Annotated in this window: 57 protein-coding genes, 1 tRNA gene and 1 pseudogene (1 of these 59 running past the window's edge); 34 read left to right on the forward strand and 25 right to left on the reverse strand. The window is 43.7% G+C overall.

The genetic code is table 11. From position 1 onward, the window contains the following. Positions 1-674: 674 nt before the first annotated feature. The gene (locus V5G28_RS26665; protein ID WP_332988759.1) at positions 675-2,399 is read left to right on the forward strand and encodes an FHA domain-containing serine/threonine-protein kinase; all 1,725 of its coding nucleotides are present in this window, start codon (positions 675-677) and stop codon (positions 2,397-2,399) included. Between the two features lie 281 nt (positions 2,400-2,680). After that, positions 2,681-2,947, forward strand: a complete 267-nt coding sequence (locus tag V5G28_RS26670) for a Nif11-like leader peptide family natural product precursor (RefSeq protein WP_332988762.1) — start codon at positions 2,681-2,683, stop codon at positions 2,945-2,947. 233 nt (positions 2,948-3,180) lie between these two features. Here V5G28_RS26670 and V5G28_RS26675 read toward each other — a convergent pair whose 3' ends face one another. After that, complete coding sequence (locus tag V5G28_RS26675; RefSeq protein ID WP_332988764.1) at positions 3,181-3,756, reverse strand: DUF924 family protein; 576 nt, start codon at positions 3,754-3,756, stop codon at positions 3,181-3,183. A gap of 5 nt (positions 3,757-3,761) precedes the next feature. Beyond that, positions 3,762-4,319 (reverse strand): SRPBCC family protein, encoded by a 558-nt coding sequence (locus V5G28_RS26680; RefSeq protein ID WP_332988765.1) that lies wholly within the window; start codon positions 4,317-4,319, stop codon positions 3,762-3,764. A 752-nt stretch (positions 4,320-5,071) separates the two neighbouring features. On the opposite strand from V5G28_RS26680, the gene V5G28_RS26685 reads away from it, so the two are divergent. Next, entirely contained in the window at positions 5,072-5,266 is a 195-nt protein-coding gene (locus V5G28_RS26685; RefSeq protein WP_332988768.1) for a hypothetical protein, read from the forward strand. Between the two features lie 17 nt (positions 5,267-5,283). On the opposite strand, the gene V5G28_RS26690 is transcribed toward V5G28_RS26685, so the two are convergent. Continuing rightward, positions 5,284-6,702: an RNA-guided endonuclease InsQ/TnpB family protein gene (locus V5G28_RS26690; protein ID WP_332988893.1), complete on the reverse strand. Its 1,419-nt coding sequence runs from the start codon at positions 6,700-6,702 to the stop codon at positions 5,284-5,286. On the opposite strand from V5G28_RS26690, the gene tnpA reads away from it, so the two are divergent. Both tnpA and V5G28_RS26700 read left to right on the forward strand, forming a co-directional pair. After that, a complete protein-coding gene (gene tnpA, locus V5G28_RS26695; RefSeq protein WP_332988771.1) occupies positions 6,682-7,119 on the forward strand; it encodes an IS200/IS605 family transposase in 438 nt (145 codons plus the stop codon). The two genes, V5G28_RS26690 and tnpA, sit on opposite strands and share 21 nt — an antisense overlap. A 131-nt stretch (positions 7,120-7,250) precedes the next feature. Beyond that, positions 7,251-7,448, forward strand: a complete 198-nt coding sequence (locus V5G28_RS26700; protein ID WP_332988774.1) for a hypothetical protein — start codon at positions 7,251-7,253, stop codon at positions 7,446-7,448. 48 nt (positions 7,449-7,496) lie between these two features. On the opposite strand, the gene V5G28_RS26705 is transcribed toward V5G28_RS26700, so the two are convergent. The 4 genes from V5G28_RS26705 to V5G28_RS26720 form a co-directional block, all read right to left on the reverse strand. Next, positions 7,497-7,570: transfer RNA gene (locus V5G28_RS26705), tRNA-Pro, on the reverse strand. A gap of 52 nt (positions 7,571-7,622) precedes the next feature. Next, on the reverse strand, positions 7,623-7,988 hold the full coding sequence (locus V5G28_RS26710) for a DUF1818 family protein (RefSeq protein ID WP_096565282.1): 366 nt from the start codon (positions 7,986-7,988) through the stop codon (positions 7,623-7,625). A 79-nt stretch (positions 7,989-8,067) separates the two neighbouring features. Further along, positions 8,068-8,670, reverse strand: a complete 603-nt coding sequence (locus V5G28_RS26715) for a hypothetical protein (protein ID WP_332988781.1) — start codon at positions 8,668-8,670, stop codon at positions 8,068-8,070. A gap of 23 nt (positions 8,671-8,693) precedes the next feature. After that, positions 8,694-8,930 carry a DNA-directed RNA polymerase subunit omega gene (locus tag V5G28_RS26720; protein ID WP_041034255.1) on the reverse strand — a complete coding sequence of 79 codons (237 nt, stop codon included), beginning with the start codon at positions 8,928-8,930 and terminating at the stop codon, positions 8,694-8,696. 159 nt (positions 8,931-9,089) lie between these two features. Between V5G28_RS26720 and V5G28_RS26725 the strand changes: the two genes are divergently transcribed. Further along, complete coding sequence (locus tag V5G28_RS26725) at positions 9,090-9,509, forward strand: fasciclin domain-containing protein (RefSeq protein ID WP_332988785.1); 420 nt, start codon at positions 9,090-9,092, stop codon at positions 9,507-9,509. 221 nt (positions 9,510-9,730) lie between these two features. Here V5G28_RS26725 and V5G28_RS26730 read toward each other — a convergent pair whose 3' ends face one another. After that, positions 9,731-11,188, reverse strand: coding sequence for a glycoside hydrolase family 13 protein (locus V5G28_RS26730; protein ID WP_332988788.1), 1,458 nt, complete (start codon positions 11,186-11,188; stop codon positions 9,731-9,733). Positions 11,189-11,552: 364 nt separating this feature from the next. Here V5G28_RS26730 and V5G28_RS26735 point away from each other — a divergent pair, with 364 nt between their 5' ends. Next, complete coding sequence (locus V5G28_RS26735) at positions 11,553-11,912, forward strand: hypothetical protein (RefSeq protein ID WP_332988790.1); 360 nt, start codon at positions 11,553-11,555, stop codon at positions 11,910-11,912. A gap of 104 nt (positions 11,913-12,016) precedes the next feature. On the opposite strand, the gene V5G28_RS26740 is transcribed toward V5G28_RS26735, so the two are convergent. From V5G28_RS26740 to V5G28_RS26760, 5 genes are all read right to left on the reverse strand, one after another. Further along, entirely contained in the window at positions 12,017-12,685 is a 669-nt protein-coding gene (locus V5G28_RS26740; RefSeq protein ID WP_332988896.1) for a class I SAM-dependent methyltransferase, read from the reverse strand. Between the two features lie 18 nt (positions 12,686-12,703). Further along, positions 12,704-14,035 (reverse strand): APC family permease, encoded by a 1,332-nt coding sequence (locus V5G28_RS26745; protein ID WP_332988792.1) that lies wholly within the window; start codon positions 14,033-14,035, stop codon positions 12,704-12,706. A gap of 241 nt (positions 14,036-14,276) precedes the next feature. Further along, positions 14,277-14,867 carry a cytochrome b gene (locus tag V5G28_RS26750; protein WP_332988794.1) on the reverse strand — a complete coding sequence of 197 codons (591 nt, stop codon included), beginning with the start codon at positions 14,865-14,867 and terminating at the stop codon, positions 14,277-14,279. 130 nt (positions 14,868-14,997) lie between these two features. Next, positions 14,998-16,122 (reverse strand): AI-2E family transporter, encoded by a 1,125-nt coding sequence (locus tag V5G28_RS26755; protein ID WP_332988796.1) that lies wholly within the window; start codon positions 16,120-16,122, stop codon positions 14,998-15,000. Between the two features lie 164 nt (positions 16,123-16,286). Then, the gene (locus tag V5G28_RS26760) at positions 16,287-16,439 is read right to left on the reverse strand and encodes a hypothetical protein (RefSeq protein WP_442994293.1); all 153 of its coding nucleotides are present in this window, start codon (positions 16,437-16,439) and stop codon (positions 16,287-16,289) included. Positions 16,440-17,206: 767 nt separating this feature from the next. Here V5G28_RS26760 and ftsH point away from each other — a divergent pair. Then, positions 17,207-19,147, forward strand: a complete 1,941-nt coding sequence (gene ftsH, locus V5G28_RS26765) for an ATP-dependent zinc metalloprotease FtsH (RefSeq protein WP_332988800.1) — start codon at positions 17,207-17,209, stop codon at positions 19,145-19,147. A gap of 197 nt (positions 19,148-19,344) precedes the next feature. Here ftsH and V5G28_RS26770 read toward each other — a convergent pair whose 3' ends face one another. Next, a complete protein-coding gene (locus V5G28_RS26770; protein ID WP_332988802.1) occupies positions 19,345-19,575 on the reverse strand; it encodes a hypothetical protein in 231 nt (76 codons plus the stop codon). Between the two features lie 512 nt (positions 19,576-20,087). Beyond that, a complete protein-coding gene (locus V5G28_RS26775) occupies positions 20,088-21,842 on the reverse strand; it encodes a WD40 repeat domain-containing protein (protein ID WP_336231372.1) in 1,755 nt (584 codons plus the stop codon). Positions 21,843-22,148: 306 nt separating this feature from the next. Between V5G28_RS26775 and V5G28_RS26780 the strand changes: the two genes are divergently transcribed. The 6 genes from V5G28_RS26780 (at position 22,149) to V5G28_RS26805 (ending at position 25,437) form a co-directional block, all read left to right on the forward strand. Then, entirely contained in the window at positions 22,149-22,367 is a 219-nt protein-coding gene (locus V5G28_RS26780) for a hypothetical protein (RefSeq protein WP_336231373.1), read from the forward strand. A gap of 41 nt (positions 22,368-22,408) precedes the next feature. Further along, on the forward strand, positions 22,409-22,729 hold the full coding sequence (locus V5G28_RS26785; protein WP_332988806.1) for a DMT family transporter: 321 nt from the start codon (positions 22,409-22,411) through the stop codon (positions 22,727-22,729). Positions 22,730-22,832: 103 nt separating this feature from the next. Continuing rightward, positions 22,833-24,002 carry an LLM class flavin-dependent oxidoreductase gene (locus V5G28_RS26790; RefSeq protein WP_332988808.1) on the forward strand — a complete coding sequence of 390 codons (1,170 nt, stop codon included), beginning with the start codon at positions 22,833-22,835 and terminating at the stop codon, positions 24,000-24,002. 267 nt (positions 24,003-24,269) lie between these two features. Beyond that, positions 24,270-24,527, forward strand: a complete 258-nt coding sequence (locus tag V5G28_RS26795) for a 2TM domain-containing protein (RefSeq protein ID WP_096565311.1) — start codon at positions 24,270-24,272, stop codon at positions 24,525-24,527. A 116-nt stretch (positions 24,528-24,643) separates the two neighbouring features. Further along, positions 24,644-24,955 carry a DUF3181 family protein gene (locus tag V5G28_RS26800; protein WP_332988811.1) on the forward strand — a complete coding sequence of 104 codons (312 nt, stop codon included), beginning with the start codon at positions 24,644-24,646 and terminating at the stop codon, positions 24,953-24,955. A 263-nt stretch (positions 24,956-25,218) separates the two neighbouring features. Next, positions 25,219-25,437, forward strand: a complete 219-nt coding sequence (locus V5G28_RS26805) for an acetyltransferase (RefSeq protein WP_332988814.1) — start codon at positions 25,219-25,221, stop codon at positions 25,435-25,437. Between the two features lie 91 nt (positions 25,438-25,528). Here the strand turns inward: V5G28_RS26805 and V5G28_RS26810 are convergent, their stop codons facing one another. The 3 genes from V5G28_RS26810 to V5G28_RS26820 all read right to left on the reverse strand — a co-directional run bounded on the left by V5G28_RS26810 (position 25,529) and on the right by V5G28_RS26820 (position 28,775). After that, positions 25,529-26,005 carry an ABA4-like family protein gene (locus V5G28_RS26810; RefSeq protein ID WP_332988816.1) on the reverse strand — a complete coding sequence of 159 codons (477 nt, stop codon included), beginning with the start codon at positions 26,003-26,005 and terminating at the stop codon, positions 25,529-25,531. A 188-nt stretch (positions 26,006-26,193) separates the two neighbouring features. Beyond that, the gene (gene cobW, locus V5G28_RS26815; RefSeq protein WP_332988819.1) at positions 26,194-27,240 is read right to left on the reverse strand and encodes a cobalamin biosynthesis protein CobW; all 1,047 of its coding nucleotides are present in this window, start codon (positions 27,238-27,240) and stop codon (positions 26,194-26,196) included. 164 nt (positions 27,241-27,404) lie between these two features. Beyond that, positions 27,405-28,775, reverse strand: a complete 1,371-nt coding sequence (locus tag V5G28_RS26820) for a serine/threonine-protein kinase (RefSeq protein ID WP_332988821.1) — start codon at positions 28,773-28,775, stop codon at positions 27,405-27,407. A gap of 289 nt (positions 28,776-29,064) precedes the next feature. Between V5G28_RS26820 and typA the strand changes: the two are divergent. The 8 genes and pseudogenes from typA (at position 29,065) to V5G28_RS26860 (ending at position 38,041) form a co-directional block, all read left to right on the forward strand. Next, positions 29,065-30,854: pseudogene (gene typA, locus V5G28_RS26825) on the forward strand (translational GTPase TypA). A 297-nt stretch (positions 30,855-31,151) separates the two neighbouring features. Beyond that, the gene (locus V5G28_RS26830) at positions 31,152-32,384 is read left to right on the forward strand and encodes a DUF58 domain-containing protein (protein ID WP_332988823.1); all 1,233 of its coding nucleotides are present in this window, start codon (positions 31,152-31,154) and stop codon (positions 32,382-32,384) included. Between the two features lie 242 nt (positions 32,385-32,626). Continuing rightward, positions 32,627-32,992 (forward strand): ferredoxin thioredoxin reductase catalytic beta subunit, encoded by a 366-nt coding sequence (locus V5G28_RS26835; protein WP_096565327.1) that lies wholly within the window; start codon positions 32,627-32,629, stop codon positions 32,990-32,992. Beyond that, a complete protein-coding gene (locus V5G28_RS26840) occupies positions 32,989-33,378 on the forward strand; it encodes a DUF309 domain-containing protein (protein ID WP_332988827.1) in 390 nt (129 codons plus the stop codon). Before V5G28_RS26835 ends, V5G28_RS26840 begins: the two co-directional genes overlap by 4 nt. 394 nt (positions 33,379-33,772) lie before the next feature. Then, the gene (locus tag V5G28_RS26845; protein WP_332988830.1) at positions 33,773-34,291 is read left to right on the forward strand and encodes an LptA/OstA family protein; all 519 of its coding nucleotides are present in this window, start codon (positions 33,773-33,775) and stop codon (positions 34,289-34,291) included. 21 nt (positions 34,292-34,312) lie between these two features. Beyond that, positions 34,313-35,041 carry an LPS export ABC transporter ATP-binding protein gene (gene lptB / locus V5G28_RS26850; protein WP_096565333.1) on the forward strand — a complete coding sequence of 243 codons (729 nt, stop codon included), beginning with the start codon at positions 34,313-34,315 and terminating at the stop codon, positions 35,039-35,041. A 66-nt stretch (positions 35,042-35,107) separates the two neighbouring features. Then, a complete protein-coding gene (locus V5G28_RS26855; RefSeq protein WP_332988835.1) occupies positions 35,108-36,280 on the forward strand; it encodes an LptF/LptG family permease in 1,173 nt (390 codons plus the stop codon). Positions 36,281-36,553: 273 nt separating this feature from the next. Then, positions 36,554-38,041: a hypothetical protein gene (locus V5G28_RS26860; protein ID WP_332988837.1), complete on the forward strand. Its 1,488-nt coding sequence runs from the start codon at positions 36,554-36,556 to the stop codon at positions 38,039-38,041. Between the two features lie 63 nt (positions 38,042-38,104). Here the strand turns inward: V5G28_RS26860 and V5G28_RS26865 are convergent, their stop codons facing one another. Beyond that, on the reverse strand, positions 38,105-38,761 hold the full coding sequence (locus tag V5G28_RS26865) for a helix-turn-helix transcriptional regulator (protein ID WP_096565340.1): 657 nt from the start codon (positions 38,759-38,761) through the stop codon (positions 38,105-38,107). Between the two features lie 133 nt (positions 38,762-38,894). Between V5G28_RS26865 and V5G28_RS26870 the strand changes: the two genes are divergently transcribed. The 3 genes from V5G28_RS26870 (at position 38,895) to V5G28_RS26880 (ending at position 42,097) form a co-directional block, all read left to right on the forward strand. Continuing rightward, the gene (locus V5G28_RS26870; protein ID WP_332988841.1) at positions 38,895-39,305 is read left to right on the forward strand and encodes a RidA family protein; all 411 of its coding nucleotides are present in this window, start codon (positions 38,895-38,897) and stop codon (positions 39,303-39,305) included. A gap of 16 nt (positions 39,306-39,321) precedes the next feature. Beyond that, positions 39,322-39,783 carry a cupin domain-containing protein gene (locus V5G28_RS26875; protein ID WP_096565344.1) on the forward strand — a complete coding sequence of 154 codons (462 nt, stop codon included), beginning with the start codon at positions 39,322-39,324 and terminating at the stop codon, positions 39,781-39,783. 154 nt (positions 39,784-39,937) lie between these two features. After that, on the forward strand, positions 39,938-42,097 hold the full coding sequence (locus V5G28_RS26880) for a VWA domain-containing protein (RefSeq protein WP_332988844.1): 2,160 nt from the start codon (positions 39,938-39,940) through the stop codon (positions 42,095-42,097). Between the two features lie 62 nt (positions 42,098-42,159). On the opposite strand, the gene V5G28_RS26885 is transcribed toward V5G28_RS26880, so the two are convergent. Further along, a complete protein-coding gene (locus tag V5G28_RS26885) occupies positions 42,160-42,933 on the reverse strand; it encodes an RNA polymerase sigma factor SigF (RefSeq protein WP_096565348.1) in 774 nt (257 codons plus the stop codon). A 491-nt stretch (positions 42,934-43,424) separates the two neighbouring features. On the opposite strand from V5G28_RS26885, the gene V5G28_RS26890 reads away from it, so the two are divergent. Continuing rightward, positions 43,425-44,153, forward strand: coding sequence for a Bax inhibitor-1/YccA family protein (locus V5G28_RS26890; protein WP_332988848.1), 729 nt, complete (start codon positions 43,425-43,427; stop codon positions 44,151-44,153). Between the two features lie 113 nt (positions 44,154-44,266). Further along, positions 44,267-44,572 (forward strand): PadR family transcriptional regulator, encoded by a 306-nt coding sequence (locus tag V5G28_RS26895; protein ID WP_096565352.1) that lies wholly within the window; start codon positions 44,267-44,269, stop codon positions 44,570-44,572. On the opposite strand, the gene V5G28_RS26900 is transcribed toward V5G28_RS26895, so the two are convergent. Next, positions 44,566-44,988: a beta-lactamase hydrolase domain-containing protein gene (locus V5G28_RS26900; RefSeq protein ID WP_332988851.1), complete on the reverse strand. Its 423-nt coding sequence runs from the start codon at positions 44,986-44,988 to the stop codon at positions 44,566-44,568. The two genes, V5G28_RS26895 and V5G28_RS26900, sit on opposite strands and share 7 nt — an antisense overlap. A 156-nt stretch (positions 44,989-45,144) precedes the next feature. Between V5G28_RS26900 and V5G28_RS26905 the strand changes: the two genes are divergently transcribed. Next, positions 45,145-46,440, forward strand: a complete 1,296-nt coding sequence (locus V5G28_RS26905; RefSeq protein WP_332988853.1) for an APC family permease — start codon at positions 45,145-45,147, stop codon at positions 46,438-46,440. Positions 46,441-46,534: 94 nt separating this feature from the next. Here V5G28_RS26905 and V5G28_RS26910 read toward each other — a convergent pair whose 3' ends face one another. The 4 genes from V5G28_RS26910 to V5G28_RS26925 form a co-directional block, all read right to left on the reverse strand. Then, positions 46,535-47,383 (reverse strand): nitrate ABC transporter ATP-binding protein, encoded by an 849-nt coding sequence (locus V5G28_RS26910; protein ID WP_096565358.1) that lies wholly within the window; start codon positions 47,381-47,383, stop codon positions 46,535-46,537. A gap of 166 nt (positions 47,384-47,549) precedes the next feature. Then, positions 47,550-49,553, reverse strand: a complete 2,004-nt coding sequence (locus V5G28_RS26915) for an ABC transporter ATP-binding/substrate-binding protein (protein ID WP_096565360.1) — start codon at positions 49,551-49,553, stop codon at positions 47,550-47,552. A 101-nt stretch (positions 49,554-49,654) separates the two neighbouring features. After that, the gene (gene ntrB, locus V5G28_RS26920; RefSeq protein WP_073633348.1) at positions 49,655-50,494 is read right to left on the reverse strand and encodes a nitrate ABC transporter permease; all 840 of its coding nucleotides are present in this window, start codon (positions 50,492-50,494) and stop codon (positions 49,655-49,657) included. Positions 50,495-50,551: 57 nt separating this feature from the next. Next, a complete protein-coding gene (locus V5G28_RS26925) occupies positions 50,552-51,913 on the reverse strand; it encodes a CmpA/NrtA family ABC transporter substrate-binding protein (RefSeq protein ID WP_332988858.1) in 1,362 nt (453 codons plus the stop codon). A 719-nt stretch (positions 51,914-52,632) separates the two neighbouring features. Between V5G28_RS26925 and V5G28_RS26930 the strand changes: the two genes are divergently transcribed. The 6 genes from V5G28_RS26930 to V5G28_RS26955 all read left to right on the forward strand — a co-directional run. After that, positions 52,633-53,496, forward strand: a complete 864-nt coding sequence (locus V5G28_RS26930; RefSeq protein WP_332988860.1) for a DUF6671 family protein — start codon at positions 52,633-52,635, stop codon at positions 53,494-53,496. 143 nt (positions 53,497-53,639) lie between these two features. Beyond that, a complete protein-coding gene (locus V5G28_RS26935) occupies positions 53,640-54,422 on the forward strand; it encodes a hypothetical protein (RefSeq protein WP_332988862.1) in 783 nt (260 codons plus the stop codon). A gap of 296 nt (positions 54,423-54,718) precedes the next feature. Continuing rightward, positions 54,719-55,838 (forward strand): peptide chain release factor 2 gene (gene prfB, locus V5G28_RS26940; RefSeq protein ID WP_332988864.1). Its coding sequence is split into 2 segments (ribosomal slippage): positions 54,719-54,790 and positions 54,792-55,838, totalling 1,119 coding nucleotides; the frame shifts between segments, so codons are not numbered across the junction. 179 nt (positions 55,839-56,017) lie between these two features. Beyond that, positions 56,018-56,173 carry a DUF3285 domain-containing protein gene (locus tag V5G28_RS26945; protein ID WP_071838507.1) on the forward strand — a complete coding sequence of 52 codons (156 nt, stop codon included), beginning with the start codon at positions 56,018-56,020 and terminating at the stop codon, positions 56,171-56,173. 37 nt (positions 56,174-56,210) lie between these two features. Then, positions 56,211-56,735: an rRNA maturation RNase YbeY gene (gene ybeY, locus V5G28_RS26950; RefSeq protein ID WP_332988869.1), complete on the forward strand. Its 525-nt coding sequence runs from the start codon at positions 56,211-56,213 to the stop codon at positions 56,733-56,735. A gap of 141 nt (positions 56,736-56,876) precedes the next feature. Then, positions 56,877-57,263, forward strand: the 5' portion of a protein-coding gene (locus tag V5G28_RS26955) for a diacylglycerol kinase (RefSeq protein WP_332988898.1). It continues 93 nt past the right edge of the window; the window shows 387 of its 480 coding nt (coding positions 1-387); it begins with the start codon at positions 56,877-56,879; its stop codon lies beyond the right edge, outside the window.

Genomic DNA, 57,263 nt, shown 5'->3' on the forward strand with positions numbered 1-57,263 from the left:
AAATTGGTATAAGTTAACACATATGGCATCCGGTTCCCCCTCAATTTAAGACGGGCTAGAAGCCCATCCCACAAAAAAAAGGTTGTATTGCACTCAATCAGGAACCGCTATCGGACGTCCCTAAATATCAATTCCGTGGCACTGTAGAGCAATTATATGGAATTATCTTTTTCCCGCTTCTGTTGAGTTTTCAACATTCGCTATTCTAAATTGTATGAGTTTCTTAAAAATGTTGAATATTTAGATGTTTTAGTAATTATTATTGCTTTAATATTAAATATAACTACTTATATTTTGATAGTTGAACATTTTATTGACTCAATCCTATTTGCGTGGAACTAAGCATAACCTATGTCTTCAATTAAAATTGCTATACAATTGACCAAATGAGTAAAAAAACATAGTTTATTTAGCTTGATATTTATTTGGAATAATGTGCCAAACTGGCAACATTACTTTATTGAATTTGTTATTCATTGATGTACCAGGAGCGTTTTATTTATCATTACCTAATGAACATTACAAAGCTTTTGATTCAGGGTGCTGTGAGAAATATAATAGGATTAACCGCCCTTGCAATACCCTGCTTCTTACTCCGTTGCCGGTGTAAGATTACCTATATTCTTCCTTTCTTCCTTCTCTTCGTAGTCATTTTTTAAAATCACCGTTACAACATGATTGGTCAGCTACTAGCAGGACATTACAAAGTCCTTGAAGTATTAGGTGAGGGGGGCTTTGGGCAAACTTACATTGCAGAGGACATTCACCTCCCTGGAAACCCTAAATGCGTCCTCAAACATCTCAAAACTTCTAGTACCGACCCTGACATTTTAGAAACTGCCAGAAGGCTTTTTCTAAAAGAAGCTGAAACATTGCAACAGTTGGGCAACCATGACCAAATACCCAGGCTTTTAGCTTATTTTGAAGAAAACCAAGAATTTTACTTGGTGCAAGAATTTATCAGCGGGCATACTCTAAGTATGGAACTTCCTCCAGGTAAAAGATGGACGGAACGTCATATTATAGAAATGCTCATTGAGGTACTAGGTATTTTAGAATTTGTCCACAGTCACGGGGTCATTCATCGCGATATCAAACCTGACAATATCATTAGACGTCTTTCAGACAACAAATTAGTTCTGATAGATTTTGGAGCGATTAAGCAACTGCGAAGCCAAACAGCAGCTGCGACGGGACGAAACAACGTCACTTTCATCATCGGAACTCGCGGATATATGCCCTCCGAACAAATCAGACGTTTACCACGTCCCTGTAGTGATATCTATGCGCTGGGGATGATAGGTGTTCAGGCGCTGACGGGAGTGTATCCTAACGAACTTCAAGATGAGCCGAATACAGGAGAAATACTGTGGGAATATCTCACGACTGTTAGCCCGGGGTTAGCTGCTGTTCTGGCTAAAATGACGCGCTATCACTTCAAAGACCGTTATCAGACAGTGGGTGAGGTGTTGCAAGCGCTACGAGAATTGGCGGCAAGCCGGAGCGAATTACCGACATCTGAAGCTTCTGGTACTACAAATATCCTTCATGAACTCTCTTTAGAGTGGGAGGAAAACGGACAACTCAAAAATCGCAAAATTCTTGAGAAGCAACAAAGTAAAAATCCTAGTAGAGGAGTCCGCATTGGTCGTGATCCGCAAGTGTGCGATATTGTTTTACCAGATCCAACAGTGTCAGCTTTACATATTGAAATTTTCTTTCATCAGCAAAAGCAGACATTTTATTTGCGGAATCTGCGCCAGAGGAATCCTCCTATCGTTGACGGACAGTTGCTTCTAGCTGGTGAAATGCCACTTTCTGTTGGTAGCTGTATACGTTTGGGGCAACAAAATTTTAAAGTGAGTGCCATTGTTTGCAATGAGTATCCTGGTGGATATGTACCGTTAGAATACTCTATTGTTCCAATGTCACGTCAAAAAGCTGTTGCTCACACTACACGGATACCAAAAGTCAGGAAGTCTGAGGAAAATTCATTAGAAGTTTTGTTGAGTACTCAGTCAGTAGTATCACCTTCACCAATTAAACTACCAAAATTACTGGGAATGAGTGTAGTAGCTTGTGTGAGTGCAATTGGTGGCTTTAGCTTTTTGAATCCTAATCATACAGGTGGAAGTCATGCACAACAAAATTTCATATCACAGCAACCACAATTGTGTCGTGTTATTTCTCCACCTGGCGGTAGATTTTCGACTAAATTACGCCCTGAACCTCAAACAGAAGTTGGCGGTGTCAAACAACTAAATTTGGGTGCGATGGTCTTATTTGTTCAAGTACGAGGTGACTTTGTAGAAGTTAAACTGCCTGATGGAACTCACGGGTGGTTATTTAGGGATGAAGTACAGCCTTGTACTGCATCAAAAGCCACCAAAAAAGGATAAACGATAAAAGATGAAAATTTTATACTTCATCTTTTATATTTTTGCCTTCCGTTCATACTTCAAATCACCGTTTGTCAAATCACCATTTGATAGATGTGACCATTTGATAGATATGATAAATAGAATCTGAAGAAACAATAGATTTTTATGAACATTTTCTGATTTTATCCTTGGAATGACTAATAACTCTTGAATATCAATTATAGAAAGCGGGGTCAGCTTGATAGTACATGTAACTTTTGTTACACATCAAAAAGCACAAGAATTAGGGAGGGTAATCTATGTCAGTACAGCAGGTGAATGATTTTTATGAGGTTTTGATGTCAGATCAATCAATTTATGAGCAGTACTATAGTCAGTGCTGCGTACGAGGCTTATTCGGTATCTGGGATTGGGATAAAACTAAGATAGTTAATTTTGCTGCTAGTCTTGGCTATACATTTACTGAAACTGATCTAGATGAAGTATGGTTTGGTAGCGAACCAAGCATTTCTGAAAGTTCATTAAATTTATCACAATATCAAAGGTTGTCTGGTATAAATTATTAACCGCCAAGCTCACCCATAATCCCTTCCGACACACTTTGCACTTACGGGGAATTCAAAATTCCAAATTCATAAGGTACGGCATTGGCAAGTTAAAAAATAATTTTTGATATAAACTCTCTACTACAGTTTCAAGTGCCAAGTGCTGAGTAGGATAAAGAAAATTTGGAACAAGTCACTCAAGACTCATTGCTGGGAACTCACAACTCATGACTCAGCACTAAGCACTGATCAACTTAAAATGATGATCCTTTTTGTTTCAAAAACTCCTTTTCTTCTATAGTTGAAACTCTTCCCAAAATTTCATTGCGATGAGGAAAGCGCCCAAAACGCTGAATCACTTGCATATGACGAATTGCATAATCAATGCAACTCGCACTATCAGGATCATCGCCCAGTTGCTCAAAGAGCCGTACTGCTTGACGCTGATGTTCTAGGTTTTCACTGTGTTCAAAAGGTAAGTAAATAAACCAGCGTTGTACGGGTAGCAAGTTTTTGTCATATCCTTGTGCAAGAGCGTGCTGGGCTGCTGAAAGTGCTTCCCAGTCAGTAGCAAAGGCTTGGGGAGTATCGCGAAACACATTTCGGGGAAACTGATCCAACAGCAAAATCAATGCTAGACAACTATCAGAGGCATCGATCCACTCGTCTAGGTATCCTGCTGCTGCTTTTTGGTAATCTGTCAGAAACCGGATTTGCAGTTCTTCGTCAAACTCCGGTTTTTTATTGAACCAGAAAGACTTTGGTTTGCCGTAGTCTGGTTCATCCGGACTACCAAACCAAAAGTCCAAAATTTCTTCTGCCTGTGACATCACTTTTACTGACCCTTACAAAGAACTTGTCGCATTTTACGCATATTCGCAGGCAATTCAAAGTTCATTGCTTGTTGAATAAAAATTGATGGTATGGGAATAGTTGGGGTCGCTTGGACAGTATAGCTGACCAAAGTCCCATTATCACAATCTTTTAGCTCTAATTTGGCTGTAAAATCGTGAAAACTCCCTTTTTCCAACTTAAATTGTATCTGCTGCCCAAGTTCTTCCACGACATTAAGGTAAATTTCTACTTGCGCGGTGAAAAAGAAAAAAGCTTTTTGTGCTGCTTGATAAAGACGTTTGACTTCGCCACGTTGTAAAACTTCGCTTTTAGTTACATCAGGAAAATATTGCACCCAACGCGGGTAATCTGTTATCTGCTGCCACACGTGCGATCGCACTAACGGTACATACATCCAAGCAGTCACAGCACCACCCCAAGCTGTATGCGATTGCGTTTCCACCAGAATTTCGCCCTGCATCAGCAATCTTTGTTTGTCCTGACTCCAAGGTATGTCTGAACCTGTGGGAACCGAGTCTGAAATAAAGAACGCAGACATAATGTTTTTAGTCACTCCTCAACACATCAACTAAACGGGTTTAAAATGGTGAATATCTGACTTGGTTGAGTCTCACTCACTAATGTTACTTCCAGTACAATATATGGATTTTCCGGAAACAGTTATTTTCTGGCTATAGTTACCGAAACTTAACTCATAATATGTCATCTTTATCACTAATATCTAAAGTATCAAATTCTCTAGCAGCTGATAATGAAAACCCTCCTCTTTGCTGTGTGTTTGTGTCCTCAAGGTAGTCTTCATTTTGCGTGTTCACCGACTCGATCTCAAACTTTTTAAGCATATATACTTAGAAAAACAGCAAAAATAGAAAGAGAAATAGTCAACCACCCAGCCCTAATCTAAGTACTTATCTTTAACAGATAACATGGTTTATAAGCTACCGTAATTTCACTTATTATTTATGAAAATTTTGGCAAGACATAATTAGGGAGATGAACTAAAACAAAAAAAATATGGGGATGCAGCGAAAATAAGACAAAAAGACTTGTAAACATGGAAAGCCGGGAAATGAGGAATAAACCTAACAGGAAAAACACAACAAGACGCCATTTTCATTTCCAGCATGAGTAAGGTCTTGCCTTGTTTACGTCTTCCTTAGACTGTCGTAGGGTGGCTTAAGGATTGCTTCAAGTACATCTCCCTTTCTACTTCTTGACTGCTTCTATAACAGTGAATACTTTTGTTGCTACATATAAAATGCTATGACTATTGAGTTTGAGGGAAATTAGGTGAGTAGTTCTAAATTAAATCGCGCATTAAATCAGGGTTTTGGAGTTTTTCTCGGTATTGCGATCGCATTTTGGGTACTGAGAGGTTTTGGTATTCTCACTTTCCTTCCGGGAGGAGTGATTTGGCTATTGCTGTTTGGCGCAATTGCTATGGCTATTCTCAGTTACGTACAAAAGACTTGGTGGCGTTTGTGACGTACCCAGCGCTGCCGTTACCGGACAGCGTGGGCTTCTGATGCCTTAAATAAGACGGTCAGAACTTCCTTCGAGGTACTATTAGTAGTAGATGATACGACTACTGGATTCCCTCTACGGCGTTTTATGGTAGGGAACACGTCCAGCCCTACACGTTTAAGGTTGATAGCAGCGTTAATATCTCTATCAACCCAAATTTTCAACTCTTCATCCCAATATTCTCGAATTGAGGTGTCTGTGAAAACAAACTTATCTCGATAACTCAGGATTTGAGAAGTATAAGCAGGATTCTTCTCAATCATGACAGACCCAGCTTTTCCAGCTATGTAACTGAGGGTTGAAAAGAATTGTCCAAATGCAGCATCAAGCCAAGACTTGTTTAGACCTTCCTTAGCTGATTGCCCGTTGGGAAGGTACTTTCCTTCCTCATCTTGTTTGGGGGCATTGCGCTTAGTTAATCCCTTGAGGTTCAGGTCTTCGCAGAAGAAAACCTTCTTCCTGGTTCGTACCAGCTTATGCGCTGTCTTGTACTGGAAGTCTTGGCGACTTCTAGCGATACGCTGATGTAATTTGCCTTCTTTCTTGGCTAGTTTGCGACGACGGCGAGAACCTTTCTTCCTGGCATTTTTCTTGGTTTGTAGCTTGCCCAGCTTGTTCAAACCCTTTCTGAGAGGCTTAAGAGAAGGTAGGCTCTCCCCAGAAGAAGTTGCCAAATACACATCCGAGTTGAGGACGGCATCTAGCCCCATTGAGTTGTCCCAAGTAGGCGTGATTGCATCAGGGGTAAACTCAGGTACAGATGGGTCATCTAAGATGAACGAAACATACCACCCATCTGATTTCTTGGTGACACTGACCTGCTTGAGGTTAAAGCCAGGTGGTAACGGGCGATGAGTTCTCGCCTTGACTAACCCAATCTTGGGCAGTTTCAGGTAGAGCCAACGACTATTAATTGTGCAGAACTTCATCCATTCATTTTTTGCCCCATCAAACACCATCGTCCGATAGCGAGATTCGCTTTTGAGACGAGGTTTACCAGAGCGCTTTCCGTCTTTATCCCCCTTAATGTATCGCAGATCTGCTTTCTCGACTCGCTTGCAAACATCTTGCAGGATAGTCGAATAGACCAGAGTGAAATCCAGTAGTTCTCCCGACCACTTCACCAATACCAAGTCCTCCTTGATGGTAGGAAGTTGATTTTTCTGGTTGTAGTAGTTGGGGCGTTCTTTGAGTTCTCTTAGATGACAAATCAGGGGACAGGAATTAACCGGACATCGGTTTTTCTCCCACCAATCTAAGCGTTCACCCAGCATTCGGTTGTACCAATAGCGAGCAATCCTCAATCCGTTGTTGAGGGAAAGCTTTTGTTGGGAGCTGGGATAAAGGCGGTACTGGTAGGTTAATCTTACCGCACTATGAGTAAAAAGAGAAGCTATAGGTCAAGCTCACGCTCCGTTTCAGACCTGAAAGCGCATTTAGTGCTGACGACCAAGTATCGGGCTAAGTGCATCAATGCCGCCATCCTGGAGCAACTCGAAACCAGCATCAGGTCATTGTGTGAAAAATGGGGGGTTACCGTTATCGAGTTCAATGGCGAGGATAATCACATCCACCTGCTTTTCAGTTATTACCCACAGATGCCGCTTTCCAAGTTCATCAACAACTTGAAAACAGTAACCAGCGTCAAAGCCAACAAGGAATTCTCTGAACATCTAGCAAGGTTCTTCTGGAAATCAGCAGCGAACAACAAGGGCGAATTCTGGAATGATTCCTATGCCATCGAGTCTGTTGGCGGAGCAAATATCGAGGTTCTTGAACGGTATATTCGCAACCAGAATGCGCCAAAATGTTGAAAGAGTGGGCATCGAACCCACTCTTTCAACCGCCTATCCATCAAGCGCGCCGCCTTATCAGGACGGCGTGGGGCTTCCGGCGTTTATGCTATAGCAACGGACAGGAAGCTTAAGACAACAATCAATTCACAATGTACGCTATTGAAGGCGTCTATCGGCGACTTGTCCTAACGGCTTTGGCGACTGCTATAAAACAAGAATCCCTAATTGATACGGGAGGTGAGGGAGGTCAGGGAAATGGGCAAGTACTGAAAGCCACATCTTGCACATCCCCCTTATTGTCTCCTCATCTTGTCAAAGATGGATGGGATTGTTTGATACAAAACTAAAAAACCTGCCACTCTCTACAAAGACCAGCAGGTATACTTCTCAATCAATCGGAGCGGCGGGATTCGAACCCACGACCTCCACTACCCCAAAGTGGCGCGCTACCAAGCTGCGCTACGCCCCGTAGTCAACTTTCCTATTATAGCAATAAGAACTCAAATTATCAAGGTCTCAATCTAAAAAACCTTGAGCATAACAGAGGCTTGCAGTAAACCAGGAACAGCAGAATCATTCCATTGACCTTCTACACAACGCCCTGTTTTCAAGATCAAGCGCAGATTATAGGCATGAGGATAACCTTCTACTTCCATCCATAATAAATCGCTTTCGGCTTCACAGGCAATCTTTTCCTCATCCATTAATTCAGTCGCGATTTGCCTCATGGTGTCTGCGAGTTGCGCCAGTAGGCGACAAAAATCATTCAACTCGGCTTCTGTTAATTCAAACGCCCAATCATCTGTACCCACTAAACCTTTAAACTCTGCCGCTGTTGGGTTCCAGCCGATGCGCCAACCAACTCCACTTTTTATAACACGTTCCATAGGGGATTAGGGATTGGGGATTGGGGATTGGGGATTAGGGACTTGCAGACTCCCGAGTTCCGAGTCCCCAGTCCCCTTTTTACTTTAATAACTCTGCGCCTCCTTTTTTCGGTACCTGTCTAGGAGGTGGAGTGGTTTCCTGTGAGGGGGATGAGGTGTTGGGGGTAGCTGGTGTATTTTGCGATTTAGAACTGAAAACATTAACTAAAGCTTGCACCAATGCATCTCGCTGGCGACGGTTAAGGCGTGCAACAGCAGCGCGATCGCCATCAAAAGGATTTTTCTGTAGATTATCCTTTCCAGGATAAGTGGTTTCATACATGACTTCATTAGCACCCAGATAATCAGCCAAAGTCAGCTTCCAATCGAGTCGATAATTTGGTGCACGTCCTTTCAAATATGAGTGATACCATATCATACGACTGACCAAGGTGTTATTCTCAGCTCGTTTCCCCGTTTCTTTACTAACGTACTGATTTTCTCGGGGTAAGTCGGGTAATTGTTGATAAACTTGCTGCCAAACATCGCCGGGAGTGCTTCTTTGGGCATTTGCAGGTTGGATCCCTAAACTTAAAAGAAATACACCAACTATGATGAACGCGAAAACCCCCTTCTTTAAAGGGGGGCTGACTAATTGCCAAGATTTGAGTGTCAGTTGAATGAACTCTAAATTTTTGCTCATTCTATTTTCCAGTTGGCATCACTTTAGACTTCGCCAATAATTTCTGGCTGAGTCAGTTCGTCAGACATCTCGATAATTGCCCTCAGTACTGGCTTCATCATCATATCATCCGCACTGTCAAAATCTTCATAACGTCGGCGCTTAGCGCGATTTGCCACTTGAACTGTAATGCGGTAGCGATTTGAGGCTGCACTAATCAGATCCTCGGCACGGTGCATAATCTGAGATTGAGTTGTCTCGAATTTAGAACGCTTTAGCATAATTACTGGTGAGCCTGAAGTCATTCTCTCCAGTTTAGCAGCACCAATGCGTTTACTGCCGCTTGTTGGGTTGCGAGTAACCTCTCTATTGATAGAGGCTGATAGTTTTTTGTCACTCTATAAGTATTTTGTAACATTATCTTAATCAAAGATCATCTCATGGCTGACCTTGTTGAAACTGCTGTCAATGCTGGAAATTTCAATACGTTAGCGAAGGCTGTTGAAGCTGCCGAACTTGTAGAAATTCTTAAAAGTCCCGGTCCCTACACAGTCTTTGCACCTACTGATGACGCATTTGCCAAGCTACCAGCAGGAACTTTAGATTCATTGCTGCAAGACATCCCCAAATTAAAGAAGATTCTGATGTATCATGTTGCCAACGGAGATGTTAGGTCTGACGACTTGATCCAAATAGACCATGCGGAAACGTTAGAAGGGTCAATCGTAGCAGTTGATTCTGCTGATGGCAAAGTGAAAGTAAATGACGCCAATGTCGTGAAAACTGACATTCTTACCGATAATGGTGTGATTCATGTTATCGATGCAGTGTTGATGCCTGCGATCGTTGCTGGGCACTAGTACAGCACGGCAGAAATAACTAGACAGTTAAAAATGACAAAAAAACTCATTTGATAGGCATTCTAGCCTTCTGCCGTCTGACGAATTGTACTAGGTATTATACATTCAAATTGTTGTGGGGCAAATATCCTGCTTACCCTAAAATAGCAAGGGCGGGCTGTCCGCCCCACCCCATAAAATCAGTCAAACCATCTGTTAAATCTGCAATGCAACTTGTTGGCTTAACCTAGACCTAGAATGCAGCCAGTGCGTGGGGGAACACTTAAAGTGAGATGCTTAGCCTCAACACTCCATTCCACCTCAGCAGCACCATATAATAGTTTGTTCGGTTGGGTGCTCAAACTTGCTGCATCAACATTCCCTTTTGCCGATGCAGTCCCAGCATTAACCGCAACAATCAATTCTTCTGTTCCCAAAACTCGCGCAAAGATGTAAAGTTCTCCTTGAGCATACAGGACTTTATAATCACCCGTACGCAAGCAAGGGTAAGCATGGCGTAGAGCAATTAATTCGCGGTGAGTCTTGAGAATCTCCTTATCCCAAGCAGCTTCTAGTGGAAAACCACGACGCGAGTCTGGATCTAAAGCTCCTGCTAAACCAACTTCATCACCATAATAGATACTGGGGGCACCAGGAAAGGTGAGGAGCAGTAAAGTTGCTAATTCCACACTCGCTTTATCATCGCCAGCAATAGTCAGCAACCGTGCTGTATCGTGACTGGCAAGCAAATTTAATTGAGTCAGCCCAATTTCCCAAGGGTAAAGTTCCAGGAGTTCTTGGATTTTCTGAGCATACTCAGTGGCAAACAATGGTGGGTAGGGTTTGTAGTCGCGGCTTTGGACTTGATCTAGGACAACGCGATCGCCTGCGCTAAAAGCGATAGTTGGTCCTGCAAACAGATAATTCATCACCCCGTCAAATTGAGTCCCATCCAACCACTCACGGGAATCTCCCCAAACTTCGCCGACAATATAAGCATCGGGATTAATCGCTTTGACTCGCTGACGGAACTCTTGCCAAAAACCAGGAGTTTTAATCTCAAAAGGCACATCTAAGCGCCAACCGTCAATGCCGAATTTCATCCAATATTCGGCAATTTCCATAATATATTCCCGTACCTCAGGGTTATCATGGTTAAACACTGGCAGCGCTCGATTTCCACCCCAACCCTCATAATTGGCCGCAAACTCACCATTGTAGGGAGAAACGGGCCAATCATGAATTCTAAACCAATCCACCCAAGGTGAATGAGGACCATTTTCCAAAATGTCGTGGAAAAAGAAAAAGCCCCGACTGGCGTGGTTAAACACCCCATCCAAAACAACTTTGATGTTCCTTTGATGAGCTGCGTCTAGCAATTCCTTGAAAGCCGGGTTACCTCCCAGCATCGGATCAACCTGATAATAATCGTGCGTGTGGTAGCGGTGATTGCTAGCCGATTGAAAGATAGGGGTAAAGTAAATCGCATTAATTCCCAGATCCTGTATGTAGTCTAACTGCTCAATAATGCCCCACAAATCCCCGCCCTTATAACCTTGGAGTGTTGGCATAGCTTCCCAATCTTCCCAACGAGCAGTGCGTAAAACCCGTTTGCGGGGTTGTTTGCTTATGGCAAATCGATCTGGAAAAATTTGGTAGAAAACAGCGTGTTTAACCCAGTCTGGTGTATGAATTTGCATGAATGCCTCTCTATCTCTCCATCGCAATAGTTGCAAATATCGGGTTGTTTGCAACTCACACTTGTGGTAGAAAAAGTGACTGCTGATTGCAATACTACTAGATAACTACCGCTGCCCGGAATTGGGGATTGGGGATTGGGGATTAGGGATTAGGGATTGGGGATTAGGGATTGGAGACCCTTGCAGACTGTTCCCCAGTCCCGAGTCCCAAGTCCCCAGTCCCGGTTAAAAAGCTTTTTTTCTTTCCGGATGCTCTTTAACTTGCAACGGAAACCTGATAATAATCTCGTCCGCATGAGAGTAGTTGCTACCTGCTAACATCAAAATGGCTGAAAATTTATCCACCTGCTGAGGCGGGTTTTGTATGAGTCAGGAAAACATTAACCAACCCCGCTCGATCCCTAAACCCATTCCCCGACCAGACCGAGGTTCCCGACCAGAACGGGGTTCCCGACCAGAACGGAACTTCCAACAAGACTGGGACTCAGGACCAGAACCGGAACCAGTATTTGGGCAACACATCCGCCTGTTGGATGTTAACAAACCGGAAGGACGTGTCATTTGTGAGTGTTGGCATTGCACGGAAGGCGTGTTGATTCAGCACCAACGAGAGCCACAACAAGAAGAAATCAGGGTCACTTGTCCCCATTGTGGTAAGGTGGCGATTAAGTTACAGGTGGCAAAGATTCTGTCGGTGAATGCTATTCCGTCACCTTGGAAGTGAAAAGCACATACCACAAGCAAGGGGCACAGCATACTGTACCCCTCGAAACGACCTGTATTGCACCCAATTGAAAACGACTATATTCTGTGTCCTCAGTTCTCAATCTAACTGCTACGAGTTGAATTCTGTAAATTTTTCGGAATCTCTTTTGGTACAGTCCAGAAGTAAACTGTTCTGCCATCTACTTGCTCGACTTTGTCAGCTTTCCAGTCGCCCATGTCAAAAGCGTGGGACACGATACGTGTACCTGGTGGAAGTTTCAAGAGCTTGGGTCGCAACTTGAGGTTGAGTTCGGGTAGCAGGTAAAGGCTGATCACTGTTGCATCGCTAAAGTCACTCGTAAACAAGTCTTGTTGGAGAAACTGTACCTTACCGGTAAGTCCTGCTTTTTGAGCGTTTGCGTTAGCCTCTTTGATGCGTTCTGGATCAATATCTATACCTACAGCCTTCTTAACATTATACTTCTTGACTGCGGCAATGGGAATCCGTCCATCCCCACTACCAAGGTCATACAGAACATCATTTTTGCCAACGTTGGCAATTGTCAACATTCTATCGACAACTTCCGGAGGTGTTGGAACGTACACCACATCAGGCGTCCGTTGTGCAGATTGAGATGCAGGTGGAGACTTCTGCTGCACTTCCACAGTGGAAGGAGACGCTTCATCCTGTTGCTGAGAACTCACTTGCTGATTGGAAGTGCAACCAGCCATTATTAAGCTACTTAAACTTACTGTTGTAAACAAAAGCTTTAACGTTGCCTGTAATTTCATGACATCTTTCTCCATGAATTAAGGGTTTGTGGAAGTCGTTCGTTGACGGTTGAGAAGCAGTAAAGGAATACCTGTTAAAAGAACTACCAGACCAGTAATACCTCCGATACCTGCATAAATGAGACTGGAGTATAGTAGGTAGCTACAAATAGCACAAAACAGTAATGGTGTCCAGGGGTAAAGAGGTACGCGGAAAGGACGCGATACGTCTGGCTCTCGGGAGCGTAGTACCAGCAATGCTACCCCAGACAGGAGAAAAAAGAACCAGAAGACTGGAGCAGTGTAGTCCACCATTGTTTCAAAACCTTTGCGAGTTAGAGCCCCAAGTACCACCAACGCCAACGAAATTGCGCCTTGAACTAGTAAGGCATTCTTTGGGGTACCAGTATTCTCTTGCCAACGTCCTAGGAAGGCAAACTTCCGAAAGTCCCTTCCTAGAGCGTAGTTAGTACGCGCACCAGTAAAAATAGTGGCATTGACTGCACCTAAGGCTGAAACTGCAACTAGTAAACTAACAAATCTTGCTCCGTTTTCTCCAACAGCGCGACGCATTAAATCAGCTGTTGGTGCTTCCGATGAAGCTAAACCTGCAAGTCCCAAAGCGTAAATAAATGCCACGTTAATCAACAGAAAAATCACTGTGATGATGGCAATACTTCCCAACAATATACGTACCATATTGCGTTTGCCATTTCGCACTTCTGCTGAAATATAGGCAGCTTCATTCCAACCACCATAAGTTAGCAACACAAAAATCATTGCTTGACCAAATGCGTTGTTTTGAGCAGCAGCAGTTGATGTCTCTTGCGGCACTTGTACAGCAAAGGCAAGACTTACAAGAACTATCAACAGCAAACCCAGCACTTTTGCCGCTGTTAGCCAGTTCTGAGCCCACTTCCCTTGCTGCACCCCTAAAATGTTTAAACCTGTCAGGCAAATGACTACACCTGCAGCGTAAATCGCTGAAGAGTATTCTCCTATAGGCAGCAACTGAGCAGCATAATCCCCAAACACGAACGCTGGTAAGGCGATGGAACCAGTTTGAATAACGGTCATCCGCGCCCAAGCAAACAAGAAGGCAGGAATTTTGCCAAAGGCACGCATGAGATAGTGGTAAGTTCCCCCAGCATCGGGATAAGCGGTGGTCAACTCTGCATAGCAGAGAGCACCGACGAAGGACATTCCTCCACCTAGCAACCACGCTAGTAGTGCAATCCCTGCACTTTGCGTGTTCCCTGCTACTAGGGCTGGTGTCTTAAATATGCCTACGCCGACCACCATGCCTACAATCAAGGCAACTGCGTCGATTGTAGAAAGTGTAGGCTTCGGCACTGTTACTTTTGTTGCCATAAGGTAAATCACCTGGAAATTTTGGTAATCAGCCAGGAGGAAACAACCTTAAAGCTTAGGATGCTGTTGACAAACTTTCAATCTGCACTAGGTATACTCTATCTTTAACATAGGTTTAGATCATAAAATTTAAACCATGATTTTTGCCTTATGTCAATAAGACAAATTTATTTTTGCTTGACTAATCTTTATTAGTTGCAGCTTTAATGTTTTAGAAACTGGATTTCTAACGCACTGTGTTTTAGGTTTTGGCAAATTTGGTTTTCACAAAACCCAAAAATCTTCGAGAGTTTGCCCGAAGAACTTTCCATTGCGCCGTCAGGTGAAGCAGGATAAACGCCAAAAATGTATAGGCGAGCCAAAAATGAGAGCTTCTTGCTGTGTCGAGAATTGCAGAGTTTTGCGGAAATATGTCTGGTAGAAGAATCCCAAAAAATTTTACGTTACTACTTCTGTAGGAATTAGAGAGGAAAAAGCCAGTAACGGGAACCGCCCACATGAAAACATACAAACTTGTATGCAGGGCAAATGTTTTCAACCATTCCTTGGTAAACTTTGGCGGACGTTTTGTGTACTTGCTCGACCACACACGCAACAGGATGAATACCCGCCAAGTCAGTAACGCCATTGTTAGCGCGCCAACAGACTTATGAAAGTCATAGAGTGAATCTCTAAAGAATAGCTCTTCGGGCAACCGAACCATGAACAAACCACTAACAAATATTACCAAATAGCAGACTGCCATTATCCAATGTATGGACATCAGTTGCTTAAAAGCAGAGTTGATTCTAAATTTAGCGTTGCTTTTTGTGACTGGTTGCGGTGTACTCATAAAAATTCCAGTACCTTGTGTGCAGCTTGCGTTACATTCCTTAATATAACTAAGCAACATAAATCGACAGTGAAATTTTTATGAAAGCCTTCGCAGACAAGGCTATAGCGCAGGAACAAAAGACGAGTAGCTATTGATTCATCGGCTGCTCCTCGTCATTTGCCGTATTGTCCACAGATTTGTCTGTTTGTGACTTGTCCGAAACAATGATAAACTCAGTCTCTCTGTGAGACTTACTATCCCATTCATCCAAAACATCTTTTATCAACACTTCTTGCATCCAAATCTTCGCCACAACAGTTAGAGGTAACGCTAGAAACAAGCCTAAAAAGCCAAAGAACGTCACAAAAAATAGCTGTGAGATTAAGGTGATCGCTGGTAGCAGCGACACTTGATGCGCCATAACGATCGGCGTGATGAAATTGCCCTCAGTCTGCTGAATGATAAAGTAGAGGACTAACACAGCCAAGACTTTCCAGGGAGCATCTAGAAGTGCGATCGCCATTGCTGGTATCACACTTAGTGTCGGACCAAGATTAGGGATCAAGTTTAAAAATCCCGCCAAAACTGCTAAAGCCAGTGCTGAACGCACGCGCAAAATTGATAAGCCAATTAAACTCATCAGTCCCACTGCACCCATCGCGATGGAAGCGCCTGTGATCCATCCCTCTAATGACACCTCGCATTTATCCAAAATTCCATCCACTCGCTGGCGATAAAACGAGGGAAACAGCCGCACAAATACTTTGCGGTAAGCCTCCGGGTCGGCTAAAAACATCCCTGTTAAAACTAGCACTAGCAAAACCTTGAGAACAACTTCCAAAGAGCCAGAGACAAAGGCGAAGGAACTTCCCACTGCACGATTTATGATAGGCTGTGCTTGTTGGCTGAGGCTGTTGATATCAGGTATGTACGGAGTCAACTGACTGGGAACGCGAGTTCTCAATTCATCTAGCCAAGTATTAAAGCGCTCCAAACCTCGGGGAACCTGTTTTGTAAGTTCTTGAAACTGATCTACAAAAGGTGGCACAATCAGCCAGAAAAAACCGACAATTAAAGCTATAAATATGCTTACCGAGAGCAATACAGCAAATCCACGCTTGATTCCTGAGCGTTGGAATCTTCGAGCCAGCCGATTTAAGGTAGTAGCTAAGACAACTGCGGCAAATATCAGCAACAGGACTTCCCGAATCTGCCACACAATGTACAAAGAAATAACTATGGCGATTAAACCAATCCATTGACCTAGATTCACTCCCTGTCTCCCGGCTATTGATGAGCTGCTATTTCCTCTGAATGCAGCTAGGTTAGCTGATTCTAGCAATTCTCGGCTAGTTATTCTTAACTAATTTTGCTGTCGTTGCGATCGCCTACGGCGGCTCTTTCGGAGCATCGCGTAAGCGCAAAGCGCAGGCTCCGCTAACGCGTAGCGTGTCCGGAGGACTCAGCGGGAGAAAAGCGCCATCGCCACAGTAAAACACTTGCCATAATTAAAGTCGGTAAAAAAACGATGATCACGGCGTTTGTCGCTGTCGCTGGAATAGATAAATTTGGCATAACGTACTTAATCAAGACAGACACTCCCGCGGAGAGTAGAAAGACTTTTAGAACAAATCCAAGCTGATTTTGCATATAAGTACGGCAATTCCCATTCATCTGGGGGGTAGGTACGAAATAGAAGCATATCTCTCATTCTTTAAAATAAATTCAAGCAGACCAATAGACAATACTCTGCTTGTACATCACCATGACTTACAAGCAGAGTGTCGCTCCTGCCATTTGTGGCATTGTTACTGCTACTACCTTTTCTTTGGTTTGTTGCAGCAATAGGCGTGGTGGAAATTGCAGTTACAAAATTAGGGTTTTCCCCTTCTATCGCCATTAGACTTCTTGCATTCATTCCAAATCAAAGAATAATTAACTACAGATAGACACAGATGGACACAGATGGAATCAAAGAGATGCAGAAGGTCTATTTTATGTGCTGAGACGGTTCTTGGAACTTTGATTAGAACTAAATTACTAAATTTTAAGGACATTATAGCTATGAGTTTAGAAGTCCTGAATATAAATCTATCTGGCGTGTTTGATGGTTTTCTTTGGTCTTTTTGCTCTTTTTGCTCTTTTTGCTCTTTTATTAATGTGAAAAAAATGTATTTTTGTGGATCCTAGGTAGTTGAAAATAAACAATTAATAATGAATAAGTAGTAACAATAAATAATAATTTCCTTAGTTGCGTTCAGCCATAAGCTAGACTAGGAAGTAATATTGTTTTTTTCAGTTGTAAATTTGAATGAGCAAATTTTGAGTTTTTTATTGCCAGGAGTATACATCAAAAAATGCCAGTAGAAAATAATAACAATAAACGCAAAATGAAACCACAAAAAATACGGCAAATTGGTGGTAGCTTGCTCATTTTGTTGACTTTTCTTTTTCTTCTGAATGCGATTGTTCCTAGCTTTTTTGGTCCCAAATTGCCCCAAGTACCTTATAGCGATTTTATTGCTCAGGTACAAGCAGGTAAAGTAGACCGGGCTGTTGTAGGGGGCGATCGCATTCAGTATTCCATCAAAACCCAAACTCCGGACGGTAAACCTGCTGAACAAGTCTTCGTAACCACACCAGTAGCGCTCGACCTGGATTTACCTAAAATTCTCCGCGACAATAATGTAGAGTTTGGTGCACCACCACCAAACGAAAATGGTTGGATTAGCACTCTTTTAAGCTGGGTTGCACCTCCGTTAATTTTCTTTGGTATTTGGGGCTTTTTGCTCAATCGTCAGGGGGGTGGTCCTGCGGCGCTGACGGTGGGTAAAAGTAAGGCTCGCATCTACTCTGAAGGTAGCACTGGAGTAAAATTTCTCGATGTTGCTGGCGTAGATGAAGCAAAAGCCGAACTGGAAGAGATTGTCGATTTTCTCAAAAGTGCTGATAAATACACCCGTTTGGGAGCGAAAATTCCCAAAGGTGTGTTGGTGGTAGGACCTCCAGGAACGGGTAAAACACTTTTAGCGAAGGCAATTGCTGGTGAAGCTAGTGTTCCCTTCTTCAGCATCTCTGGTTCAGAATTTATTGAACTTTTTGTTGGTGTCGGTGCTGCACGAGTCCGCGACTTATTCGAGCAGGCAAAACAACAAGCTCCCTGTATCGTCTTTATTGATGAATTAGACGCACTAGGTAAGTCTCGCGGCGGTGCTGGTGGGTTTGTAGGTGGTAACGATGAACGCGAACAAACCCTCAACCAGTTGCTCACCGAAATGGACGGCTTTGATGCCAACACTGGGGTGATCATTATCGCCGCTACGAACCGTCCCGAAGTTCTCGATCCAGCATTGCGCCGTCCGGGTCGCTTTGACCGCCAAGTTGTTGTGGATCGTCCTGATAAAATTGGTCGCGAAGCCATTCTCAAAGTTCATGCTAGAAATGTCAAATTGGCTGATGATGTGGACTTGGCAACCATCGCCATTAGGACGCCTGGGTTTGCGGGAGCAGATTTAGCCAACCTTGTCAATGAAGCTGCACTCCTCGCCGCACGGCAAAATCGGCAAGCAGTGATCATGGCGGATTTCAACGAAGCCATTGAGCGTGTTGTTGCTGGTTTGGAAAAACGCTCTCGTGTTCTCAATGAAACTGAGAAAAAGACCGTGGCTTATCACGAAGTTGGTCACGCCATCATCGGTGCTTTGATGCCTGGAGCTGGTAAAGTCGAGAAAATTTCTGTTGTTCCTCGTGGCGTTGGTGCTTTGGGTTACACAATTCAAATGCCCGAAGAAGACCGCTTCTTGATGATAGAAGACGAAATTCGCGGTCGCATTGCTACCCTATTGGGTGGACGTTCCGCAGAAGAAACCGTCTTTGGCAAGGTGTCCACTGGTGCAAGTGACGATATTCAGAAAGCCACTGACTTAGCAGAACGCTATGTCACTGTGTACGGTATGAGCGATGAACTTGGTCCTGTTGCCTTTGAAAAAGTCCAGCAGCAGTTTATCGAAGGCTACGGTAATCCCCGCCGTTCAGTAAGCCCCAAAGTGGCAGAAGAAATTGACCGCGAGGTGAAGCAGATAGTGGATAATGCCCACCACATTGCTTTAACCATTCTGCAAGAAAACCGCGACTTACTGGAGCAAACCGCAGAAGAACTGTTGCAAAAAGAAATTTTGGAAGGTGCACAACTGCGGGAACGTCTTAACCAAGCTAAAGCACCAGATGAACTCAATGAATGGTTGCGGACGGGCAAGTTATCAGAAGATAAACCTTTGATGCAAAGTTTGCTGGTTTAGGAATTTTGGAATAATTGAAAAGCGATCGCTCTTTAGGAGGGCGATCGCTTTTTTTATATAAGAATATATTAAGGAGTCCAATCTTGTGATTTCTGCCAAATATCTGATCCCGTCTTGGAACCTATTTATTGATAAAAGTAGTAATGGGTGATTGCCCAATTGCTCGTCAAAGCGCTGCACTGCCTTGCAATCATGCATTAAGATTGTTCGTTTGTTTGTTCAACTTGTTTCCGTTCTACTTGTTGAGTGGTTGGTTCTGCATCCGTGGGCCTTTGGACAACAACCCCTAGCAAAACAGTAGCAATGCCACTGACGGTACCACCAACTTTAGCATTAATAACGTCTTGGGTAGTGAGGACAGTGGAAATACCTGCAACAACACCTAAGATAGTGCCAAGTAAATCAAGTTGATTTTTGTTGAGTTTCATATTAAATAATCGAGGTTAGTTAAAGTGTGCCAACAAAGTATGATACAAATTCGATTTTTTCTATTCCGGAGAGGTTGGCAACTTCGACGCAGCGGATGAGAAGCAATTCAAAGGCGTGTAGGGGCGAGTTTTTGAACGTGGGATTGGATCTTGGACGCTCCGAAGTTTGCCCGGAGGGAAACCAACGCCAGTCACCTGGGCGTGGGAAACCCGCCTGCATGGCTAGCGCTCCTCCTTGCAACTTCTCTCTTGTCGAAACGCGCCTACAAGGGTTGATACAAATCTTTCTTTCTTGGTGGGCGACCGAACCACGCCTTTCTCGTGATTTTCCTCTCCTCCACACCCTTCTGACTTTTCATGTCATATGGAAAAATCCACGAAAAACCTAACCTGCTAACCCCCTTCCCTTCAAGGGTTGGGGGAAAAATTAAGGTTCCTCTGGTCTTGTAGGAGAGAGGAATGGAAGCTAAGAGAGTTTTTTCGGTGTCCTTTCTACTTTGGCGGTTTGTTTCCTAACTCCGCTGCCAAATTTTAATCGTCTTATCCAAACTCCCACTTACTAAAAGTTCCCCCGAAGCAGTAAAAGCTAATGCTGTTACCGTGTGGGCGTGACCTGTAAATGTAGCCAGCAGTTCCCCTGTTTCTACATGCCATAACTTAATAGTTTTATCAGCACTGCCACTAGCGATAATTTGTCCATTAGGACTCAAAGCAACGGCATACACTCCATCTTTATGTCCGTTGAGTGTGTGAAGCAATTCTCCTGTTTCTAAGTGCCAAATTTTTATTGTTTTATCGCGACTACCACTGACCAAAATCTTTCCATCTGTACTAACAGCCAAGGAACGAACAATGTGAGAATGACCTGTAAACGAGTGCAGCAACTGCGGGTCGAAAGTTGCCGCCCCTCTGGGTCGAGAAATGTGCCAAACTTTGATTTTGCGGTAACTCCCTGTAACTAAAATTTGCCCATTTGGACTCAAGGCAAGTGAATGGGCAGCTGTATCTTCTAGGGATAAGGCGGTAGCAACCTGGCGCTGCATCAAGTCCCAAAACATAATTGTTCTGTCATCTCCCCCAGTTGCCAACATTCGTCCATCTGGGGTAAAAGCAACGCAGCGCACCATTCCATTATGCTTGTGCAAAATATCAATCAAATCTTGCGCCCCCACGTGCCAAAGCTTAATTGTGGAGTCTGCACCAGCACTGACTAAAGTTTGCCCGTCTGGACTGAAAGCAAGGGAATTTACTTCATCTACTAGCCCGGATAAAATCCAAGGATGTTCTGATAATGTCGCGATTAACTCACCTTTGGCCAAATCCCACAGCTTTGTCTCTCCACGACTACCACTTGCTACAACAGGAGAGGCGTTGCCGTTGTTACCCCTGTGACAGAAGGCTAGGCAATTAATTCCCCTGGTATGCCCGAGTAAGGTTTGCCAGCATTCCCAGTCACCTACTATTGTCTTAAGCGGATGGTCTGATGGCATCTGAGTTGTCTGTGTGCTGGCAACCTCATTCAAGACTCGCTGTGTATCTTTTTTAGTATTCAGTGATTCTAAATACCAACGAAATCCTCCCGCATATAATAACTGACTTGGCGTAATGTAGAGTTTTGGCTCAGGAAATTCAATTTGATTTGTAGGTAAAAAACCTGCGATTATCGCTTGTTTTTCGTAACCTCTTTGACCAGTAAATGGATAAAACAAACATAGGAAAATGAAAACTTGGTGATTTTTCAAATCCTCTTGTGTAACAGACCATCTAACTTTGTCTTTCTTGATACTGTTAAAACTTTCTCCATCAGTAACGTAAACTTGAATACTAACTTTCGGATTATTGGCAAGTATGTAGGAAAATTTGCTTTCGCCACGCAAATTTCCCTCATCATCTAGAACCATGTTGTTCAAGGTATCTTGTGCCACTTTTTTAATTTGTTTGCCCCAGCGATCGCTCATCACTCGGTCAACGATTTGCTCTCGCAAAAGATAATCTTCAGCTTGCTGCTGGAAGTATCTTGGAAAGGGCATCGCCCAGTCAAGAGGATCAGGATATTGGGCGGTGTCGGAGGGATTTTTGGCAATAATTTCTGCTTGTTGGCGAGCAATCTCCAGCACTTTTGCCAATGATTCACCCCAAAATGCCATAATTTCACTATGGCAGCCTTTGACTTGACTTTCTAGCAAAGATAGATCGTAAGTCTTGGGCTTTTTTAATCGTTGAAGGAAATCAGCTTGTTGAGCTTTTAGTAAGCTAATCCAATCCATTTGCATTCCTGCGGCGCAGCATTGCATACCTACATTAAGTTATGCCAAGGCAATTGCTCAAGTGAGTGTATCAACTTTAGTTATTTAAGCAGCCAGTCATCCCAGTAGTTAATGTAACACAACGATTTATGTGCCACCGAGCGACCTGTCCTTGGACATGGTCAAGTGATGACATAAGCTTGTTTGCCTTAAGAAAATTAAGATGATAGTGGATGATTTTAACTAACTTACACCACAAGATACTGTTTCACCAGAAGCAGTTTTGCTAGAAATTGTACTCATATTTTAGGAAATCTGAGAGTTAGTTTGGAAAAAGCGCTATTCTACCTTTGTGACAGCATTGATAGCACAGAGCCGCACTGGCTTATAGCCGTGGGATGCCAGACACGTGTTAATATCTTGGAGAGCAAACTGCAAGGTATAAAAAATGTCAAATTAGAAGCATCGGAAGAAAAAGTACTCAAAAGTTATCTTGATGGTTTGACACTCCTCGACCTAAAGGTACGAGGATTCTTAGTTCCTTGACTCGCCGTTAGACAGCAGGTTTGCACGTAAAGGAAGAGTGTATGGCATGGATTTATCTTCTGATTGCTGGTCTGTTTGAAGTTGGATGGGCAATTAGTATAAAGTATTCACAAGGGTTTACTAGGGTCGGTCCCAGTGTCGCTACAATCGCCCTGATGATATTGAGTTTTGGCTTTTTGTCAAGAGCACTCCGCACACTGCCACTTGGCACTGCCTACACTATATGGACAGGTATAGGAGCCATCGGTACAGTTTTTTTGGGTATAATTTTATTTCAAGAACCGATTGAAGTGCGCCGCCTGACTTGCATCGGCTTGATTTTGATAGGTGTCATAGGACTTAGGCTCGTCTCTCCACACTAATCCTCTTCTCTAGTATTACCTCCTAGATCAAAGAAAAAGCATAAAAGAAAAATATACAAAATGCTGTATGCAGCTATTTAGGAGAACCCAGGAGAACCAAAATATGTTTAAGAGCGATGTACCTCGGCTTTCCACCATGAGAACGCACGAGAGAGTATGCGAAGTGGGTTGGTTTGCCGATTTGTGCGGAGGTGACACTGATCGTTTAGGAAAGCTTGATCCCTCTCGGCGTAGCAACTACGAACACTGCCGTGATATTGTACTCACCGCCGATTCTTTAGGCTATAAAAATATTCTACTGCCCACAAGCTATATGTTGGGTCAGGAAGTGTTACCTTTTGCTGCAGCGATCGCATCCCAGATACAGCAGATCAGTTTACTCACCGCAATACGTACAGGCGAGATCCACCCTCCGATGCTAGCACGTCATCTTTCGACGTTAGACCATCTGTTGCAGGGACGGCTCACTGTAAACATCATTAATTCCGAACTACCTGGTCTTGTTGAAGATCCAGAGTATCGGTATCAACGGTGCAAAGAAGTGATCGAGATTCTTCAACAGGCGTGGACGCAAGAAAGGATAGAGCTTCAAGGGCAGATTTATCGCTTTAGCTTACCTAGTTATCCGGTGAAACCGTATCAGCAACATGGCGGACCGCTGCTTTACTTCGGCGGTACCTCACCAGGTTCTCGCAACGTGTGTGCTCAATACTGCGATGTCTTTCTGATGTGGCCCGACACTGAAGAAGCGCTGTTTGAGAGCATGCAGGATCTCTCAAAAAGGGCTGCTACCTATGGACGGTGCATCGATTTCGGACTCCGCATTCATGTAATTGTACGCGAAACCGAGGAAGAAGCGCGTCTATGGGCAAAAACCTTGATATCCGAACTCGACGCATCTCGCGGTGCACAACTCAAATCTCGCGCTCAAGATTCTCGCTCCGTAGGCGTGTTAAAACAGGATGCTTTGCGATCGCTTGGCGACGAAGACGACTACATAGAGAATAACTTATGGATGGGAATAGGACGAGCGCGTTCCGGATGTGGTGCAGCACTGGTGGGAAATCCCTCTCAGATACTTGAACGGCTACATCGTTATATGGATATGGGAATTCGAGCATTCATTCTCTCCGGCTACCCCTTGATTGAAGAATGTCACTATTTTGCAAAGCTTGTGTTACCTCATCTGCCAAATGTTAGGCTTGCAGAACTTCAAGGACGACTACCTAAGGTACAACCGATGACACCTCTGACAACAGGAGAGATCCGCTAGCCAGCACTTAACGGCTTGGGTAAAGCTTCCTTGAAGACGACTCTTTTTAGGGCTGACAACATAAGTATGAAGTAATGCTTCATCCACTGATACAGGAGTATTAAGCTGTGTTGACATTTGACTTGAAATGTGGGATAAAATTGCCCACCTAACCCAACAGGTAAGCAAACAGAAAACCTTGCTAGATTTGTCAGACAGATATCAATGACACTCGAAAAAATTCTAAAATTAATGAAACACTTGTCTTGTAATCTGTAATAAATATTTATGCCGCCTCGTTGGCCTCGTGAACCTGATCGCAAAGACCCTGCTTACCGTAAGTTAGATGACCGGATGAATTTTGCCGTTCATGTGGCGATATTTGCGGCAATTAATTCTGGCTTGTGGTTTTTCCATAACTTCAATTCAGCTACTTGGGAGTGGCTACCTTGGTTAACAGCTCTTTGGAGCGTAGTACTATTGGGACATTTGATTTATATTTCGGCGATCGCCGACTACTCACAATCACCACCTACATCCACCTGAAGATGGACACCATAGGCTAGGGCGATTGTAACTTGTGGTGGTAGAACTAGTCTAGATATTTGAGCGATAATCTCTTATGAGATGAGAGTTGCCGCTCATTATATAGGATTATTTTTATGGCTAAGACTAACACAACAGAATTACTCGAGGCCCTAGCAGCAGAAATTGGCGAAAACGTTTATATAGATATTGCCAAGTGGCACCTTTACTTATCGGATGCCAAGCTGCATACTGTAGTTGCAGAACAAGTGTATCCCTTAATTACCGCCAGTAAACCAGTCGAAGAGGAAGAAGTTATACAACTCCTAGAATCTATTCGCGTCAAGATTGGCGGTGGAAGAAGAGAACTTCCTCTGATTGATTTACTACCCCTGCAATGCCAGGTCAACCTAGTAGATATTTTAGAAAAATATCTACGTGATATGTAATTTTAGGGCTTTGGTTGTCCCGTAATCTGGTTTTCGGTACAAAGAGCCAAAAGTAAGAACTAAGTATCAGTTCCAGAATGAGTAAAGTTTAGAAGAAACAGCAGACAAGCTCAAACTGATACATACCGTAGTTGTTTCTTTTGTGATTCTTATTCATTGCATCTCTCGTATGAGGGTATTTTAGTAATCCACCCTGAGTGTATGTAAGGCTAGTTTGTCGAAACTAGTTGTAGTTGTTATGCAAATTTATGGAGGTTAGTTTGATGCTTTTACAACTTAAAGATAGTGGTGAATTGGTGAAAATAGTTGATGTTCAAGAATTGATAAATCCAAATCAGGATGTTGTTCATGCACAAGAACAAGAAGGTCAAGAAGAGCAACAAGCTGATTCTTATAAAAAAGAAAATCTAGTTTTTCCTTCTGGTGAAAGTTTACCGCGTTGTTGGTTAGATGCCGACTATAGAAACGGCAAAGTTTCTTGATTGTAGAAATCGAAATTTTTTAAAGGCTCAAATTCCCGACTTCTCTAAGAAGTCGGGAATTTTGTTGTTCACAAGCCGTGACTTCGAGTTACTATACTTCAGAAGAGGCTGTTTTTTCTGCCACTTCCGCGACTTCACCCTCAGCACGCGGGAAAAGTTTCTTTGTTATCCAGTAAGTAAAAATGTGAGAAAGTAATCCTAAAGGACCAGCAAACAAGCAAAGTGCCAGCGAGTGAATTGTCCAAACTCCTGTTTTCTGTCCTTCCAAATAAATATAGCGCCCCACAAATAAATCGAAGGTCAAAAAATGAATCCAACCAGTTGCAGTCACTTTTTCATCTGCAAAAGCTCGAGCAAGATCTGCTAATTGAGGGCTCGATAAAGCTTGGGCGTTTTCTGGCGTGATACTGGTAATAAACAAATACAAATACGCTGCTGCTAAGGGCAAAAAAGGAATATAAGATTCCATCACCCTTTTTGTCACTTTCCATTTAGGCAGGAAAATCATTAATGCCCAAAAAGGTAAAACGAAAAGATTAGCAACGTTGAAAATTTGAACGATAGACATAGTGGTTAAAAGTTAGGAGTTCCAGAAATTGTTAGATTTCAACTTACAAGAGTTTATTATATGGAACTTAAACCACAGATACACACTAGTTATTCATCTGTGTCCACCCCCCTCATTCCCCCCTCAAGAAGGGGGAAGACAGAGGAAAAACTTTTATTTATTGTCCATCTGTGGTTCAATTTCCAAATCTAATTTGTTAAACTTATCAACTGCGACTCAATCTCAAAAGAGTTCAAATCACGACCAATGAAAACTAAGCGAGTTTGCCTTGCTTCTTGGGGTTTCCAAGGGCGATCGTAAAATTGTTCAACTCGAGTTCCCACGCCTTGCATCACCAAACGCATAGGTTTATTTGGAACTGCTACAAAACCCTTGATGCGGTAAATTTCTTGCTCTTGTGCTAGTGTTTGCAACTGATACCGCAGTTTTTCTGGGTCAAAGGCACGGTCTAATATCACATGAGTTGAGATAATATCTTCATCGTGGTCATGTTCTTCTTCAGTGTCATGATGACTAGGACGGCTGTCTAGGTTATCTTCGACTGCGGCTTGAAATCCTAATAATATAGATGCGTCGAGCTTACCTTCACAACTCTCTACAATCTTCACAACCCTAGGCAACTCTTGTTTAATGAACTCCTCAACTCTTGCCTTTGTCTCACGATCAACCAAATCAGTCTTATTCAACACCACCAAGTCCGCACAAGCAAGTTGGTCTTCAAACAATTCTTGCAACGGTGTTTCGTGTTCTAGACTATCATCTGCCTGTCGCTGCGCCTCCACCGCCTCTGGATCACTGGCAAATGTCCCTGCTGCAACTGCTGCACCATCTACCACGGTAATCACAGCATCCACCGTAGCAGCGTTGCGAATTTCATGCCAACGAAAAGCTTTCACCAGTGGTTTTGGCAACGCTAAACCAGACGTTTCAATCAAAATGCAGTCAATGCTGTCTCGTCGCTTGATTAGCTGTTGCATTGTCGGCAAAAACTCTTCCTGCACGGTGCAGCACAAGCAGCCATTAGTTAATTCAAAGATATTATCACTGCCATTACCATCTTCTGGGCAAATTTGACAGGATTTCAACAATTCGCCATCAATACCGAGTTCGCCAAATTCGTTGACTAAAACAGCAATACGGCGTCCCTGATTGTTTTGTAGTAGGTGGCGAATCAGGGTAGTTTTGCCACTACCTAAAAATCCGGTGATGATAGTAACGGGAATTTTTGTAGCCATTGTTTAATTGAAATTTTGCACAGAAAGCATGAAATGAGCCTTTCTGCATTTTCCCTCATCACCGAGTCGATTGGAAATCAGAAGGTGTGACAAAAAAAGAGATATCATACAAACCTAATATTCCATCAATCAAGCCGAACAACAGTTACGATCTGCTGTAAGTACTACATGTCACAGCTTAAAAACCTAGATACTATAGCACACAACTCCAAACCACCCCTCCATTCATCCCACATTCTTGGAAGATGACCTTCTGGAGCATCAAGAGTGAATTTAATTTGAGAATAATAAGACCATTCTCTAGTAGTCCAACTTGCAAACAAAATCTGATGGTGTCTTGTGCTTCTCCAGCCTACACGTTCTCCAAAACTAACCCAAATTTCTTCATTAAATTTCCCTGGTTTTCCTCCTAGACTTTGCCAAATGCGCTTCTGAACACTAAATCCGAAATGTCGGTTGCTAGATATCAACCAAAGTTGGTCTATAGTACTGAGGTCTTGACAAGGAAATTTTAAGATCGCTTCCGAATCAAGATAACCCTCCCTTTCTCGACCAGATAGCTTAAGCATCACAGCCGTAGTTTCCTCATCTGCTTCTTTCCATCTGCCTGCTGCCAATAGTCCGTCTAGTTTACTGTAATCTACACTTACTCCTGAAATCGCAGGAGATGAATTGACAGGTATAACTAAAGAATGCTTTGAAGTTGAAGGAATTGTGGGAGCAATTCCAGTGCCTAAGAATGTTAACCACTCTTGCACTGACTGAGGACGATTTTCTGGCTTTATCTCCATCCCCTTAAGAATTGCCTGATTTACCTTATCGCTAATACTAGGATTAATCTTCTTGGGTTCCTCTAATAGCGTACCAATAGCCCTGAGAGGAGCCATTGTTGGTACTTCCTGAGTTAGTAAAGAATACAACGTTGCCGCTAAAGCATAAACATCTGTATAAGCACCCCGTTTTGCTCGCTTATCATACTGCTCAATGGGTGCAAAACCATCAGCTAACATTTGGGTGTGCGTCTGAGTTAAATTCTGTGTAAACTCCCGCGCAATACCAAAATCAATTAACACAGCCTCCGATTTACCAGAACGCAGCATGATATTTTGCGGCTTGATATCTCTGTGCAACAAGCCGTTATTGTGAACTACCGTTAGTGCTTCACCAATTTGTCGAATGTACGGTAATGCTTCCTCTTCAGGTAAAGCGCCCTGATTCTCAACCCGACTCGCTAAATCTTCTCCATCAATGTATTCCATCACTATGCACCACAAAGAATCTTCTTGGATAACCTCATCAATCCTGACTACATAGGGATGATTGCATTTCGCTAACTTTATTGCTTCATTTAAGAAATCTTGTTGAAATCTGACAAAATCTCGGCGGCGTTGCACAGTTTCGTTAAGCGTTTTGATAACAACGTAGCGCCCATGATTATCTTTAGCACGATAAGTAATACCAAAACCACCTTCGCCTAACCGTTTGTCAATTGTGTACTTACCATCCTGTAACCCCTGCCCATCTGCCCACGCCATTGCTTAACTTACGGAAACACTGGTGTCATTTTGGCACAATCCAGGAAAACATCAATATGGTGGAATCCCAGAATATCTGTATCAAGTAGCGCCCTCTCAATAAGATTTCTCTGCGTCCTCATGTTGTCTTGACGGTTGGTTTCCTAAAAAACACTTGAACTATAAAGAGTTAATATAGAATTATTAAGGCTTGTTTACAGAATTTTCAAAATTACCTGAGTTCTGTTAAAGCATTCCACCACTAGATATAAGTTCTAAAGTCCTCTCTAGATTTTATCCAAACGCGCATATGACGCTCCCTATCCGTAACGTCGCCATCATCGCCCACGTTGACCACGGCAAAACAACCCTTGTTGATGCTCTCCTGAAACAATCCGGCATCTTCCGTGAAGGAGAAGACGTTCCGGATTGCGTCATGGACTCCAACGCTCTTGAACGAGAACGGGGAATTACAATTCTTTCCAAAAACACTGCGGTTCGGTATGGAGAAACGCTGATCAACATTGTCGATACCCCCGGACACGCTGACTTCGGTGGCGAAGTCGAACGTGTACTTGGCATGGTTGACGGTTGCATCCTCATTGTTGATGCTAACGAAGGTCCCATGCCCCAAACACGCTTTGTTTTGAAAAAAGCATTGGAAAAAGGACTACGCCCCATCGTCGTCGTCAACAAAATCGACCGTCCCCAAGCAGATCCGCATGGTGCTACAGATAAAGTATTGGATCTGTTTCTGGAACTGGGGGCAGATGATGACCAGTGTGATTTTCCCTACCTGTTTGCTTCCGGTTTAAGTGGCTACGCCAAAGAAAAGTTGGAAGATGAAGCCAAGGATATGCAGCCGATGTTTGAAGCTATCCTGCGCCATGTACCGGCACCAGTAGGTGATCCAGAGAAACCACTGCAATTACAAGTGACAACCCTGGATTATTCCGAGTATCTGGGACGGATTGTCATTGGCAAAATTCACAACGGCATTATCCGCATGGGGCAGCAAGCCGCTTTGGTGAAAGAAAACGGCGAAACTGTCAAGGAAAAATCAGCAAGCTGATGGGCTTTGAAGGGCTAAAGCGGATTGAAATTACAGAAGCATCCGCGGGCAATATCATAGCTGTGGCAGGGTTTGCCGATGCCAACATTGGGGAAACGATTACTGACCCGAACGATCCCCAAGCATTGCCACTGATTAAGGTAGATGAACCGACATTGCAAATGACCTTCTGGGTGAATGATTCGCCTTTTGCAGGTCAAGAAGGCAAGTTGGTGACATCACGCCAAGTGCGCGATCGCCTATTCCGCGAACTAGAAACTAACGTCGCCTTGCGGGTTGAAGAAACCGACTCCCCCGATAAGATTCCAGTTTCCGGACGTGGAGAACTCCACCTGGGCATTTTAATTGAAACCATGCGCCGCGAAGGTTATGAGTTTCAAGTATCCCAGCCACAGGTGATTTATCGCGAAGTCAACGGACATCCTTGCGAACCATTTCAACTCCTGGTACTAGACATTCCTGAAGATGGGGTTGGCAGTTGTATTGAACGACTGGGGCAACGCAAAGGCGAAATGCAAGATATGCAAATGGGTGGTAACGGACGCACCCAGCTAGAGTTTGTCATTCCCGCCCGGGGATTAATCGGTTTCCGGGGTGAATTCATGCGGATGACTCGTGGTGAAGGTATCATGAACCACAGTTTCCTTGACTACCGTCAACTCTCTGGTGATATTGAAGCTCGTAACAAAGGCGTCTTAATCTCCTTTGAGGAAGGCGTTTCCACCTTCTACGCCATGAAGAACGCTGAAGATAGAGGCGCATTCTTTATTACTCCTGGCACCAAGGTTTACAGAGGTATGATTGTGGGAGAACACAATCGTCCCCAAGACTTGGAACTGAACGTCTGTAAGACGAAGCAACTGACCAACCACCGTGCATCCGGCGGTGATGAACTGGTGCAGCTGCAAGCGCCAATAGACATGAGTCTAGAGCGTGCTTTGGAGTACATTGGACCAGATGAACTGGTGGAAGTGACTCCCAAATCAATTCGTCTGCGGAAGTTGGCGAAGAAGTTAGCGAAACGCTAGATAGTCTTGTAAAGATGCGTCATGGCGCATCTGTCAATAGACTTGTTACAAAAGTCTGTATTTAGTCAAGAACCACAGACGAACACGGATACACACAGATAAATTCTCTGTGTCCATCTGTGTCCATCTGTGGTTTTATTTTCATAGCAATTAAGTTTTATAACAGATGCTCATGAGCTAAAGCTCACAAGCGTTGGATGAAAATAGACTTTCAAAGCAGGTTCACTCTAGAAATTATTCCTCCAGAAAAACCCAGATTCCTGTGACTTTCAAACATTCATGGGTTAACTTGGATCGATGGAAATTATCAGGCGCATTACCAACTGGCTAGAAACCCATGCTTGTGCCCCTGCATACAGTGGATGGGTACTTATAGGAATTGCTATTTGTTTTTTTGCGGCTGGCATCAATACAATGGCTGGCTGGCTATATGTTATTAGTGGTATCAGTTTTGCCCTGTTGGGTATAGCAGCAGTTTTACCGCCGCGATCGCTTTTGGGTTTAGTTGTCCAGCGTCTTCCCATTGAACCTGTGACAGCAGGAGACGATTTAACAGTCGAATTAGAAATTTGTAATCAAACCAACCGACCTGTTACCCTGCTGCAAGTCCAAGATATATTACCTTTTATCTTAGGCAAACCAGTACAAAAGCCAATAGATACAATTCCCACAAACAGCAATTATCGCCTTTTGTACCATCAGCCTACCGAACGCCGGGGCATTTATCGCTGGCACACAGTTGAACTTAAGACTGGTGCGCCTTTAGGATTGTTTTGGTGTCGCCGTCTGCGTCATGCTGCTGCAACAGCAATTGTCTATCCCACAGTGTTACCCCTCACCACCTGTCCGTTAATTGATGAAATAGGCGAGGAAAATATCAACAGGGGCGATCTTCGTGGCATGCAAACAGCAACCCAAGGGCTAACACGTTCCTTGCGTCCTTACCGCATAGGAGATCCCATCCGTCTTATCCACTGGCGTACCAGCGCCCGGTACGGAGAATTACGGGTGCGAGAGTTAGAAATGATCACGGGTGGACAAGAGATGATTATTGCCATAGATAGTGCTGGCAAATGGGAACAAGAGAGTTTTGAACAAGCTGTTATTGCTGCAGCATCGCTCTACTTTTACGCACATCGTCACTCTATGCAGGTGCAACTGTGGACAGCATTGACAGGTTTAGTCAAAGGCGAATGCGCTTCACGCACGCTTCGCGATGCTCCCGAAGGGAGCCGCGCAAGGCGCGATGGCGCAAAGCGCCCGCTTTACAGCGATCGCCTTATTCTAGAAACCTTAGCCGCAACCAGCGCAGGTGAAGACGCCGCCAGTGTTCACCCTCCCAGCTATCCTTTGATTTGGCTAACGCAAAATCCTCTCACTCTCTCTTCATTGCCTAGCGGCAGTCGTTGGCTGCTGTGGCATAATGTATCTTTACCCTACGAACAGGTGATAGTGAATAGAGATTATCCAGGCATAGTGTTGGACTCTCAACAACCACTCCAACCCCAGTTGCAAAAAACAATAAGTTAAGAAGAAATACAAATTTCTTGGATTCAAATTTTCAATGAATGCAGCAAAATGGCATTTCTATATGATTACCAAGATGCATGCCAGTTGCAGTATACTCTGCTCCTCGTGCAGTTTTCAGCAATCCAAAATCCATGCATGCAAAATTCAAAGTCTTTATAAATAGGGGGAATCATCCCTAGTTATAGCTCCCATAGGCTGCGGTACAATGCAAAGAAATGTTTAAATTATGAGTGGCCGATCCCATGATTTCACCAGAAGTTAACACAAAATCCAGCGAACACAGCCTAGAGGCAATGCGACATTTTTCCGAACAATACGCCAAGCGCACTGGAACGTACTTCTGTTCTGAACCCTCTGTGACAGCAGTTGTCATTGAAGGACTTGCGAAGCACAAAGACGAACTTGGAGCTCCTTTGTGTCCCTGTCGCCACTATGAAGACAAAGAAGCGGAAGTCAAAGCGACTTTTTGGAACTGTCCATGCGTCCCAATGCGAGAGCGCAAAGAGTGCCACTGTATGCTGTTCCTCACTTCAGACAATGACTTTGCTGGTGAGCAGCAAGAAATCTCTTTAGAAACAATCAAACAAGTACGAGATAGCATGGCATGAACGAAGGAATGCCCGATGAGTTTTGGCAAGGTGTCAAGCAGTTTAATGCTGGGCAGTACTATGCCTGTCATGACACCTTAGAGGCTCTGTGGATTGAAGCAGCAGAGCCAGAAAAAACTTTTTATCAAGGCATTCTGCAAATTGCTGTAGCACTGTATCATCTAAGTAACCACAACTTGCGTGGTGCAATGATTTTGTTGGGTGAGGGTAGCAATCGCTTGCGACGTTACCCATCAGAATATGGCGGCATTGATGTAGACGAACTATTAAGCCAGAGTGCGGCATTGTTGACCGCACTACAACAAACACCAGAAAAGATTGCTGCCTTTAACCTGGGTCAAGATCAAACTTTACCTTTGCCCAGGATTATACAAGTGAATCATTAAAAAGAGTAAAAAATTAAAAAAATATTAAATAAATATTAAGAAATTTTACATTCAAGCGAGTTGGCAGTATAAGCAAATCTGTATGCGATCGCCGCCAACAAAACAAGTTAGTTTCTAGACTAAGTAGCGTATATTGCAAAGGGTAGAACCCCACCCCTAACCCCTCCCCGCTGGCGGGGAGGGGAAGTTTGGTGGTCTAAGTTACTCATTGGGGTCTTAGAGAAACTATAGGTAACATACCGGACGTGAGATGAAACCTTAAAGGTGGGGAAAGCGTCAATAGTCTTAGTTTTTGCTAGTCACTATCCAAAGAAAAATCTAGAAAGTGTATTTTATTTCTGGTTAAAGTAGTTGAGATTGGAATAACACAAGAAATCATAAATTCTTAATTGCTATGATGCCCCATTATCAATTGCCTCAATTTCATAAGCGTCGTTTGGGCTTAGGCTTAATGCTACCAGTTGTACTTCTGGGCGGAATGACATTTCTCCCCCAACTGCAGAGAGCCACTGCACAAACACCTCAAGCACCTGCTGGGCAAAATCGTCCCCTCTACATCCGTGGCAAACAGCAAGAGTATAACTCTAAAACACAAGTGGCAACTGTTCGCGGTGACGTAGAACTGTCTTATCCTGGACGAGGTATTCAGGCAACTGCTGCCCAAGCACAATACTTTACCCGCGAACGTCAGATTATTCTCAGTGGCAATGTTTATGTTTTACAACAGGGCAGTAATAGTATAAAAGCTGACACAGTGACGTATCTGATTGACGAAGGGCGATTTGTTGCTACACCCAAATCAGGTCGTCAGGTAGAATCAATCTACATGATTCAGGACAATCAAATTAACAATCAAGCTCCTGGCTCTGCTCCGGCAACAGCGCCTCTAAAGAAAACTAACCAGCAGCGATAACTGAGTAAAGGGCGCAGACAAGTGAAAATTGTCTTAGAAAATATCCACAAATCTTACGGCAAGCGAGTCATTGTCAATCGCGTCAACCTTTCTGTTGCTCAAGGCGAAATCGTTGGATTACTTGGTCCCAATGGCGCTGGTAAAACGACAACTTTTTACATTGCCACAGGGTTAGAAAAACCAGACCAAGGAAGCGTTTGGTTAGACAATATAGATGTGACTCCATTGCCAATGCATAGAAGGGCGCGGCTGGGTATTGGTTATTTAGCGCAGGAAGCAAGTATTTTTCGCCAGCTCAGTGTGCGAGACAATCTTCTTTTGGTGCTAGAGCAAACTAATGTACCACGCTGGGAATGGGCACGGCGAGTGGAAACTTTGCTACGGGAGTTTCGTTTGGAAAAGTTGGCTAATAGTAAAGGAATTCAACTTTCTGGAGGTGAAAGACGCCGAACGGAATTGGCAAGAGCCTTAGCAGCTGGAAGGGAAGGACCAAAATTTTTATTTTTGGATGAACCATTTGCTGGAGTTGATCCCATAGCAGTTTCAGAAATTCAGCAAATTGTGGCGCAACTGCGCGATCGCCATATGGGCATTTTAATTACAGATCACAACGTCCGCGAAACTCTTGCCATCACGGATCGCGGGTATATTATGCGCGAAGGGCAAATCCTTGCTTCTGGCACCTCCAGCGAGCTCTATAATAACCCGCTTGTTAGACAATACTATTTGGGCGATAAGTTCCAAGTTTAGATTAAGAATTTGAAATTAAATTTTTCAATTGTTTTTTATTTTTAAATGGCTCATGACTCCTGACTAATGGCTAAATACAAGTCTTTCTACACCCTTAATTCGCTGCTGCCATTTTCGATCATGGATCGCTACCTGACGAGGGAATTGCTGCCAACATTTTTGTTTGGTGTTGGGGCTTTCGCTTCCATCGGCGTCACAATAGACGCTATGTTCGAGTTGGTGCGGAAAATTGTCGAGTCTGGGCTACCAGTAGGCATTGCCGTTCAGGTTTTTGTGTTAAGGCTGCCAGAGTTTATCGTTTTAGCCTTTCCCATGTCTACCCTGCTGGCGACTTTGATGACTTACAGTCGTCTTTCAAGCGAGAGCGAACTAATAGCCCTGCGTGGCTGTGGAGTAAGTGTCTATCGCATGGTGCTAACTGCTGTGATGTTGAGTTTGCTAGTCACAGGAATGACCTTTGTGTTTAACGAACATCTTGCACCAGCTTCAAAATATCAAGCATCTCAAATTTTGGACAAAGCTTTAAAGTCAGAGCAGCCAAGTATTGTTAAGCAGCAAAATATATTCTATCCAGAATACCAAAAAGTCAAGCAGGAGGATGGTAGTAACAAAAAAATCTTGAACCGCTTGTTTTACGCCGACGAGTTTGATGGCAAGCAGATGAAAGGTTTGACGATTATAGACCGTTCAACAGAAGGTTTAAGTCAAATTATTGTCTCAGAATCAGGCGAGTGGAATCCATCTCAAAACCTCTGGGATTTTTACAACGGTACCATTTATTTAGTCGCCCCAGACCGCTCTTATCGCAACATCCTACGGTTTGAACGCCAACAAGTGAAATTGCCTCGTACAGCATTAGATTTGGCACAGAAAAGCCGAGACTATGGTGAGATGAACATTGCCCAATCGCTCGAACAATTGGAGATTGAACGCCTTGGCGGTGATGAGCCAAAAATTCGCAAACTTGAAGTTAGGATTCAACAAAAAATAGCCTTGCCGTTTGTCTGTGTCGTTTTTGGCTTGGTTGGTGCAGCAATGGGAACCATACCTCAGCGCACAGGGCGAGGCACAAGTTTTGGTATAAGTGTCATCGTTATATTTACTTACTATATACTTTATTTTATTACTGGTGCTTTAGCACAGGCGGGTATCTTTTCTACTATTGTGGGAGCTTGGTTGCCGAACTTCTTAGGCTTAGGAATCGGTACGTTCTTATTGATGCGGGTAGCACAAAAGTAAATTTTCTACTAAAATCCACCTGCGGGTGATGACTGATCACTGTGGAGTAGGTACGATAAAAGTAAAATTCAACTTCGTTTGTGATATCTCCTCACGGTTTGGAGTATACCCACGTAACGGCGAAAAATTGCTTGGGGTTAATTGGGTACTCGCGAATCATAGAAAAATGAAAATTGCTATAAGCCAACGAGAAAAGCTTCATAGGGAAACGACTGCTTTGAACTTTCCTGAAGTTTTACCACTTTCTTTGTAAACCCAAACTCCATTTTGCTCATGTCACGCCGCCATTATCCTCCCGCTCACTTACGCTATCTCAAAGCTAGGTTATGGAACTTATCGCGACCTGGTTTTTGGGGAGCAGCAATTTTTTTATCGGTCGTAGGTCTGACCATTAAAGAATACTGGGCAAATCCAGGCTTTTTTACTGATTGGCAAAAAAACCAATTCGCTGCAAACCAGCCTGCCAAATCGTCTCTTTCAGAAGAAGATCGGGCAATTGCTGCGGACATTGATAGCTTACCAGTCCTGTTTAATACGGATTCGGGCAATGAAAATTCACCAGCAGCAAGAACGACCAAGCCCACGCAAAAGACTCAGGCAAAAAACAGCAGAGACATCTTATTAGAGGCTTTAAATAGCAAAAGCCAAACTTCTGCAACTGATGACAAATCAAAGGCTACCGTCAAGGAAGGTGATTCCGCATCTGCCCCAAAGCTGGAAAATCCTTTTGTTGCACAAGCAGAAAATTTATTGCAGCTAAAGAATTTTCAGAGTGGTAGCAACTCACAAGGAGTCAATGCTTTAACACCTTCGTTTGGTCAACAAGATCCAGTAAAAAATTCCTTTGGTTTGGGTACGGGATTAGCAGATACAACCAGACCTAATCAAAATATTGCCTCAGAAAGCGCTCTGCAAACGGCACTTAACCAATCGAAGAACCAGAATCAGCCAAACTTTGGCACCACATCAACTCAAAAAAATCCCTTTGAGCAATCCCAATTATCCAACCAAAACAGAAGTAGTCAGATTGTTCCAAGCACTGGGTTAAGTCCAAACACAATCAATCCCAATATAGGAACAGGTTCTACGCAGTCGGGACTGATTTCTGGAACAGCTTACATACAACCGCCACTCACAAATGGGCTGCAAAATTCCATTCCTGGAACAGGCTACTCTCAAGGAGCACTAAATAACTTACTACCGCAAAATTCCATTCCTGGAACAGGTTACATACAGCCAAGAGTCACAAATCAACAGCAAAATTCTATTTCTGGAACAAGCTACTCTCAACCAGGTGCAAATAGCCTGCTACCGCAAAATTCCATTTCAGGTACAGCTTACCCTCAGCCGGGTTTCAATAATCTACTACCGCAAAATCCCATTTCTGGCGCAGCTTACCCTCAACCTCAACGAGGACTAAGAGGCATACCGCAAACTCCAAGTGCAGTCCCTGATCGCTCCGCTATTCTTTATGACCAAATTATGAGGAATAGGTTGAATATCACAAATAGCGGTCAGCCATTGCCTAGTGTTGCACAACCACCATCGGTATCACCCTACACCTCTGCTACACCCAATAACATTGCTCCCTACTACACCCCCAATCAAGGTAGTGTGACTTCTAATACTCCTGTAATTCCTAATATTTATGGAAATTCAGGGTTGCAGCAATCGCCTGGTTCAGTACCACAGTCTATTTATTCATCTCCTGGTCAAATTCCAGGACAGTATACAGGTGGTGGACAGATAAATAGATACTAGTATCCTTAAGAGGTGGGGACAAATATCCATCCCCTTGTTAGAAAAGAACTTGGCTCAAATCATCTACTGAGATGCTCGAACCCGGTAAACGCAGCGTCGCTCACCAGCAACGATATGCTCTGTTCTTTCAATAACCGTGTTCTGCCCTAGGACGGTCTGGAACACTTCTAGCTCCTTACGACAAAGTCCTGTACAAGCGACTGCCGCAGCACAGATAGGACAGTGATTTTCAATGAGTAGAAACGATCCATCCTCTAACGGTTGGATCTGTGCCATGTATCCTTCGTCAGTACGTTTTGCAGCTAACGCTTCTAATCGCTGCTGGAGAGAGCCGTCACTGGGCACTTTCTCCCGGTACTCTGCAATTTGCTGGCGAGTTCTGATTTCTAGTAGGCGATCGAGTCCTTCTTCACCAAACGCTTCTGTCATGGAGTGAAGTAGGCTCACGGTCAACTCTGCATAACCCTCTGGAAAGAGACGATCAGCGGCTGGGGTTAATTGCCACAGCTTAGCAGGTCGCCCCATTGAGCGCTGCTCTTCTTGGTAGGTGACCAGCTGTTCCTCTTGCAAAGCGTACAGGTGCTGACGCACTGCCATTGCTGTAATGTTCAAGCGGGAGGCTAAAGCCAGAGCGTCCATCGATCCCTCCTGCTTGAGCAGTTTCACAATTGCGCGTCGGGTACGGACAGTTGCTGATTTATTAACTGATTCAGTGTTCATAATCAACAAAATAAAGAAAAACCTTTACAAAGTCAAGGACAAGTATTTATCATTCTTAATAAAGAAAATTCTTTATTAAGTTGTGACAATTCAGTTGGTTAGGACATTGAACCTGTAATGAAGAGCTACAGCAATGGTTAGAGAAATTCAACGTATCAATCCAGTAGGGTTGTATGACCCATCTCCAAATGGCTACACTCATGTGGCGATCGCACCACCAGGAGCAACTATTATTTATGTTGCAGGTCAAGGTGGCGAGGACGAAAAAGGCAATCTTGTTGGTGACTTTGCTACCCAATTGACGCAGGCTTTTGCGAATCTCCGCGTCGCTCTAACTGCCGCTGGCGCACGTCCGGAACACGTGGTAAAACTTACTACGCTTGTGGTCGATCATAACGAGTCTAAATTGCAGCAATTAACCGCTGTAGTGCAGGCGATGTGGGGAGAACGAACACCAACTCAGACGCTCATTCCGGTGCTAAGACTTGCACTTGATGGCATGTTGTTTGAAGTTGATGCTGTTGCAGTCATTCCAAATTCTTAACCATTAGGAGATTTATATGTCGTTACCCATTATCTTGCAACCAGGAGAAGGGCGAACAGTCCAAATTCGCACCAGCACTTGCACCTTCAAAGTGACAGGCAAAGATACACATAATCACTTTGGGCTATTCGAGTTTGTCATGGACCCAGGAACCGAAGGCGCAAGTCCTCATATTCACAAGCAATTGACCGAAATATTCTATGTAGTAGAAGGCTCAGTTGAATTGGTAGTGGATCAACGTAAAGTGACTGCCGCACCTGGAACTTTAATGCTTGTGCCAGAGAACACGAGCCATGGCTTCTCCAATCCAGGACAAACGCGAGCAAAGCTGTTAATCATGTTCTGTCCTGCGGATTCACGCGAGCAGTATTTTGAGGGGTTAGCCGAACTGACTAAGAATGGACGACAGCCCAGTCAGGAGGAGCTACTTGAATTGATGCAAAAGTTTGACCAATATCCAGTTCCTAACTCTGTTTAATTCATCCATGACTCACTTTTTAATCATTGGAGCGAGTCGAGGTCTCGGCTTAGGCTTCAGCATGGGTTTACGAATCTCCAAACTTTGCAACTGAGTATCTGAGGAGCCGTAAGGTTTGGTATGCTAGAAACCTGGACTAGCTTTGATTCAAACTATGCCTGCGCCTTCCATCACGCCTCTGAGTAACGCCTTTCCCCTGACAGCTGTAGTCGGTCAGGAAGCGATAAAATTAGCCTTACTACTAGCAGCAGTCGATCCAGGGTTAGGAGGAGTGGCGATTGCAGGTCGTCGCGGTACGGCAAAATCTGTGATGGCGCGTGCTATCCACGCCCTACTTCCACCCATTGAAGTTGTTAAAGGTTCTATCAGCAACTGCGATCCCAACCGTCCACAAGAATGGGATGACAAACTTTTGGCACTTGTGGGGCAAGCATCTTGCTTGCCGTTGGAGTCGGAGGAACCGGATGCGCACTCCACAATAGAAACCGAAATCATCCGCACACCCTTTGTACAAATTCCTTTGGGAGTGACAGAAGACCGGCTGTTGGGTTCTGTTGATGTCGAACAGTCAGTTAAGCAAGGGGAAACTATCTTTCAACCAGGTTTGCTCGCCCAAGCACACCGAGGCGTTCTCTATATAGATGAAATCAATTTATTAGATGAGCAGATATCTAATCAGCTTTTAACAGTCTTATCTGAGGGACGCAACCAAATTGAACGCGAGGGCATCAGTTTTCAGCATCCCTGCAAGCCCTTATTTATCGCTACCTACAATCCAGAAGAAGGAGCTTTGCGGGAACACTTATTAGATAGAATTGCGATCGCCCTTTCTGCAGATGGTGTCCTAGGTTTAGATGACAGAGTGCAAGCTGTAGAGCAAGCGATCGCCTACTCCCTATCTCCCCAAGAATTTCTCAAGCAGTACAGCGAAGATACAGACGCCATCAAAACCCAAATTATCCTGGCACGGGAATGGTTAAAAGAGGTTGACATCACCCACGAACAAATTTCCTACTTAGTAGAAGAAGCAATTCGAGGGGCAGTGCAAGGACACCGTGCTGAGTTATTTGCCGCACGCGTGGCACGTGCATCTGCTGCTTTGGATGGACGCACACAAGTGAATGCCGAAGATTTGCGCCGTGCTGTGGAATTGGTGATAGTCCCACGGGCGACTGTCGTGCAGACACCGCCACCCGAAGAACCACCGCCACCGCCTCCACCTCCACCACAAAATCAAGAGGAACCCCAAGACGAATCGAATCAAGAACAGGAAGAACAAGAAGAACAAGAAGAAAATCAAGAACAGCCAGAACAAGAACCGCCTGGCATCCCAGAAGAGTTTATTTTTGACCCTGAAGGGGTAGTTCTTGACCCCAGTGTGCTTTATTTTGCTCAGATAGCCCAAAAGCGAGGTAAGTCCGGAAGTCGCAGTATAATCTTTTCTGAAGACCGGGGACGCTATATTAAGCCAATGTTGCCTAAGGGCAAAGTCCAACGGATTGCCGTAGATGCCACACTCAGAGCAGCCGCCCCGTATCAAAAAGCACGACGACAGAGGTCTGAGAGTAGGGGAGACAATACACCCTCATCCCCACGCCAGTCGCCTCAACGGGGGGAACCCCCCCACGGCGCTGGCTCTTCATCTCAAAAAGGGCGGCGCGTATTTGTGGAACAAGGTGATATTCGAGCTAAGCGCTTGGTACGCAAAGCAGGTGCTTTAGTCGTCTTTGTGGTAGATGCTTCAGGTTCAATGGCGCTGAACCGGATGCAGTCAGCTAAAGGTGCGGTTATGCAGCTGCTAACAGAAGCGTATCAAAACCGTGATCAAGTGGCGCTGATCCCCTTCCGAGGAGAACAGGCGGAGGTGTTATTACCTCCGACACGTTCTATTGCTTTGGCGCGTAACCGCCTGGAAAGATTACCTTGTGGTGGTGGTTCGCCACTGGCTCATGGTTTAACCCAAGCTGTACGCGTCGGTTCAAATGCCCAAATGAGTGGAGATATTGGACAAGTTGTGATTGTAGCGATAACCGATGGACGCGGCAATATTCCTCTATCGCGTTCTTTGGGAGAACCGCAAGAAAGCGGGCAAAAACCAGATATTAAAGCAGAATTGTTAGAAATTGGTGCCAGAATACGTGCTTTAGGAATGCAGTTATTAGTCATTGATACGGAAAGTAAATTCGTTTCTACTGGGTTTGCTAAGGAGTTAGCAAAGACAGCAGGAGGCAAGTATTACCATTTGCCCAAAGCTACGGATAAAGCCATTGCTGCTATGACAAAAGGAGCAATCGCTGATTTGAAATCTCGTTGATGTCAGCACCCTGTTCTCCCCCATTTATCCTATTTTCCAAAAAGAACATCATGATCCTACTGCTACACCGCTTGCGGTGTTAACATAGAGACTAAATCTTGAACTCCCTTTTGCAAATATCGTGTAACTGTCATTGGACTCGTGCCAATATTCTTAGCGGTATCTTTGCGAGAAAGTTCCTTCAAATACACCATTTCAACTGCCATGCGGGGCTTTTCTTCTAGCATATTTATTGCTCCTTGAAGTTGTTGCCGTTCTTCGTCTTGTTGTTGCACAGCAACAGAACGTTGACAAGGAAGTGCTTCACCTAGGGTAATTTGGCAATCAATGTTTTGAACTATCGTAGCGTCCAAACTCAAAGGCATACGGTTTTGAACAGCTAATTTGGTTTCTTGCCATTCTTGGACAGATACCTTGAGAACGCTTGCAATTTCTGAATCTTTGGGAGGACGACCTAAAGTCCCAGCCAATTCTTTGCGAACTCTTTGCCCCTCATTATAGAGTTCTTGCCAACGGCGAGGAATCTTTAATAGGGTACCGCGATCGCGTAAAAAGTGCAGCATTTCACCCCGAATGTAGGGTATGGCAAACGAACTAAAAGCATATCCTTGTCTTGGATCAAAGCGCTCAATTGCTCTTATCAAACCAAAATAACCAATTTGCTCTAAATCTTCATATGGCTCATTGCATTGATGACTGAATTTATGAGCCATCTTTCGTACTAAGCCAGTATGTAATTGTACAAGTTTATTACGAATTTTAATACAAGGATTTTGATGGTATAACCGTAATAATTCCATACCATCAAATTGGATAGAAAACTGACTTGCTGTCATATAAACTCCTTTTCTATAAAAAATGGAGTTGCCTAAACTTTATCAAAGCTGTCATTATTTTCCTTAGAAACGCTTAAGGACACAATTCGTTGTTTCACTGAACTTATAAGGATTCTTCCCCAAGATTTCAGCATTTACACGGTTACTTTTTCTGGAGATTTTTGGTTGTTTGAGATTATAAAATGTACATTTCAGAGTACTGAGTGCTACATAAGTAGGTAGGTTAGAAATAAACACGAAGAAGAGCGAAAGTAATAACGCCTGAAACTCGCACACTCTTACTAATGACTCATGACAGCCCTCTCCTGTCATCAGACGCTGCTTTGCGCCCTTCGTAGCTCCTCCGTTAGGAGGCACACTCGTTAACTTTATTTGTGCCGACCTACTGAGCAATAACTTAGGACTCAGCACTATAGTTTATGGTCACTAGCTCTGGTTATCAGTAAAAATGGGAATAAGAGCAATGCTTGACTAAAAACCATTTGTAAAACATGAGCAATACCAGCAACTTCCGTGACGCATTTCGTCAGGCTAAAACTCAAGCCCTCGTGGGTCCCAATGTGATTGCCAACGCCTTACCTTATGTAGGCGGTGGGCTGGTACTAACGGCACTGGGAAGTTACGGTGGACTGGGAGTTCTCCGTACTAACCCCGAGCTATTCTTACCCACCTTCTTTGGTGCGATCGTCCTACAGTTGATTCTGTTCTTCGTTTCCCAGAACGTTGCCGAAAAAGGCAATAACAAAGTTGCACTGCCGTTGTTGGCAACCTACAGCCTTCTCACGGGGTACACTCTCAGTGGTTTAATCTTTGTGGCACTGAAAAACCAAGGTGTAGGTATTCAAGGTATTGGGTTGGCTGCCCTCGGTTGTGGTGTTACGTTTATTGCCGCCCGTCAAATTGGCTCAAATCTCTCTGAGCAAGATGGTATGGCATTGACCAAAACGATTAATCTGGGGGTAATTGCCCTAGTTGCCGTACTCGTTGTCCAACTTTTGTTCAGCGCATTTGGTGTTTATACGCCGAATTGGTTAGAAATTGCCATCTCCGGTCTGGGCGTGTTTCTCTTTGTGGGTGCATCTGTGGTTGACTTTTACATCCTGCCACGCACCTACAAAGATGACCAATACTTGCCTGCAGCTTTATCAATGTACTTGACCTACATCAATTTGTTTGTTTTTATTTTGCGATTGCTTATTGCTCTTAACGGTCGCGATTAAGAACATTTAAGATTTTTTGGCAAGATTTTTTGGACGAAAAAATAAGCCGTGGTTTGACCTTGAAAACCACGGTTTTTTATCGTTGAAGGGACGAGAATTCAAGATTCAGTTTAATGGACCACAAAGAACTCTACTCAGGTCTAATTCGACTTCACATTCTTCATCATGCAGTTCGAGAACCGATATTCGGTCTGGGCATCATTGAGGAGTTAGCTCGTCATGGCTACAAGCTTAGCCCAGGAACTCTCTATCCCATGCTTCATGACTTGGAACGCAAGGGATACCTACACTCAACTGAGGAGCGTTCAGGAAAGCACTCGCGCCGAATTTACCGAGCAACGCCTTTGGGAAAAGAGGCTCTAGAAGATGCTAAACAGAAGGTAAGAGAGTTGTTTGGAGAATTATTTGAAGATCATTGAGTTTCCAAAAACTGCTTGAGGTGCGGCTGATTTATGTTAATTCCTAGTTCCTCTGCTTTTTTCAAAATCTGCTCGCGGCTTAACTTCTCGTTGGTGGCAAGAGCAATCAAAGCCAGCGCATCAGCTCTTGCCCCCGCACCGCAATGTAACAAAATTGGCGTTGGTAAGCCCGAAATCTCCTTGAGAACCTTAGCTGTCAATTCATCATCAGCCTTCTTAGGATTTAGCGGCACGTTGACGTAATTGAGTCCCGCCGCTTCCACCTGCTGCTGCTCATCAGAAAGGAAGTCCGCTTCATCGGGAGAACGTAAATTAACGACAGATTTAAATCCCTCCTGAACTGCTTGTTGCAAATCTCCAGATGTTGGTTGCCCAGCTGTATAGAGCTCATCGCTGACCTTTTTAGCGTTCTCCATAAATACTCCGGTATTTCGCTAGAAATAGTGTGTTTTTCTGGAACAGATCATACAGGACTTATGCCATTTTATATATAGAAAAACGATATCGATATACGATAATATTAGCGCATCCAAACAAGTGGTAAGAAACTCAAGCTCACGAGGAGATTTCTTGTGTCAGGTAAAACGATAACACCCCAACTGCAACGAGAGTTGGGAGTGCTAGGTGCAACCATGATGGGGCTGGGGTCAATTATTGGCACCGGCGTGTTTGTGAGCATAGGTATTGCGGCTGGAATTGCTGGATCTGCGGTGATTGTTGCAGTAGCACTTGCCGCTTTTGTCGCTACCTGCAACGGTCTGAACAGCGCCCAACTAGCTGCTAATCATGCCGTGAGTGGTGGAACATATGAATATGGGTACAAATATTTAAATCCTTGGTTTGGTTTTATAGCTGGCTGGATGTTTCTTTTAGCTAAAACAGCATCTGCTGCCACTGCTGCCTTAGGTTTTGCCAGTTACTTATTGACCACAACCAATTTAATGGGGCGTGGCTTGCTGGTTCCCACGGCTATTTTCGCTGTAGTTGTTTTTACAGCAATTGTCCTAACTGGAATTCGGCGCTCTAACCTCGTCAACATTATCATCGTATCCGTGACATTGCTGTCTTTGGGTTTATTTGTCATTGTCTGTTTGCCGCGTGCTGTCACCGTCGGTGCTGAAAATCTAACACCCTTCTTCTCAGGGAATGCCGCATCAGTACTCCATGCTACAGCCCTAATGTTTGTGGCTTACACGGGTTATGGTCGGATCGCCACAATGGGCGAGGAAGCAAAAGAACCGCGAAAAACCATTCCTAGAGCTATGATTGTCTGTCTGCTGCTGACAATGCTGCTTTACATTACAGTGGCAGCAGTTGGCATTGGGGCAGTGGGAGCAGGTGTGTTGGGCAACGTGACTCAACAAGCACAAGCTGCACCTCTTGAAGTAGCCATTCGTAATGTTGCTGGTCCTGCTGCTGGTTTGGTTGTAGCGATTGGTGCTATGACTGCCATGCTAGGCGTGCTACTAAACTTGATTTTGGGATTATCGCGTGTCGTACTGGCAATGGGAAGACGCCGGGATTTACCACGGTTGTTTGCCAGATTGAATCAGTCAGGAAGCACACCCGTTTTGGCAGTACTGGTTGTAGGAGTTGCGATCGCAGGCTTGGTTCTGATTGGAGACGTGAAAACCACATGGTCGTTCAGTGCGTTTAACGTTTTAATTTATTACGCAATTACGAACTTTGCAGCACTGCAATTGTCACCTGAGGAACGACTTTATCCTAAATGGATAGGTTGGGCAGGTTTAGCTTCCTGTGCTTTTCTAGCTTTTTGGGTAGAACAGCAAATTTGGTTGGTGGGTTTAGCACTGATTGTTGCTGGACTGATTTGGCGCACTACAGTACAACTCCTGACAGGAGACTAGAGCCTTAACAGCCATTGTGAAGCGAAACATCTCTGAGAGATATTTCGCTTCAGTTTGTTTCGGTTAACATCAGAAGTCCCAAATTTGAAGACCTCTATTCGTCGTGAGCAAAGCGGTGGAAGAGGAAATCAAGGGCGTGGTTCCGCAGTTTGTAGTATTCCGGGTCTTCCATAATCCGAGCGCGATCGCGGGGACGAGAGAAAGGAATGTTTAAGATTTCACCGATTTTAGCAGCAGGTCCATTAGTCATCATCACCAAACGGTCTGCTAGGAATAGCGCTTCATCAATGTCGTGAGTAATCATCAACACTGTGCATCGCCGTTCGTTCCAAATTTTCAATAATTCTTCCTGTAATTCTTCTTTGGTAATCGCATCTAAGGCTCCAAAAGGTTCATCTAAGATCAAAACTTGCGGACGAATCGCCAAAGCTCTTGCAATAGCAACCCGCTGTTTCATCCCCCCAGATATTTGTGTCGGCTTTTTGTCGGCTGCCTCTGTTAGTCCCACCAGTGCTAGATGATCGCGTGCAATGGCTGACTTCTCTGCCCTTGTTTTATTTGGGAAGACGGCATTAAGAGCCAAGTAAATGTTTTCAAAAGTAGTCAGCCAAGGCAACAAAGCGTAGTTCTGGAAAACCATCATCCGGTCTGGACCTGGTTGGGTGATGGGTTTGGAGCCGAGCAATACATTTCCATGGGTTGGCTTGGTAAATCCTGCAACCATGTTCAGCAGTGTTGATTTGCCACAACCCGAGTGACCTATAACGCAGATAAACTCTCCTTCATGCACTGTGAGGTTAACGCCTTGTAGTACTGTAAAAGGACCTTTTGGCGTGGGATAGATTTTAGAAACGTCTTCAATGAGCAAGAAAGGATTGGAACGGGTACGTGTTGTTGTAGACTCTCTTGATGTTTCGCTGTAACTCAAAGTGCGGTTGTGCATATTTGATTTTGGTTTTTTGGTTTTGGCTTAACAAGTGGTAATGCTTTAAACAGTGCGTCTGTTAATTATTCGTTGCTCCATAGTTTTTAGATTTTGGATGATGGGCTTACTCCTTGGAATTTCCGCGTTAGGTACACCAGTACTCCCAATCCAAAATCTAAAATTCTTAGGCAGCGACTGAAGAACGTGAGTTAATCACAACTTCTGCCACTGAAACATTGCGTTTGATATCCAAACTATTGAGATAGGCGATGGGGTCATCAGCATTAAACACAGAGCCATCGAACAACTGGATAGGACCGCGATGATACTTGATATCAAGCAGACCTAGTTCTCGTGCTGCGGTACTGAACACATTGACTCGACAAACTCGTTCAAGGATTTCCATCCAATTCCGGGGGAAGGGGATATCGCCCCAACGTGCCATTTGGGTCATCATCCACAAATGTTCCGTGCGGCTGGGACGATTAACGCCATCTCCGAAAAACAGATGATGGGCATACTGTCGCATTGGTTGTTCTAGGCTACAAGCATAGGAGTTTGGGTCGCCAAGTTGGATGTATTCCTCATTGGTACTGACATACTCACGCCGAGATAAAATTTCACGGACTTCTTGAGAATTTTTCTCATCAGTGCAGTATTGACAAGCTTCTAATAAGGCTTTGACGAGGGCTATATGGGTGTTGGGATATGCTGCTGCCCAATCTTCACGGACTCCTAAAACCTTGCCTGGATGTCCTTCTAAAATTTCTAAATCTGTAGCGATGGTAAAGCCAATACCTTCTGTCGCTGCCCGCAAGTTCCAAGGTTCGCCCACACAGTAACCATCAATACTTCCTGCTTGCAAGTCAGCGACCATTTGAGCCGGAGGAATAGTTTTGAGGGAAACATCGTGGTCAGGGTCAATACCACCGGCTGCTAACCAGTAACGCAGTAGTATGTTGTGCATTGAGGAAGGATGAACCATCCCCAGAGTATGGCGTTGATTTGCAGACTCTTGCAGCACTTGTTTGAAGTCTGCTAGAGTATACACCCCCTGGTCATAAAAACGTTTATCTAGGGTAATGGCATTACCATTGCGGGTGAGAGTCAGGGAGCTCACAACTGGCACAGGGCGACCGTCATGTCCTCCCACAGTCAACCAAACTGGCATTCCACCAGGCATTTGAGCAGCATCTAAATATCCGCCAGTAATGCCATCGGTAATTCCGCGCCAGCTAGATTCACGCACTAAGCTCACTTCATCTAGACCATACTTGGTAAAGAAGCCTTTCTCTTTAGCGACAGCTAGAGGAGCGCAGGCAGTGAGAGGGAGGAAACCAATTTCGAGGTTAACTTTTTCTAAACCGTGACGGGCGATAACGGCTGTTTTCCTTGCCCTAAGTTTCTTAATTCGTTTTTGTTGATTGAGGAAGTAAATCATCTCACTCCGCAAACTGTAGTAGCTAGGATGTTCTACTACTTCCATCCGCTTGCGGGGTCGAGGGATATCCACTTCCAAAATGTCTCCAATCTTGGATTCTGGTCCATTTGTCAGCATTACAATCCGGTCGGACAACAGCACTGCTTCATCGACATCGTGAGTTACCATGACGGCAGTGACTTCGTTTTCCTGACAAATCTGCATTAACTGTTCTTGCAGGTTGCCTCGCGTCAGTGCATCTAATGCACCAAACGGTTCATCTAGCAAGAGTAATTTTGGACGAATTGCTAAGGCACGGGCGATCGCCACTCGCTGTTTTTGTCCACCTGATAACATTCCTGGCTGCTTATCAGCATGAGGACGCAACCCCACCATATCGATATGCTGTTCTACAATTGCCTTGCGTTCACCCGCAGACAGTTCATTCATAACTGAGTCTACGGCAAGGGCAATATTTTCTCGTACTGTCCGCCAAGGCAGGAGTGAATAATTCTGGAACACCACCATCCTCTCTGGACCAGGTTTAGTGATTCTTTTTCCTTCTAGAGTCACGACACCCTCAGTTGGCAAATCCAGACCGGCAATCATATTTAATAAGGTAGATTTACCACAACCTGAGTGACCGATGAGAGAAACAAATTCTCCTTTTTTAATTTGGAGGTCTATTCCTTTGAGGGCAATATATTTACCACCATCCGTTAAGGAAAAAACTTTATCAATTTGGTCAACGGCAACAAAAACAGACATAGCTATCAAGTGTGAATTATGAAATAAAGTTACGATTGATTTTCATTGACTCTTGGAACTGTTGACAGTTAACTGTTAACAGTCAACTGTCAACTTCATGATTATTTTTGTTCTTCTGGCAAAATTCTTGACTGTACCCAAAGCATTGCTTTGTCAAGTATCAAGCCAACGACACCGATGTAGACGAGAGCCAAAATAATTTCACTGACTTTGTTATTCTGATAGGCATCCCAGATAAAGAAGCCAATTCCAACGATGCCGGACATGATAATTTCTGCGGCAATAATTGCTAACCAAGCCAATCCAATCGCAATCCTTAACCCTGTAAAAATGTAGGGTAGAGCAGAGGGTATGAGGATATTGAAGAAATAATCTCGACGAGAAAGTTGCAGAACTTTGGCTACGTTGTTGTAATCTTGGGGAATTTGCTTTACGCCCACTGCTGTATTTATCAAAATGGGCCAAATTGCCGTGATAAAAATGACGAACAAGGCAGATGGTTCGTTTTGTCGCAAAGCAGCAAGAGCTATCGGTACCCAAGCTAGAGGCGGTACAGTACGGAATAATTGGATCATTGGATCTAAAGCCTTGTACATGACTTTATTTGTACCAATCACAATACCCAAGGTAATACCAAGAATTGCCGCCAATGAGTAACCAATCGCTACCCGTTGTAAGCTTGCAAGAATCTGCCAAAATAAACCTTTGTCTATTCCGCCTCGGTCATAAAAGGGATACAAAATCAGTATCCACGTGTCTTGCACCACTTGGATAGGTCCTGGTAGTGTTGCTCCAGGAGTCCAAGAAAACAACTGCCAAATAACTAAAAAGATGGCGATCGCTGCAATTGGCGGAATAAGATCGGGATATTGCTTTTGCAGACGGGACAACCAAACATTCTGAACAGTATTTGCGCTATTGCGTCTTTGCAAAGTGACCATTGTTAGTTTTCTCCTTATATAGTGAGCCTAAGTTAGTGTTCTCCTCAAATGTCGCGCCTAAACTTTGACTTTTTTAATTTTTAGGCTCTGCAAGTAAGCTTTTGGATTTTCTGGGTCAAACTTGATGCCATCAAAAAATTCTTCAACTCCACGAGATGTACTGGTGGGAATATCAGCAGCAGCAACGCCCATTTCTTTGGCGGCTTCTCTCCACAAATCCTCGCGGTTAACTTTATCTATAAGGGTTTTGGCATTTGTTAGGGTATCTTCAGGTAAGAAGCCCCAGCGCACGCTTTCTGTTAAAAACCAGAGGTCATGGCTCTTGTACGGATAGGAGACGTTACCTTTTTCATCTTTCCAGTACAGAGATGCCATTTTTTTATCGTTAATGGTGCGACCATCGCCCATTTCGTACTTGCCCATGAACGGACCGTCCAGAACGTCTGCAGGCACATTGAAGTAATTCCGCCCTGCAAGGATTTGAGCGAGTTCTTTTCTGTTGTCAAAATTGTCACACCATTGCTGCGCTTCAATGAGACCCTTTAAAAGGGCTTTGGTCGCTTTTGGATGTTTGTCAACCCAATCTGCCCTCATGGCAAAGTATTCTTCTGGATGGTTTTTCCAGATTTCTGCGGTTAATGCCGCCATGAAGCCAATCTTATCTTTGACAATCCGGTAAGGCCAGGGGTCACCCGTACTAAAGGCATCCATCGACCCCGTCTTCATATTTGCAACTGTCTGAGCTGCTGGTACTGTCAGGAGTTGAACATCACTGTCTGGATCAACACCCGATGCAGCTAACCAGTAGCGAATCCAGAAATCCTGATTGACTTGTGGGAAGGTGTAAGCAGCTTTGAAGGGAGCTTTTGCTGCTTTTAACTGAGCAAAAAATGTTTCCTTACCAGCAATCTGTACGCCAAGACCCTTGCCTAGATGCTTATTTGCGATCGCAATTCCATTACCTTGGGTAATCAACTGAGCCAAGACATACATGGGTATTTTTTTGTTGCCTTTGGTGATGCGCCCTTCTGAAATTTGATAGGGCATGGGCATCTGCCATTGACCTCCATCAATACCACCTCCAGCAGCCCCAATTTCTATGTTGTCCCTTGCCGAACCCCAGTTGGCTTGCTTGGATATATCAACATTGGTCATGCCGTACTTTGCAAAGAAGCCTTTTTCTTTCGCAATAATAAAGGGAGCAGCTTCAACAATGGGGATATACCCTAGCTTGACCGTGGTTGTTTCTGGTGCATCTGCTGCACTGACATTGGTAGCAGTAACTTGTTTTGTTTGAATTGTGTTACCGGTTTCCGGAGGGTTTCCTAAACACCCCTTGAGGAATACAGAACCCACCGCAGAAACTCCAGCTGTTAACAGAAATTTACGTCTAGAAAATTGATTAGAAAATTCAGTCATAAACTCTCTTTTTGCTAATTTCAATTGTTTTTGGTCAAGTGAATCAGGGCAACAGAACAATTGTGTTCCTTGCTATCGCGGTTATGTATATGTAATGTGAAAACTATGACAGCCTCAATTACATGAACTAGAAGCTTCTGGGTGACTTAACTCATCTGTTGAAGATAAATTTATCACCTTTTCAAAAGAAATTGTTAAATTTTCAACGTGATTGTTAAATAAATATTATATACCTACCATAAGCAAATACTTATTCGCTCGCTTACCATCATTTAACAAAACTTATCCATAAAGACAAGTTGATAATAACTATTGAATATGATTGATGATACTCTTCATATGCCAATAAGTAAATCGCCGTAAAACATTTTTCTATGTAACGAAATGTAAAGCCAATGAATACCTTAAAAATAGGTCATTCCACAGTTTTTACAAAACTAAACATACATTGGTTTTATCGTGCCGACTTACTTACAGTTCAGATAAGCATTAGCCTATAAACGTGGTAACTTGTGCAAAACCGGGTTTCTTTGCCTTCAGCTATCCTTCATGGAACTGTATTGTTTCATATCCAATTCTTTTCATAAATAAGTTATTCATAGAAACCCATTTATAGCAACTATAAGATTTTGCGTATGAACATAGGTGACTTGTAGAGGGCTGCCAAAGCTGCTATCAAGTGCTGTATGTTGAACTAAAATACGGAAATGCAGAGGGATATGAAACAACATCCGCTATTTGTTAATCGAGTAGCAGTACTAGCAACTATGCATCACAAAGAGAAAGTGATTGCTCCAATTATTGAACAAGAGTTAGGAATAAAAGTCATAGTACCGCAAGATTTTGATACAGACCGTTTTGGTACATTTACAAGAGAAGTTAAAAGGACAGGAAACCAAATCGAAGCAGCAAGGCTAAAAGCAGAAAAAGCGTTGGATGCCACGGGTGAGACTTTGGCGTTAGCTAGCGAAGGTACATTTGCTCCTCACCCTATTAGCCCGTTTATACCTTGTAATCGGGAAGTCGTCCTTTTATTAGATCAAACGAATGAACTAGAAATTGTCGGTCAAGAGTTGTCTATAGAAACAAATTTCAGTCATAGGATTGTGGGAAGTCTTCAAGAAGCACAAGATTTTGCAGATACAATTGGCTTTCCCGAACACGCCCTAGTCGTCATGCTCAGTTCTTCACCAAAAAGTCAAGATGAAATTATCAAAAGTATTAAGACAACAGAACAACTCGTGGAAGCAGTTGAATTTGCTTTAAAGAGTTCCGAAGATGGCAAAGTTTATATAGAAACAGATATGCGTGCTCTATATAACCCGACTCGGATGAAAAATATCGCAAAAGCTACCCACGACTTAGTTAGAAAACTAAATAATGCCTGTCCCAACTGTTCCTGTCCAGGTTTTGAATTAGTTCAAAGGAAAAAGGGATTACTGTGTGCGTATTGTAACTTGCCAACAGAGCTAACTTTGACAGCAATCTATAAATGTCAAAAATGCGGATTTTCTGAAGAAGTTTTTTTCCCAGATGGATTGCAAAACGCAGATCCATCTCAATGTATGTATTGCAATCCGTAATACAAATTATTAAAGATTTTACAAAAAGCAATCTCCCACGCTTTTGCACAGGTTAATCCGGGTATGGTCGCTTGACTATGTTACTAGGAACTATAAGGAAATTGTAAATTCTCAGTTCTGTATCAATTCTCCATAATAACAGATTGCCGAAAGACGGTTCTAAAACATGGCATTTTTACCGTAAAAACGGTAAATGGAATGTAGCAGTACACTTTACTCCTGCACAAGTAGAACGTGTTTCCAGGCATTCTGCTTATGGCTGTATTGGAATTGACATGAATCCTGGTTCTATCGGTTGGGCATATGTTGACCGCGATGGCAACCTAAAAAATCATGGTCAAATCCCGCTACAAATGGGACTGCCATCAGGCAAGCAGGACGCTCAGATTGTCGATGCTTGCCTGCAACTAGCAACATTAGCGGACACATTTGCTTGTCCCATTGTTTGTGAACAATTAGATTTTTCAACCAAAAAAGAACAGCTTTGTGAACGTGGTAAAAAATATGCTCGAATGCTTTCGCTTTGGGCATATAGCCGATTTTACGAACTACTAGAAAGTATTTTGAGTAATCATGGTATTTACTTGATGAAAGTAAATCCAGCGTACACCAGCGTTATTGGCTTAGTGAAGTATGCACGTCAATATGCTCTAGCAAGCGATGAAGCCGCAGCTATGGCTATCGCTAGACGTGGCATGAAATTGACTGAAAATATTCCAGCGACCATAACCGCCTATCTCTCCGTGTTCGCGAAGCGTCTCCGTCAGGAGAAGGATGGAAAGCACGTATGGTCGCATTGGTTTCAACTAAATAACCTGATAAAGAAATCTAGCATTAAGCGTCACAACTTTTATGCTATCTCTAACTGGGAGTCTTTGGTCAAGCGATGGTCAGAGCAATCTAGCCAAAGCAAACGAAAGTGCTAAATGATGATTTCTTGGAAGATAAACCGCTAACTTCACTCTACATAGATTTGAGCATTATTGCCCAGATACGCGTAGGTTTTTACAAGCGGTGTCGAATAAAGCTCAACTTCATAGAGATAGAGAAATGGTATGGGTACTGCGTTCTTCTGAGAAACCCCTGTAAAGAATTCAGAAAAGTAATGTAAAAACTATAACATATAAAAAGCCGTACAAGTATGTATTTGGTAAAGTATAGGTAGAATTAAAAAGACAAGAAGCGATCGCTTATCGAAAGCGCTCATTATCAATTAAGTAGTATGGAAGTTTTAGAACTCAAACGCGAAGTCGAAACGTTGTCCCATCGCCTGGGTAAAACCCAGGACTATCTTTGACATCCCTGCACTGAGCGCCAAAATTCAAGACCTGGAACAAATTGCAGCCCAACCAGAGTTGTGGGATGACCAAACCAAAGCACAGGAAATACTGCAAGAACTCAACGACCTGAAAGCACACCTGCAACAGTATCACCAGTGGAAAGCTTCTTTGGAAGACACTAGGGCAGTGTTAGAACTGTTGGAATTAGAAACAGATGAAGGGCTACTGCAAGAAGCCGAGTCTACTGTCACTAAGCTCAATCATGAACTTGACCAATGGGAGTTACTCCAGTTGCTTTCTGGTCCCTATGATGAAAAAGGTGCTGTACTCACAATCAACGCAGGTGCTGGTGGAACTGATGCTCAAGACTGGGCGGAAATGTTGCTGCGGATGTACACCCGTTGGGGAGAAAACCACGGCTATAAAGTGCAGTTAAATGAGCTTTCCGAAGGTGATGAAGCGGGAATTAAATCTGTCACTGTAGAAATTACTGGGCGCTATGCCTACGGCTACCTGCGTTCAGAAACAGGTACACATCGCCTAGTGCGGATTTCACCTTTCAATGCCAACGGGAAGCGGCAAACCAGCTTTGCTGGCGTGGAAGTGATGCCCCAGATAGATAACACCATCCAACTGGAAATTCCTGAAAAGGATTTGGAAATAACTACAACTCGGTCTGGTGGTAAGGGCGGACAGAACGTCAACAAAGTAGAAACTGCAGTGCGAGTTGTTCACCTTCCCACTAGTATTGCCGTCCGTTGTACAGAAGAACGCAGCCAATTACAAAACAAAGAAAAAGCCCTCGCCCGCTTGAAGGCAAAACTGCTGGTGATTGCTCAAGAGCAACACGCTAAAGAAATCGCGGAAATTCGTGGTGATATGGTAGAAGCCTCTTGGGGAAACCAAATCCGCAACTACGTTTTTCATCCTTACCAAATGGTGAAGGATTTGCGAACTGCTGCGGAAACAACTGCGATCGCGGATGTGATGAACGGCGAAATTGATATGTTCATCCAAGCCTATCTCCGCCAAGAAAACCAGCTGGTAGAGGCTTCTGCATAATTAGGGGGGTAGTTAGTTGTAGAGACGCGGTGAATGAAAGCGTCTGTAGATTGGTTGGTTGTCAAAAAATACTACAAACCATTATCTACTACCACTAACCACTTCCTAAAGCCGCCACAATGGCAACTTGATGTTATAAGAACTGTTACATTATTAGAAGACTTTGTTACAAAAATATTATGAGCGATTCTCCTTCTACCGAACCTCGACCTAGCTACGTGAAACTCGCAATGCGAAACATGGTGCAAAAGGGCGGCACCTCCGTCAAGCATTTTGTACTGACGACTGTAGGGCTTTTAGCAGTCCTTGTAGGTCTTGCTTACCTGACTCGCTAACGACATCATACGTAAGCTTAGGAGACTTTGTAGACAAGTGCAAGTTGAACTGTATGTAGAGGATTGTTATCATGAGTTATCCCAACCGGAAGCTGTAGGCTCTGGTCACACGGATGCCCAAATTGCAACTGAAACTTGGAAAAACTGGTTTGAGTGCTGGTTAGAAATCTTACACGCGAGTATTCCGCCAGCGCCAAAATATGAAGTTGGACTACGTTTAACAGATGATGCTGAAATGCGTACGCTTAACAGCCAGTATCGTCAGCAAAATAAACCCACAGACGTTTTATCGTTTGCGGCATTAGAGGCATTGCCTCAGCTACCAGAAATGGACGTCGATGAACCGTTGTATCTCGGTGATATTGTTATTTCCATCGAAACAGCACAGCAGCAAGCTCAACAACAGGAACACCCTTTGCCAACAGAGCTAGCTTGGTTAGCGGCTCATGGGTTATTGCATCTTTTAGGTTGGGATCACCCAGACGAAGAAAGTTTGAGCCAAATGCTAAAACAGCAAGTAATCTTACTGAAGACCATAGGTATTGAGATTGACTTTGAATAGTCATTGCTGACTAGCTTTTAAGTGTTATTCTGTATTTAATATCTAACATTGTCTCGTTAAAAAGAGCTGATAAGTTCATTTATTTATTAACATCCGCTAAAATCCCCTCCTCACGCACTTTGGTGTTTGATTTTTATGCCTATGTCTCAACAAGTTTCGTCCTCAGCAAAAGTTTCATCTCCACCAGCGCCAAATTGCTTAGAAACAGTTGTGACTAAGCAACGTCCGCTGTCATGGCAAATAGCCTCTAATTTATTTGTGAGTTTTAAGTATGCTTGGTGTGGAATTAGCTACGCTTTTCTAACTCAACGCAATTTTCGTATTCACGTTGTTGTTGGCGCTTTAGCTATTGGCTTGAGCGTTTTTTTACATCTTAAGCCTGTGGAAATATCGGTTATTGGAATAACGAGCGGTTTAGTTTTGGCGTTGGAGTTACTGAATACAGCGATCGAGTCAATTGTCGATCTAACAGTTAAGCAAACCTACCATGAATTGGCAAAAATTGCCAAAGACTGTGCTGCTGGTGCT

The sequence above is a fragment of the Scytonema sp. PRP1 genome (assembly GCF_036697665.2).
Lineage (GTDB): Bacteria > Cyanobacteriota > Cyanobacteriia > Cyanobacteriales > Nostocaceae > Kalymmatonema > Kalymmatonema gypsitolerans.

Excerpts from the sequence above, each read along its gene's own strand:
- V5G28_RS26665 (WP_332988759.1), top strand. The coding sequence starts at position 675 with ATGATTGGTCAGCTACTAGCAGGACATTACAAAGTCCTTGAAGTATTA.
- V5G28_RS26670 (WP_332988762.1), top strand. The coding sequence starts at position 2,681 with ATGTCAGTACAGCAGGTGAATGATTTTTATGAGGTTTTGATGTCAGAT.
- V5G28_RS26675 (WP_332988764.1), bottom strand. The coding sequence starts at position 3,756 with ATGTCACAGGCAGAAGAAATTTTGGACTTTTGGTTTGGTAGTCCGGAT.
- V5G28_RS26680 (WP_332988765.1), bottom strand. The coding sequence starts at position 4,319 with ATGTCTGCGTTCTTTATTTCAGACTCGGTTCCCACAGGTTCAGACATA.
- tnpA (WP_332988771.1), top strand. The coding sequence starts at position 6,682 with ATGAGTAAAAAGAGAAGCTATAGGTCAAGCTCACGCTCCGTTTCAGAC.
- V5G28_RS26700 (WP_332988774.1), top strand. The coding sequence starts at position 7,251 with ATGTACGCTATTGAAGGCGTCTATCGGCGACTTGTCCTAACGGCTTTG.
- V5G28_RS26710 (WP_096565282.1), bottom strand. The coding sequence starts at position 7,988 with ATGGAACGTGTTATAAAAAGTGGAGTTGGTTGGCGCATCGGCTGGAAC.
- V5G28_RS26715 (WP_332988781.1), bottom strand. The coding sequence starts at position 8,670 with ATGAGCAAAAATTTAGAGTTCATTCAACTGACACTCAAATCTTGGCAA.
- V5G28_RS26720 (WP_041034255.1), bottom strand. The coding sequence starts at position 8,930 with ATGCTAAAGCGTTCTAAATTCGAGACAACTCAATCTCAGATTATGCAC.
- V5G28_RS26725 (WP_332988785.1), top strand. The coding sequence starts at position 9,090 with ATGGCTGACCTTGTTGAAACTGCTGTCAATGCTGGAAATTTCAATACG.
- V5G28_RS26730 (WP_332988788.1), bottom strand. The coding sequence starts at position 11,188 with ATGCAAATTCATACACCAGACTGGGTTAAACACGCTGTTTTCTACCAA.
- V5G28_RS26735 (WP_332988790.1), top strand. The coding sequence starts at position 11,553 with ATGAGTCAGGAAAACATTAACCAACCCCGCTCGATCCCTAAACCCATT.
- V5G28_RS26740 (WP_332988896.1), bottom strand. The coding sequence starts at position 12,685 with ATGAAATTACAGGCAACGTTAAAGCTTTTGTTTACAACAGTAAGTTTA.
- V5G28_RS26745 (WP_332988792.1), bottom strand. The coding sequence starts at position 14,035 with ATGGCAACAAAAGTAACAGTGCCGAAGCCTACACTTTCTACAATCGAC.
- V5G28_RS26750 (WP_332988794.1), bottom strand. The coding sequence starts at position 14,867 with ATGAGTACACCGCAACCAGTCACAAAAAGCAACGCTAAATTTAGAATC.
- ftsH (WP_332988800.1), top strand. The coding sequence starts at position 17,207 with ATGCCAGTAGAAAATAATAACAATAAACGCAAAATGAAACCACAAAAA.
- V5G28_RS26770 (WP_332988802.1), bottom strand. The coding sequence starts at position 19,575 with ATGAAACTCAACAAAAATCAACTTGATTTACTTGGCACTATCTTAGGT.
- V5G28_RS26775 (WP_336231372.1), bottom strand. The coding sequence starts at position 21,842 with ATGGATTGGATTAGCTTACTAAAAGCTCAACAAGCTGATTTCCTTCAA.
- V5G28_RS26785 (WP_332988806.1), top strand. The coding sequence starts at position 22,409 with ATGGCATGGATTTATCTTCTGATTGCTGGTCTGTTTGAAGTTGGATGG.
- V5G28_RS26790 (WP_332988808.1), top strand. The coding sequence starts at position 22,833 with ATGTTTAAGAGCGATGTACCTCGGCTTTCCACCATGAGAACGCACGAG.
- V5G28_RS26795 (WP_096565311.1), top strand. The coding sequence starts at position 24,270 with ATGCCGCCTCGTTGGCCTCGTGAACCTGATCGCAAAGACCCTGCTTAC.
- V5G28_RS26800 (WP_332988811.1), top strand. The coding sequence starts at position 24,644 with ATGGCTAAGACTAACACAACAGAATTACTCGAGGCCCTAGCAGCAGAA.
- V5G28_RS26805 (WP_332988814.1), top strand. The coding sequence starts at position 25,219 with ATGCTTTTACAACTTAAAGATAGTGGTGAATTGGTGAAAATAGTTGAT.
- V5G28_RS26810 (WP_332988816.1), bottom strand. The coding sequence starts at position 26,005 with ATGTCTATCGTTCAAATTTTCAACGTTGCTAATCTTTTCGTTTTACCT.
- cobW (WP_332988819.1), bottom strand. The coding sequence starts at position 27,240 with ATGGCTACAAAAATTCCCGTTACTATCATCACCGGATTTTTAGGTAGT.
- V5G28_RS26820 (WP_332988821.1), bottom strand. The coding sequence starts at position 28,775 with ATGGCGTGGGCAGATGGGCAGGGGTTACAGGATGGTAAGTACACAATT.
- V5G28_RS26830 (WP_332988823.1), top strand. The coding sequence starts at position 31,152 with ATGGAAATTATCAGGCGCATTACCAACTGGCTAGAAACCCATGCTTGT.
- V5G28_RS26835 (WP_096565327.1), top strand. The coding sequence starts at position 32,627 with ATGATTTCACCAGAAGTTAACACAAAATCCAGCGAACACAGCCTAGAG.
- V5G28_RS26840 (WP_332988827.1), top strand. The coding sequence starts at position 32,989 with ATGAACGAAGGAATGCCCGATGAGTTTTGGCAAGGTGTCAAGCAGTTT.
- V5G28_RS26845 (WP_332988830.1), top strand. The coding sequence starts at position 33,773 with ATGATGCCCCATTATCAATTGCCTCAATTTCATAAGCGTCGTTTGGGC.
- V5G28_RS26855 (WP_332988835.1), top strand. The coding sequence starts at position 35,108 with ATGGCTAAATACAAGTCTTTCTACACCCTTAATTCGCTGCTGCCATTT.
- V5G28_RS26860 (WP_332988837.1), top strand. The coding sequence starts at position 36,554 with ATGTCACGCCGCCATTATCCTCCCGCTCACTTACGCTATCTCAAAGCT.
- V5G28_RS26865 (WP_096565340.1), bottom strand. The coding sequence starts at position 38,761 with ATGAACACTGAATCAGTTAATAAATCAGCAACTGTCCGTACCCGACGC.
- V5G28_RS26870 (WP_332988841.1), top strand. The coding sequence starts at position 38,895 with ATGGTTAGAGAAATTCAACGTATCAATCCAGTAGGGTTGTATGACCCA.
- V5G28_RS26875 (WP_096565344.1), top strand. The coding sequence starts at position 39,322 with ATGTCGTTACCCATTATCTTGCAACCAGGAGAAGGGCGAACAGTCCAA.
- V5G28_RS26880 (WP_332988844.1), top strand. The coding sequence starts at position 39,938 with ATGCCTGCGCCTTCCATCACGCCTCTGAGTAACGCCTTTCCCCTGACA.
- V5G28_RS26885 (WP_096565348.1), bottom strand. The coding sequence starts at position 42,933 with ATGACAGCAAGTCAGTTTTCTATCCAATTTGATGGTATGGAATTATTA.
- V5G28_RS26890 (WP_332988848.1), top strand. The coding sequence starts at position 43,425 with ATGAGCAATACCAGCAACTTCCGTGACGCATTTCGTCAGGCTAAAACT.
- V5G28_RS26895 (WP_096565352.1), top strand. The coding sequence starts at position 44,267 with ATGGACCACAAAGAACTCTACTCAGGTCTAATTCGACTTCACATTCTT.
- V5G28_RS26900 (WP_332988851.1), bottom strand. The coding sequence starts at position 44,988 with ATGGAGAACGCTAAAAAGGTCAGCGATGAGCTCTATACAGCTGGGCAA.
- V5G28_RS26910 (WP_096565358.1), bottom strand. The coding sequence starts at position 47,383 with ATGCACAACCGCACTTTGAGTTACAGCGAAACATCAAGAGAGTCTACA.
- V5G28_RS26915 (WP_096565360.1), bottom strand. The coding sequence starts at position 49,553 with ATGTCTGTTTTTGTTGCCGTTGACCAAATTGATAAAGTTTTTTCCTTA.
- ntrB (WP_073633348.1), bottom strand. The coding sequence starts at position 50,494 with ATGGTCACTTTGCAAAGACGCAATAGCGCAAATACTGTTCAGAATGTT.
- V5G28_RS26925 (WP_332988858.1), bottom strand. The coding sequence starts at position 51,913 with ATGACTGAATTTTCTAATCAATTTTCTAGACGTAAATTTCTGTTAACA.
- V5G28_RS26930 (WP_332988860.1), top strand. The coding sequence starts at position 52,633 with ATGAAACAACATCCGCTATTTGTTAATCGAGTAGCAGTACTAGCAACT.
- V5G28_RS26945 (WP_071838507.1), top strand. The coding sequence starts at position 56,018 with ATGAGCGATTCTCCTTCTACCGAACCTCGACCTAGCTACGTGAAACTC.